This is a genomic window from Bacillus sp. FSL L8-0099 (assembly GCF_038006385.1).
Taxonomy (GTDB): domain Bacteria; phylum Bacillota; class Bacilli; order Bacillales; family Bacillaceae_G; genus Bacillus_A; species Bacillus_A toyonensis.
In genome coordinates this window covers 2,641,273-2,698,943 of record NZ_JBBOVC010000001.1, presented here as the reverse complement: position 1 = coordinate 2,698,943, position 57,671 = coordinate 2,641,273, and the positions used below count along the sequence as shown (strand labels likewise).

The window sequence follows — 57,671 nt, the reverse complement described above, 5'->3', positions numbered from 1 at the left end:
AATTAATCCGTACTGTCGAACGTAGAGGAATTACAATTTGGAATACAGTGCCTGCAATCATGGATTTGGCATTGGAGCAAGTAGCTTCTCATTTTGAACATTCTTCCTTGCGTTTAGTTTTACATAGTGGAGATTGGATTCCACTTTCTTTACCAGAAAAAATAAAACGACATTTTCCAATTGCAGAAGTAATTTCACTAGGAGGAGCAACAGAAGCATCGATTTGGTCAATTTATTATCCGGTCAATCAGGTGGCATCACATTGGAATAGTATTCCATACGGGATGCCTTTGGCAAACCAAACGTATTATGTGTTGAACTATGAAAAGAAAATGTGCCCTGTTGGTGTAATTGGGGATTTATATATCGGGGGAGTGGGCCTTGCTAAAGGATATTTAAATGATGAACAGAAAACAAATGAAGCATTTGTATCACATCCTGATTTTGGTCTTATATACAAGACAGGAGACTGTGGAAAAATGCATCCTGAGGGATATATTGAATTTTTAGGCCGACAAGATTATCAAGTCAAAATTCAAGGATATCGAGTAGAGTTAGAAGAAATCGCCCATTGTCTTCTCACTTACAAACAAGTCGAACATGCAGTAGTGATTGATCAGACAGATGAGTATGGAATAAAATTTTTAGTCGCATATGTGGTAACTGAGCAAAATATTAGCACAACAGAACTACGAAAGCATTTGCGAGATCACTTGCCAGATTACATGATTCCTTCTTATTTTGTTTATTTGGAACAATTGCCCTTGACTCCAAACGGGAAATTAGATAGAAAAGCACTCCCTACTCCGGCGAAACAAAAAAGTGAAGTATTTATTGCTCCAAAAACTGAAATGGAAAAAATATTAACTAGTGTTTGGCAAGAAGTACTCAAAGTAGATCGGATTGGAGTAAATGATCATTTCTTTGCCTTAGGTGGAGATTCGATAAAAGCTATTCAAGTTTCCGTCAGACTGTATAGACAAGGATTTGAGCTAGAACCAAAAAATTTATTTTCATTTCCTATATTAGGAGACATGGTTCAATTTGTTAAAAAGCTAGAATATCTTCCAAATTCGCAAACAAGTGATGTAAACAAAATGAACGATAATAAAGTTACATCACTAAATGTTAAAGATAAACAGCTTAATCAACATACACTCATCAAAATACAAGAAAAAATGCCCGAAATAAAAATAGAACGTATTTACCCATTGGCACCTTTCCAGGAAGTTATTTATGAGCATGCTGCGACTGAACCTGATACAAATGCATATTTCGAACAAACAATTTGGGCACTTGAGGGGGAGCTGGATATTAATCTCTTTATTCAGTGTTTCCAACAATTAGTTGCTCGTCATGATTCTCTAAGAACCATAATTGTGCAAGATGAACAAGCACAACCTTGGCAAGCTGTTCTACAAGATGTTCAAATGATTTCAGAGATAAAAAACTTGATTGAGATGACGAAACAAGAACAGCAAGAATTCCTAGACCAGTGGATGAATGAAAATTTAAGTCAAGGATTCAAAAATGATGAACTCATGACCCGTCTCTGTATATTCCAACTAGGTAATAACGAGCATAAGGTGGTTTGGAGTTCCCATCATCTATTATGTGATGGTTGGAGCGTCAGCATTTTGATAGACGAATTATTCCAGCTCTATGAAACAATAAATGCGGGAACTACGGCAGAGTTACCTATGGTGAAACCTTTTGAGACATTCATAGATTGGACTGTAACACGTGATCATGAAAAAGCACGTCATTTTTGGCGGGATTATTTATCAGGATACAATCGGAAAATTAGCATTCCTAAAAAGAAAGTACCAACTCAAAGTGAAGGGTTAAATTTCACATTTAAGGATTTAACATTAGATAAGGATTTGACTAATCAGTTACAGACATTTGTAACTAAAAACAATATAACTATGAATTCGGCATTACTGGCTGTATGGGGAATATTGCTTGGCAAATACAACGGAGTGAGAGAAGTAGTATTACCTAATCTAGTATCAGTCAGACCTCCCGAAGTAGAAGGGATTGAAAATATGTTCGGTCTGTTCACAAATGTTTTGCCTATCCGACTAGCATGGACAGAAACGCAATCTTTTGTGGACTTCCTGCAAAAAGTACAACTAGAAACATTGAAATGTAATGAGTATGCATACTATTCATTTGTTGATATACAAAAACAAAGTGAATTAAAAAATCAGTTGACTGACCATCTTTGGGTTTTTGAAAACTATCCGACTAACCCAGCTATCTTTTCTTCAAATGAAAACAGAAATTTTGCCATCACAGATTATGAAGTTGTTGATGAGCCGCATGTAAAGTTTGGAATTATGTGCTTCCCTGAAGAGAAACTTACAATAAAGTTTGGATATGATCAAACCGTATATGAAGCGGAAAAAATACAGGAAATATTGAATCACATCCATCAGTTAATCAACACAATTCTTCAAAATCCAATACAGGCAATCGGTGATTACAAATTATAAAAAATAAAAAGGCGAGCAAGAACTCGCCTTTTTAAATAGAATAGGAGTAAACCAAATGACAAAAAACTTGCAGTTATCAGCCGAAGAGATGCGTCAGTTAGGATATCAAGCTGTGGACTTGATTGTTGATCATATGAATCATTTAAAAAGTAAACCAGTTTCGGAAACAATTGATAGTAATATTTTTAGAGACAAGCTAATTGAAACAATTCCAGAAAACGGATCCAACCCAAAAGAGTTACTTCATTTTCTTAATAACAATGTGTTTAATCAAATTACTCATGTGGACCATCCTCATTTTATGGCTTTTGTGCCAGGTCCGAATAATTATGTTGGTGTAGTAGCAGATTTTTTAGCAAGTGGGTTTAATGTATTCCCTACAGCTTGGATAGTAGGTGCAGGTGCGGAACAAATTGAATTAACGACAATCAACTGGTTAAAATCAATGCTAGGATTCCCTGATTCAGCTGAAGGGCTATTTGTCAGTGGCGGTTCCATGGCTAATTTGACTGCACTTACTGTAGCGAGACAGGTCAAGTTGAATAATGACATAGAAAATGCGGTTGTGTATTTTTCTAACCAAACTCATTTTTCTGTAGATCGAGCACTTAAAGTATTAGGTTTTAAAAATTCTCAAATTTGCCGAATTGAAACAGATGAAGATTTAAAAATTTCAGTTAGTACTTTAAGAAAGCAAATAAAAGAAGATCGATTAAAAGGAAAAAAACCATTTTGTGTTATTGCTAATGCAGGGACAACGAATTGCGGAGCAGTTGATGCTCTTAATGAATTGGCTGATCTCTGTAGTGATGAAGATGTATGGCTGCATGCGGATGGGGCTTATGGGGCTGCAGCAATTCTTAGCGAAAAAGGAAGGGAGTTGTTAAGTGGAATTCATCGTGCCGATTCTTTGACGTTAGACCCGCACAAATGGCTTTTTCAGCCTTATGATGTCGGTTGTGTACTCATTCGAAATAGCCAATATTTAAGTGAAACATTCCGTATGATCCCAGAGTATATTAAGGATACAGAAACTAATATAGAAGAAAAAGTGAATTTTGGGGAGCGTGGAATTGAACTTTCTCGTAGATTTAGGGCATTAAAGGTATGGCTTTCTTTTAAAGTATTTGGAGTCACAGCTTTTCGCGAGGCAATTGATCATGGCATTATGTTGGCTGAACAAGTTGAAGAGTTTTTAAGGAAAGAAAAAGATTGGGAAGTGGTAACACCTGCACAGTTAGGAATTGTTACTTTTCGTTATATTCCATGTGAGCTAACATCTACAGATACAATTCATGAAATAAACAAAAAACTGGTGGAAGAAATTAATCAAAGAGGATTTGCTATGCTAAGTACGACTAAATTAAAAGGAAAAGTAGTAATTCGACTTTGCTCTATCAACCCAAGGACAACAAAAGAAGAAATAATTCAAATCATGATGAACATAAAAGCATTGGCAGAGGAAATAAACACATCGCCTAAACATCTTATATCCGTTTCTCAACCTTGATATATTAGGTGAATTTTACACATTAATAGCCGATTCTAAATGAGAATCGGCTATTATACTATTTACGAGTGTTTTTCTTGTATAGGGATTAAGCCTCAACCTTAGAGACTCTTTTGAAACCGGTCTTTACTGCTTGTACCATTTCGTTTACAGCGTAAATAGATACATCGGCATTTTGATTTAACCCTTCAAACCAGTGATAGGCATTTGGATATAAATGAAACTCGACATCAACACCAGCTTGCGCTAGTTTGCTTACATAGGTTAATGTTTCACTGCGGAATGGATCTAATTGGCCAACAAATGTGTAAGTATATGGTAAGTCACTATAATCCTCCGCTCGGGAAGGCGCTGCATAGGCAGGGATTTTATCCGTTCCATACATTTCTCCTAAATACATTTTCCACCCAGCTTCATTTGCTTTTTGGTTCCAAACAAATCCCTCTTTAATTTCATTCGCTGAAGGTGTATTATTTCGGTCATCAATCATTGGATATAGTGGCATTTGTAAACAAATTGAAGGATATTTTCGATCTCGCGCTAATAATGATAATGCTGCTGTTAGTCCACCGCCAGCACTTACTCCTGCAACCCCAATTCGATTCGAATCAATGTTTAATGACTTTGCATTATCAGCGATCCATTTTAAAGCTGAATAACAATCCTCAATTGGTGCTGGGTAAGGGTGTTCAGGTGCTAAGCGGTAGTCTACAGATACGACCACACAGCCAGCTTCTTTTGCAAATCTCATACAAGTATCATCGTTATCATCTATAGAACCTAAGATATAACCACCACCATGTATCCATAATAAGACAGGTAAAAATTCATTATTTGATTTTGGACGATAAATTCTTAATGGTAACGGATTATCATCAGGTCCAATAATGATTTCATCAGTTAACGAAAGGGATTCATCAACAACGGTAGGTGGTCTCATTTGAGCTATTCCTTCTCTGATTGATTGCAAGTTTTCCGGGCGTAAATCGAGATCTGGAAACATCTCTAACCCTTGTAATAACTCTGGATTTACTCTTGTTTTCATTTTAGCACCTCTATTTGTAATTGTTTTCGAATAAATGAAGTGTATTCTAAGTAGTTTAATTGTGAAAAAACATCACAATTAAATTGTAAATTGAATATGTCTTAGCAGTCAACAGAATATTCGGAAATTAGAACCTTTCTCAAGAAGGAGTTTCATGCAACCAGTAATACAAGTGATTAATTTAGGAGTAAAGTGTTTTCATGTCGTTGTAGTTATTTACAAGTAGTTTTCTAATTGAACCAAGAGGTGATCCGTTTTATTTTAATGGCATATTGCAACGGATACATGTTCGAATTCATATTCGGAAAGGATTAATACATTTGCATTCCTTAATATATAATTTAAGAAAATACTCATGGGCAGGCATTAATATAGGAGAACAGTACAAATTAAAATAACTGTTTAAAAAAATTCCTTTTATTTGGTTAGAAAAGGAGTAAATTCTTTTTTCCTTATATAGACTCATGAAGAAGTATGAAAATCAGAATTTATAATTCAAAAGCCAGCTTGAAGTAATTGCAATAATTACTTTGGATAGTAATCTTAAAAAAATAAAAAAAGAGAAGAACTCACCAATGTTCTTCTCTTTTTTATATGTAATTAGGGTTTCCATAATTGTAGATATGGATGGTGTAAATGAATGGATGAATAACTTACTCTTAAAATTATAACAGAACAAATAAAGCATTTTATATGTAATATTGCATAAACAAGCTAAACAACAATAATATCTGGTGAATAAGTAGCGCTTTTCCATATGGCGAGTTTATTTCATAGTTTCTTCCTAAATTCTATATCATTTTCCAATCATGCAAGGTTAAGGGAGGTGACAATAGAAAGATTTAAAAATGAGCTCAGTATAAAATAAAACATTATAAGTATAAAATCCTGTACTTAGTAATCTCTTGTTTTAAAGCATGACATTGGGAAAGTGTGGGGAGTTCAATCGATTCTGAATAAAATTGATAGTATCAGTTGCAATTTTTTTACGTTTAAGAACAATCCCAGCATGCCCACATGTATAAATATATCGAGTAGGTTTTTCCCAAGATGCCCACAAGTAGTCCGTATCCTCACGGTGCACATATAGATCGTGCTTGCCTGAAATTAATAAAATATTTTCTTTTTTCACTTTTGGTAATGCTTGACTCGGTTCAGTGATTTTCCAATAATCTATTAAATCATTATACGTTACACCATGATGTTCCAAATCTTTTCTAATGAATTTACCTGGATTTGTCTTCCAAATTGAATATGAAAGTCGATTCGCGTAGAAAATGGATGCCAATACATCAATGTCTGATTCAACAAGAGCTGTTAGGTTTGTAATAACCCCACCTAAACTGATTCCTATTAAAATCAAGGGACCATTTTTATTTGCTTTAATCCATTTAATCAAAGTTCGTAAATCAGCTACCGCTTGTCTAGTGGCTTGTACAGTTCGTTCAATATTAGCACTTACCATGTACTCTCCACTGAATAGGGATTGGTTGGGTTTTCTTTCAAAATGATAGGGTAGAGTAAAATAATACATATTCCACTTCAAGTTAGTCATATGGTCGTGAAATATTTTTTTTACACGTTCGTTAGAATCCATTCTCCAACCGTGAACGAAGATGACATGAGGTGCATCTTCGTTTTCATGTAAAAATAATTCCCCAGTTACAGAATCGTTGCGTGAATCACCAGATTGAACCGAGCTTTTATATTTGAACTGTCCAACCATGTATTCCTTTTCTTGCTTTGCATGCTTAATGTTAAAATGAATATTAGATGGTTGTACTTTATAAAAAAATTCTATATCCTTTATATCTAGTGCGGTGTTAGAAAGAGAAGTATATTGAAACTCTCCACTTCTTTTTTTGTGCAAATCATACAAGGCGTATCGATCAATGAGTTTTGAAAAAATCAAATTAACTTCCTCCAAAATACATATTGTTTAAAACATGGACAAAATTTATGTTTTATTTATACTGTAAATTAAATTTAAAATATTTTTTTCGTCTAATAGTACGTGCTTGAATTATAAAGCCAGGTGATAAATTTGTATATTATAAAACTAACAATAAAATAAAACCATAAATAATTTATACTACAATTTAAAAGACAAGTTAATATTCTCATTTATATGAGAGAACATTAACTTGCTTATTTTCGTATCAAAAGATACACCGTTTGAAGTAATGTAATTTAAATGATGAACAATGTATCAATTAATATATTTTATTCAGTGATAGTTACTATAGTTTTCGAAGTCGGTAGTCAATGAACCTTACAATATGCATCTTTTGGGTATATAAATAACAATATTCATTAAAGAAAAAGTTTTAATCCTTCATGAGAATCTTTAAATCCTAATTTCTTATAAAATTGCAACGCTTCCTGTCGTTCTTTATCTGTTGTTAACTGTACTAAATGACATCCCCGCAATGTAGCACGTTGAATAGCCCATTTAATAAGTTTAGTTCCTATACCTTTACCACGTTTTGATGAGACTGTCCGTACCCCCTCAATAGTAGCTCTCCAACCCCCTTGACGTGCAATGTAAGGCGTAAATGTAATTTGTTGAAGACCAACAATCTCCGTCCCATCACACGCTACAATCAACTCATTATTTGGATCACAATCAATAGCATGAAATGCTCTTATATAACTATCAGGGAGTGGTGTTTCATAGCGCTCTCTTTTATTGCCTAAAACATCATCAGCAAGCATTTTTACAATATCATCTAAATCATCTGCCGTAGCAATCCTAAATGTTATAGTTTCTGTCACTATTAAAAAACCTCCTTAATGTATGCACTTGTTACTTTTATTTTACTTGTTTAAATACAATAGGTTAAATTATAAAATATTATGAGTCTCTATAACTTTTTCTTATAGATAACATAAAAGCCTAACTTATAAAATGATATATTAGGCTTTTTAACACAATATTATTATTAAAAAATCCGACCAACTTCAATAAAACGCCATATTCATTAATGGATTTTTATATTTAACAAACCACATATAACCATTCAAATAGGGTGCTTTTAATTAGTTCTATAGAAATTATATAATAAGCATAGATTTGTAAGCTCTCATTCAATGAATCTTAATATATATGGACTAGCTCCTTACCAATATTCTTCACCAAAGTCATTGAATAACTACACATAAACTCCTTATATCTCTAGATAAACTACCGATTAGCTCCATATAGACTCTAGATAACCTATATAGAATATAAGTTATCAAGGAGGTAAGAAAAAAATGAACTTTATGAAAAGAGCAATTCTCAGTATGAAAAAAAGAGTAGGAACATCATTAATTTTGATGGCAGTCTTCCTAATTGTTACAAATTTAGTGTTGGCAGGATTTACAATCCAAAATGCATCAAAAAAAGCTGCGGATGCAGCAAGAAAAAAACTAGGTGCAGATGTTACTTTAAGTCTTGATTTTGACAAATTAGGTCAACAGGCTCAGGAAACTGGAGAGATGCCTAATCCACCGAAGCTCAACACGAAAGAAGCAGATCAGTTAGCGAAGTCAAAGTATGTAAAAGACTATAATTACATAAGCAATACATTCGGAATCTCGGATGGACTTAAACTAGTAGGAGCTTCAGAAGGAGAAGGAGAAGGAAAGGGTAAAGCGGGAATGGCGGCTGTACGAGGCGGTTCAAGCTCCGGTACAGAAATAGATATGAATGCTTCCTTTATGATTGAGGGAGTTCGCAAGACTGCATTACAAGAAAGCTTTAAGAACGGAAAAAGTAAAATCATTGATGGGAAACCAATTACAGAACAGATGAAAGATCAGAATGTAGCTTTAATGGAAAAACGATTAGCGGAATTAAACAATTTGAAAGTAGGAGACAAAGTTAAAGTGCAATCAGGGGATAAGAAGGAAACCCTCGAGGTTGAAATTATCGGTATTTACGAAACGAATGAGCAAGCAATGGGTCAACAGGCCCCTCCTATAATGGATCCAGCTAATAAACTATATATGCCGCATTCAACTATGAAAAAATTTGAAGTAGATCAAGGTATAAGTAGCATTCAAGTCGTGTATTTCTTGAAAGACCCACAAAACATTGAAGCATTTAAAAAAGAAGCAAAAAAATCTAAGATTAATTTTAATTATTATAAATTAGATGCACATGATTCATTGTACAAACAAATGATTGGGCCTATCGAAAATATCTCATCTACTTCTCAAATGATTATTTATATTGTATCAATTGCAGGTGCGATTATATTAGGATTAATCATTATGTTATCGATTAAAGGACGTCGTAAAGAAATGGGGATTCTATTGTCCATTGGAGAAAAAAAGTGGAAGCTGATGGCGCAGTTCGTAGTAGAAGTAGTATGTATCGCTATTTTAGCTTTTGGATTATCCATAACAACAGGAGCTAAAGTTTCTCAATATATAGGGGATAATTTACTTTCAAGTGAAGTTGCTACAGCAAGCGAAGAAACAAACAACCCGCAAAATGGGACTGTAATGATGTCTGGACCTGGTGGAACTGTACAAAATCAAAAAGAGGATCCGATTGATAAAATTGATGTAAGTGTAACAGGAGAAGATGTAGGCAAAATGGGAGGGATAGGACTAGCTATTGCTATATTAGCAACGCTTCTTCCAGCATTATCAATTCTACGTTTAAATCCAAAACAAATTCTTTTAAAAGATGAATAAGGAGGATCGATATGGAAACGATTTTACAATTTAAAAATTTGGATTATTATTATGAAAGTAATGGGAAAAATGTAGCGATACTAGATAATGTTAATTTTTCTTTTCAAAAAGGGCATTTCTACACAATTTTAGGACCATCTGGATCTGGTAAAACCACAACTCTGAGCTTAGGTTGCGGACTGGATGTCCCTAAAAATGGTTATGTCCTGTATAATGGAAAAGATATTCGAAAAATTGGTTTGGATCGATACCGCAATCAACATGTATCTGTAATTTTCCAATCTTATAATTTGATTACCTATATGACTGCTCTTCAAAATGTCCTAACAGCAATGGAAATTACAGGTGTTAAAGTGCAAAATAAAACTGCAAGGGCATTAGAATTATTAGAAAAGGTAGGACTCACAGAAGTAGAAGCGAAACGTAACGTTCTGCAACTAAGTGGCGGGCAACAACAGCGTGTAGCAATTGCTCGAGCATTATCTTGTAATGTTGATTTACTGATTGCGGATGAGCCAACAGGAAACCTCGACGAAGAAACGGCAATGGATATAATAGAACTGTTTCAAGAACTTGCACATAAAGAAAATAAATGTATTATTGTTGTGACGCACTCACAGGAAGTTGCTAAAAAATCTGATCGTGCAGTTTATTTAAGTAAGAAGAAGTTAGTAGTAAATGAAATTTAAAATAAACACTCTAGGTTTTTAATTCACATAATATTAAAAAATATTTCTTCAAATATTAATAATTGATATACAATAAAACCAAGCCATAATCAAAATGGTCTCCCTGTATTGAATGTTAAGATAGTTTGTTGTTCCTTTTTTAACAATATTAAAAAAAGAACTTGTAGAATATTCTACAGGTTCTTTTTGTTATGACCGGTTAACTATATCAATGAGGAATTATATATGAAAAACAGGACATTACCTAGATATATGATCTAAATACCGTCCTGTTTAATTGTTTATCTGTATAGTTATTGAAGAATTAAACCTACAATCATAATGAAACTAAATACTATCATCCAACCAAACGCACAATAGCCGAAAATTCTAATCCATTTAGGTAATTGATTCATGTTAACTTTATTTGTGGGAATTCCTTGCATAGAAAACATCATTTTTTGATCTCTATCCCTATTATTTTGTTGTTCATACATAATATCATCACCCTTCAAGAACAATTGTGTTTATAGTATATCAGTCTGGAGATAATTAAGCACAGAATATTCGACAACTATAGTGAATAAACGTGTATTCCAGTGCTGCATACTAAATTTCAAAAAACTAAAATTGGATTACTCAAAAGCTATATATAAAGTATTTGCTCATTTAAAACATAATCACCCTTTTAACAAGAGATACTTATTATTTGGTATTGAATAATTTAAATACATTTAATGATACTTCTTAGCGTTTATATACGTAAATGTCTTTCAAACGATATGTACCGTAAAGTAGGAGCAGCTTACATTCATGACTATTATTATTTATTCGTTACTTTTAAAACATCTAACACTATTTTCGTTGCATCTGCAATAAGCTTATCATCGTACTTCGCATCCTCTTTCGCATGATTAGAAAGTATCGCAAGAATAATTGGCTTCTTATTTGGTGGCCAAATGATTGCGATATCATTCCTTGTTCCATAAGATCCAGAGCCAGTCTTATCGGCTACTTCCCATTCTCCTGGAACTCCAGCACGAATTAAGTTGTCCCCCGTAGTATTTCTTTTCATCAAATCTATTAAAAAGTTTCGTTTCTCAATTGAAAGTATATCGCCTAGCGCGTAGTCTTGAAGACTAGTAGCTAATGCCTTTGGGGTACTAGTGTCACGAGTGTCTCCTGGCTGCACTTCGTTTAATTCTGGTTCAAAACGTTCAGGATTTGTGACAGTATCTCCTATTTCTCTCAATGATTTTTTGAATTCACTTGGCCCACCTAATTGCTTAAGAATAAGATTTTGTGCAGTATTATCGCTATATCGAATGGAAGCATCCGCAAGTTCTTTCAAAGTCATACCTGTATCTACATATTTTTCAGTAATTGGATTGTAATTCACAAGATCTTTGCTAGTATACTTAATTCTTTGTTCTAAATCTTCTATTGATTTCTTTTGTAACAGTGCTCCAACAGCAAGTGCTTTGTGGGTAGATGCGTATGCAAAACGTTCATCTGAACGATAAGTAACAGTTTGATTCGTACTTGTGTCCAATGCATAAATACCAAGTTTAGCATCATATTCTTTTTCAAGTTTAACAAAAGAGTGATTACTTGTATTTTCTTGTTTTGTTTGTTTCGGAGGTTCGGATTGAATATTACTATTGGAACAGCCTATAAGCGTTACACATGAAAGTAATACTACAGGTAGCATCTTTTTATAATGCGAAATGTGAAAAAACTTCTTTGGAACGATCATACATTTTCAACCTCTTTCAAGAATTTATGGATTTTGTATTGGTATTTTACATACCAATACAATTAACAAATGTACAGGATAGGACTCATCTTGTATTTCTTGCATTACAAAAGGAGAGAACTACCAAGAACACCTTTTTATACGTAATAGACAATCTAAGTAACACATTTGTTCCATTTATGAGTACGGTTTTTAATATATCCATTAATTTTATTTATAAAAATCACAAAAACAACAAGCTCCATCACAATATCATCGGAAATATTATCTAAAGACGATGATTTTTCAAATGGCTTTTATCCTAGACGAATTAATGTCATGTTGTGGCTACGCAGATACATTGCTGACCATCTGCACGTTTGGAAGCCTGAAGACCACTTTATCTTTAGTAAACAATAAGATTTACAAAGTGAGAAACAATGAGAGGATTCCTTTTTTTCAACTAAAGGAGAGCTTTAGTTTATGGGACCTTCCTTAGTCTTTCTTTTTAGGGAATACCACATCACCATCAAGCTAAGGAAAGCTGTCTTTAAACCAGAAACTTATTCTATCCAAGGAAATATATTGCATTATATAATAAATACTATACCATTCTTACAAATAACGGGAGAGACTCTATGAGAAACGTAATAATTTATTTCGGAATCTTTTTTATGATTGTATTAAGCGGTTGTATCCGATTTGGAAAAGACACCACAAATACGATTTATCTCATTCCTGAAGCGTACGAAGGAGATTTAGTGGTACTATACAATGTACCTGGAGCGGAATTGTTGCCAGAAGAAGATGGTTTTCGTGTAGTTACATTCACCGCAGACGGAACCGCAGTAACATCTACAGCCGATATGAAATATGGTACGGTCAACGATACCTATTACACGGTAAACAAGGAAGGGAAGCGCACAAAACTTGACGAGAACTGCATACGCGCTGGTTCAAATGGAAGCACTACTGAAAACGTTGGTGAAGAAAATGAGCACACTTTCCCATATGCAAAATTTGAAGTTACACAAAGTTCATGCTCACAAAGCTTTTCATCAAATGGAAGAGAAGTACCAGAAAATCAAGAACATCCTGTAGAAAATAAGCTGCGGGACTTACTGGCACGTGTAAAAGAGCAGTATATGAAAGTGAAAAGCTAGATTTTTAAATTTTAAAAAGGGTGAATTGATGAATGATGTTAGGGATAGGATTGATTGTGTTAGGCATTTTAATTGTTAGCATTGTATCTTACCGAGAAATAAAAAAAGCAGGGGGCGTAACCTGGATCGAAATTGTATTCTATCCCTTTGGATTATTAATAGGTGCGCTACTAGACCACTTTGATCTACCAGAGTTTTTAATCCTGTTAGGTTTACTATGTATTGTATTTGGTAGCTGTATGGTCATGGGCGTCAATATTTTATAAAATTGAGAGTTAAGCATCTGAATCAGATGCTTTTTTATTTTATTCTGTAATTCTTATTTTTAATGTCTTGTATGGTGAAGACTAAGGCACATAGGGATAGCAATGCAAGTATAAAGCTTAACCAGTTAAATGTACTGTCCATAATAAGTATTGAGATGAAGATGCCATAAAAATAAATTAACATCGCAATAAAAAGATATGCATCACGTTTTAAAGACTTTAAAGTTCCTATTCGTTTCACCTCTACTTTCTGATGTTATGTTACAAAAAAGAACCCGCACATCTGCAGATTTTCCAGATTATGATTTTTAAATATGTAACTCAGTTCTAACGATATAATATGTTGAGTTACTAAAAAAATCAAATATAAAATTGTAAAAAACTTTTATAAATCTTAATGCGTTAGAAATATAGGGCGAATCTTTACGAACTGTTTCCTATGAATACGATTCTATTAATCAATTAAAGAAAGAAACATTAGCAGATGGAACGATCAATGCGTATGGATATGATGGATTCGGAAACCGTACGTGTGATATCGTTGTAATTCTTCTGCAAATGGTAGTAGTTCATATTGAATCGAGGGATTCATAAGAAAACGTCATCCTTTCTAATTTATCTTGCTTAGAAAGGATGAAGCTTTTGAGGGTATTAAAACCTCTTGAGTTGATGGAAATGTATGGTGACCCCCGTTTATGAAAAATAAAATTCTTTAAAAATGGAGAGCCGCGACCATAAACCTGCATTATTAATGTAGAATTGTGATGTCGGCTCTTTATTCACTAAAATGGCAAGTTAGTGAATAAATTGTTCATATGTATTTAAAGCTTATTTTCGGGAGGAGCTTAAACAATGAGAGCACCATATCAAGTATTGATTTTTCCTTATATAAAAACTGATGATTCCATTCGATATGCCATTTTTAACCGAAGTGATTATGGTTATTGGCAAGGAATAGCTGGTGGTGGAGAAGATGGTGAGACTCCTATCGAATCAGCAAAACGGGAAGCGTTTGAAGAGGCTGGTATTATAAGAGAATGCCCATATATAACATTAGATTCTGTGTCGTCATTACCAGTAGAGGATGTAGTTGGAGGATTCCTTTGGGGAGAAGAAGTTTATGTAATAAAAGAATTTTCTTTTGGAGTTAAAGTTCCTACAAAAAATATTTCATTATCTAAGGAACACTTCAATTATAAATGGTTATGCTTTGAGGAAGCAGTAACCCTTTTGAAATGGGATAGCAACAAAACAGCATTGTGGGAATTAAACAAAAGGCTATTAAAACAATTAAAGTGCTAGCTAACAAAGACGTTAGTGGAACAAGAATTGAGCAATTTAAAAAAGCTTTGCCACACTTCAAATGCAGCAAGGCTTTTATTTTTCTTAGTGTGGTTTTTTTCTGATTTGCGGTCTGTACCTCAACATCAATGGTAATAACTATAGGTTTTCTAAAACCAACTAGTGATCAAATCCATTTAAGGATTTTATATATATAATTGTTATGCTAACTCCAAAATCAAATTATAAAATGAACTATCCTAAACTTGAATCAATTTCATAATCTATTTCCACTATAATGATTTCATCATAAGTTTATACTTACTACAAAAACAAATAAACTCGTCCTACTAAGAGGGGAGTTTATTTGTTTTTTGTTTAGATAATGGAATGCTCATACAAAATTGCACACTATGTTCCATATTTTTTATAGAATACTTTATATCTAGCGTTTCAAGAATTTGTTTCACAATATACAGTCCTAAACCGCTTCCTCCAGTATTTCGATTCCTTGATTTTTCAATTCGATAAAACGGTTTGAAAATTTGTTGTATATCTTCTTCTTTAATATTGACACCTGTATTCATAATTTGCATTTTAATTTGACCTTGTTTAGAATCCTTACTTAACTGTATATAAACTTTTTCATTATGTGGTGAATACATAACCGCATTATGGATAATATTTTTACATGCTTTTTCTAAAAGAACATAATCTGTATAAACGGAAAGATCAGAATCAATTTCTTTTATTATTTGGATGTTTTTTTGTGAAGCGAAAAATTCGAGATCTTTTGTAATTGTATTTATTAACTTTGAAAGATTAACTTTTTCTACTTTTAGTTTAAAGGTATGTTGTTCTAATTTCGATACGCTTAAAATTTCACGAACTAATTGTTCCATACTTTCAATAATTTGACGATTCTTCTTTAAATATTGATCGCGATTTTGATAAGGGCCAATATTGTATATCATTCCTTCTAAGTATCCTTTCATTACAGTAAGAGGGGACTTTAATTCATGTGCTACAATCGCAAAAAACTCTCTGCGTTTTGTTTCTATTTCTCTTTCTTTTTCAATATCATTTTTTAATTGTTCATTTGCTTTTTTTAAATCAAACATAGCTTGTTGCAAGTTAATAGACATGTCATTCAAACTATTAGATAATTCTCCTAACTCATCTGTAGAGCGAACCTCAATTTTTTCGGAGAAATCTAAATTTGCCATCTTTTGTGCACCTTCATTAATATAAATAAGTGGCTTTGTAATAAACCTGGAATAAAAATAAGCACTCCCTATACCAATAACGAGCACAATGATACTAATATAGGGGAGAAAGCGTACTAAAACCTGTGAAGCTTCATCAATCGGTTGAAATGTAGCAAACACTACAAGCGTTAAACTACCATCTTGAAATTGAATTGGTTTCGTAACGTTATATGAATTGCTAAGGGTACTTGCATTCTCGAATCGTGTTGCTTTAGTAACTACTGTTTTTTGCGTACCACTTTGAATAAAAGAAAATGAAGGAGAGTAAATAATTATTCCTTCTTTATTTTGAAGATAAAGCATCGCATTATTTTTTTTGGCGTATTCATCAAAAAGTGGTATCGCATCTTGAAACGTAAGATTTTTAGATTTATCAATGATTTCGTTTATCCCTGTTTGAAGTTGATCTGTTTTATATTGCTCATAAAACGTCGGAAGAAAGAAGTATAAAGTTAAATAAATCAATATTGCAAAGGATAATAAAATGAGAGATGTAGTCATAAAGAGTTTATAAGTAATTTGCTTCATTTTCATGAGTTTCACAATACTATTCATCAATTTTATATCCAATACCCTTTATTGTTTTAATATAAGGGATAGCTAATTTTTTGCGTAGGTTTTTAATATGTGTATCGATTATTCGTGTTTCTCCAAAATAATCGTAACCCCAAACCTTTTCAACGATATTTTCTCTTGTGAGTACTTTTCTCTCATTTTGAAATAGTAGTTGTAGAATTTCAAACTCTTTTGTCGTTAATATAATTTCAACGTCATTTACATATACTCTATATGCATCCACATCAATACGCACTTCTTTAAATATCAAATGATTATTTACATTTTTATCATAACTTCTTCTAAGTACAGCTTCGACTCGTCTAATCAAAACATGAAATGAAAAGGGCTTTGTTATATAATCATCGATCCCAAGGTCGAATCCTTTCATTTGATCTTCCTCTTCTTCCAACGCAGTTAGCATAATAATTGGTACGTTTGACTGACTTCGAATCATTTTAGAAACTTCAAACCCATTAAGATTGGGCATCATGACATCTAGAAGAATTAAATCAAATGATTGCTTATTAAATTGTGTCATACCCTCTAGTCCATCTGAAGCGACTACCACTGTATAATGCTGTGTCATTAAAAATTGTTTAATTAATTCCTGAATTTCTTGATCGTCCTCTACCACGAGAATATGATAGTTTTTCATAATATCACCTCTGGTAGTCATTATAGCCGTACTATCTGGAGTTTATGTGGAGATACAATAGGAACTTCATAGGACGTTTAACGTATTAGCTTCATTTTCAAGAATGTGTATTCTCCAAAAAAATATTATTAGCCATATTCCGTTTTATGAAAAAATAATTGTATGCTTGTAAAAACTTATCGTATGAAAAGCTGAACGATTTATATTTCTAAAAAACTAATGTATAATATTGGGAACTACATGTGATTTCTTAAACTGTGTGAACATATACTTTCGCTACTTACTAGAAGGGGAAACGGAAATGAATTTCAATATAAAAAAAGCTAGCGAAATTATAGAGTGTACCTCACAAACTTTAGAGTTTTTTTGCTAATTTAGTAAGCGCTTAAGGTGTGAACTAAGGATTATTTAAATCATGCGAGAAAGGTTGTGAAATTATTTGATGGGTTATAAAGCGATGCTGTTTGATTTAGATGATACATTACTTGATAGGGATAAAGCAGTAGAGGCATTATTTTTAATTGTTTTAGAAAAGTGTTATGAAAATGTAGATGGTGCGGCTAAAAGCAACATGTTACAGAAATTCAAAGAATACGATAAAAGAGAATATGGCATAAGTAATAAAACGACAGTTTTAGAATCATTGTTTGATGAATTCACACCAAGGTATAGATTGCCACGCAATTACATCCAAGATTTTTGGAATAATAATTTCCCTAGATGTTTTTCAATAGACCAAAATACTATTCATTTCTTAAATCAAATAAAGAAGCACTTTAAAGTTGGAATTATAACAAATGGATCAACTCAGAGGCAAAAAGCTAAAATATTTAACACGAATTTAAATAGGTATTTTGAAACAATCATTATTTCTGAAGAAGTGGGATTTAGTAAACCTGATAAACGTATATTCGAACTAGCATTAAATGAGCTAAATTTACAACCGGAAAATACTTTATTTGTTGGGGATGACTTAGAAAAGGATATTGCTGGTCCTCAAAATGCAAATATAAAAGGTGTGTGGTTTAACCCTCAGAAAATCAAGAATACTACCAAAATACAACCATATGCCGAGATTAACACTTTGGATAGTTTGTTAAGTTATGTTACTCCACAATATTTTTATAACAAGTAAAAGCAATTATATATATATTCAAAAATACAAAAAAGAAACTATCATTAATTTCATTGACCGTATTAGTAATAAAAAATAGATATTTACAATAAAAAATAGAGGCGATTTTAATAGCTGCGGCTAATTTAATCTATGATTAATACGAAGTTTTGTAAAACAATTTTACTCATACTGTGTAAATTATAAAGGGGTGGGACTATGGAAATAAAGAAAGTAGTAATCGATGGAATCAATATTGCGGTCATTAGAAACGATAAGGTATTAATATCGGATGTTCAGTCTGCATTAGATACTATGGCAACAGTTCAATATGATGTAGATGCGAAACATATTATTATCCATAAATCTTTAATAAGTGAAGATTTCTTTGATCTAAAAACACGGCTTGCGGGCGATATCCTTCAAAAGTTTATAAACTACAAGGTAAAGATTGCTATCGTTGGGGATTTTTCTATGTACACTAGTAAAAGCTTAAAAGACTTCATTTATGAATGTAATAAAGGTAATAATATTTTTTATTTAGCAACTGAACAACAAGCAATTGAAAAATTGGGTACATTGAAATAATCTAGTCAACCTGCATAATCATATTCCACTAAAATAACCCTCTTTTTCACGTCGTTATTACTATATATTATCTACACGATATATAAGAACTAATGTTTGTGATAAACTAAAAGGTGGATAAAGGGGGAGTTTACTTGAACAACTTTAATGATATCATTCAAAATTTAAATGACATAGTATATAAACCTAATAACTTAATAATCACTAATCTAAAAGAAGAAAGACAAAACTCAGAGTATGCTGGGGCGTTATTTCACTTAAATAACAAAACGATACGTTTTAGAGTATCAAAAATTACTCCTAACAAAATTGGTCAATTTGTTTCTTTTTGGGAGAAAAATGAAAACATGCAAAATCAAGCGTTTTCTTATGACGCTGCTCCTGACTTATTAGTTATCACATGTATTAATGATCATAAACTAGGACAATTTATTTTCCCGAAAGAGATTCTTCTTGAAGAAAAAATATTAAAAACTCAAAGTCAAAAAGGAAAGATGGCTATGAGAGTTTATCCTATATGGGATAACCCTGTTAGTAATCAAGCTAAAAAGAGCCAAATGTGGCAACTTCAATATTTTATTGATTTAAGTAATATTAATAGTGTATCCATAGACAAACTATTACATTTATATTCGTAGCATCCCAGAGTAAATAAGAGGCATTTTAATGATGCCTCTTATTTTAATTTCTTATATTAGGTTATCTTGTGAATTAGAATTTTTGTACCGGTACAGTTAATCGAAATGTACATTGTTACAGTACCTCATCACATATACAATCAGCATATATTATTTTAACTTATAACTTATTAAGGAGTGCTGAATATGACAGATTTACAAGACCAACTCTTTACAAGATTAAACCTTGAAAAACGTACTGAAATAAAGTTTGAAGAATTAAGTACAATACTCTTTGCATTTGCTCACACAATACCGTTTGAGAATTTAGATGTTATAGCAGGTAATATAAATGCAATTTCTATGAAAAACTTACAAGAGAAAATTTTAACTAGTTCCCGCGGTGGGCTTTGTTATGAATTAAATACTCTTTTTTATTATTTTTTAAAAGATAGTGGTTATGATGTACAACTCGCACTAGGTACTGTATATAAAAATGATATAAATGCTTGGGCACTTGAGGACGGACATATAACAATTATTTTAAATAAAGATAACGTACAGTATTTAATTGATGTAGGTATAGCTTCGTTAGTACCTCTCGTTCCTGTACCTTTTACTGGTGAGTCTGTTTCTTCAAAAAACGGTTCGTACCGGGTGAGACGAAAAGATACGAGTAAAGGCAATTATGTTCTAGAAAGAATAGATGTTGATGGAGAATGGAAAATTTGTCATGCTTTTTATACTCATATTATTGACGAGACAGTAGTAAACGATGTTCAAAGAAGAGTGGTAGAAGATGAAAAGTCTATTTTCAATAAAGGACCAATTGCAGTAAAGTTGACGAACGCTGGCCATATCTCTTTAACGAATTCTAGTTTAACTGAAATGATGTATGGAGCAAAAACTAAGCGTGAAATTACAGAAGATCAATATAGAGAGCTTTTATATACTTTATTTGCTATTGAGTTGTGATTATACAAATAGCCTGTTCTTATTCGGAATCGGCTATTTGTATAATTTTTGGTTTAAAAGGTTTTCTTCTAATGTTTTTAATGTTTCTGCAGCCTCTTCATATGAATTAAAAACTGGTTCTTTTCCATCATCCTCTTGTAAAACCAGCTCTTCAAATAAAGATTTTTGTTCTTTTGAAACAGAATAATACTATTTAAAGTTTGATTTTCTAACTAGATATAATACACTAGAACAGTATAAAAAAGTATGTACAATGAATTTCGAATGTAAAGGAAGATTATTATGTCAGTTATCGATAAATTGAAACTTAATAAGTATACGAATATGGTTGTTATTAACGAACCAAGTGATTATGACATTTTCACAGGTAAAGAAACTGCATTTTCAAAAGAACACGATGCTATTTTTATTTTTGTTGAAACGCTTGATGAAATGGTGAAACAAACGAATTTTATTATTAGTAATGAAGCATTATTACTTGAAAAAGGTTATGTGTTTTTCGCATATCCGAAAAAAGGTAATGCTCGTTACAGTACGTTTATTCACCGTGATGAGATGTTTCCAGCATTAAGCGTTGGTGAAGATGGATATGTAGGAGAAAGCGAAATTAAATTTGCTCGAATGGTAAGTATGGATGACGTCTTTACTGTTGTAGGCTTAAAGCGTGAAAAGAAAAAAGCGACGAAAACGCCTGCTATGAGTCAATGTGTTGCCGATTATGCAGATCGAATTAAAGATGTTGAAGCTTTATTAGCTAATCATCCCAATGAACTTAAATTTTATCAAAGTTTAACTCCTGGATATCAAAAAGATTGGGCACGTAATTTATTTTCTGTGAAACAAGAAAAAACACGTGAAAAACGTTTTGAGAAAATGATTGAAATCCTTTCACAAGGCTATAAAACAATTGAATTATTCCGTAAGAAGAAAAAATAACGATTAGGAAAGTCACAATGATGAAACAATTAATTGCGATGAGTACATTGAAAAAAGGATTCCTTCTATTATACTTAAGAATGTTCTTATATTTATATAATTAGTAAAGAGAAAAGGTGTTTGAAATGAAATCGTATATTGTAGTTGGATCTGGAATTTTAGGAGCGTCTACTGCTTATCATCTGGCTAAGGCTGGTGCGAATGTTACTATCATGGATCGCCAACAATTAGGGCAAGCAACTGATGCAGCAGCAGGTATAGTATGTCCATGGCTTTCACAACGTCGTAATAAAGCGTGGTATAAAATCGTTAAAAGCGGTGCACGTTACTATTCTTCGTTAATTCAACAATTAGAAGAAGACGGTGAAACGGATACAGGTTACAACCGTGTAGGTGCAATTAGTTTACATACTGACGAGAAAAAACTAGATCAAATGGAAGAGCGAGCTTATAAACGACGTGAAGATGCACCAGAGATTGGTGAAATTACGCGTTTATCAGCTGAAGAAACGAAAAAATTATTCCCGGCATTATCAGAAGAATATAGTTCTGTTCATATTAGTGGTGCTGCACGAGTAAATGGAAGATTATTACGCAACGCATTAATAAGCGCTGCGAAAAAACATGGTGCAACTTTTATAAAAGGAGATGCAGTATTAGTTCGTGAAGGGAATCATATTACTGGAGTTAAAGTAAATGACGAGACAATTTTAGCAGAAAAGGTTATTGTAACTGCTGGCGCATGGGCGAACGAAATATTAAACCCATTAGAAATTAATTTCTTAGTTACGTTCCAAAAAGGACAAATTGTTCACCTGCAAATGGAAAATACAGCAACAGAAAATATGCCTGTTGTTATGCCGCCAAACGATCAATATATATTAACGTTTGATAATGGTCATGTTGTAATTGGTGCAACACATGAGAATGATACTGGTTTCGATCACCGTGTAACTGCAGGTGGTTTACATGAAGTATTCCATAAAGCGTTAGCAGTTGCACCTGGCTTAGAAGATGCTACAATGCTTGAAACGAGAGTAGGATTCAGACCATTCACACCAGGATTCTTACCTGTTATCGGACCAATACCTAACTTTGAAGGAATTCTCGTTGCGAATGGATTAGGAGCTTCAGGTTTAACAGCTGGTCCATACTTAGGAGCAGAACTTGCTAAACTAGCGCTCGGACAGCCTATTGAATTGGATTTAAATGATTATGATGTTGCTGGTGCAATTGAATGATAAAAAAGATTAGGAGCGAATCCTAATCTTTTTTATTTATAAATATTTTCTTGTAATTATATCACTACCAATTTCAAAACGGGATATTTTGAATAAATGAAACCATCAAAATAATTGTCGATGCGGAACCAGCAGATAATAAAGTTACGATTTTTCGTCCATTCTGTTCTTTTGAAGGTTTTATAAGTTCTGTAATCAACACAATCCATATTATTATAGAAACTATAGAAATAATATTTATAGACATATGTAACACACTCCTTCTTGTTTTTACATGGACATTTCTTCTTTTATAAAATAAAAGCAGTCTAATAAGAAAATATGTACAGCATTACAAATCAATATTCTCCTGTTAAACCACCTTTTTTAAATAGAAATCCGACTGATAAAACGATAAAAACAGCCTTCAAACTGCCCCAATATGGATAAATAGCATGATCTGTTAGATTAGCATGTTGAAAAATGTTCTCTAAACCAAAAATCCCAATAATGACCGCTAAAAGAAAAGCAGCTTTTCCAATAGTATTATTACGATAGATGGTAAATAAATATAGTGCAAATATAAGTGGTACTATGATTTGTAGTAAAAGTGTCATAAGTAGTCCCCCTAGTTTATTTATAATTATATTATATGCAAAATTGTAATAAAAAGGAATATGAGTTAATTGATACTAATAAGACTACTCTAATCATACTCTTCTATTAAATAGAAGAAAAAGGGGTGGACAGTTAATTGACTAAAGTTAAGATTCGTTTACGGCCCATTGTTCATAATATAAATTTACCAACTGTAATAAAAACAGCCATAATTCCAGGTGAATCGACCGAAAGATTATTCATCGCAACTCAATTAGGAGAGGTTTTTTACATAGGAAATGGTGTTATAAAAACATTTTTAAATATTCGTCCACGAATTATTAAATTAGGTACATTTGAAGAAGGTGTTGCTAGTAGTGGATATGATGAGCGAGGATTGCTAGGACTTGCGTTTCATCCTCAATTTCATCATAACGGTTTATTTTATCTTCATTATTCAGTAGCTGGAACTCAAGGACCTGGTGCACTTTCTGAACAATTTAAACCGAATCCGTGTGACCCTAAAACGTTAAACTTAAAGTGGGTTAATAGAAATACGCAATATGATCATATTGATACAATTGAAGAATGGGTTTTACAATCAAATGGTCAACCTCAAAAACGCAGAACATTACTTAATATAAAACGCCCATTTTTTAATCATAACGGAGTATACACTTTAAACTTTTCTCCTGAAACGGGAAAACTTGTTTTTACAAATGGAGATGGTGGATCAGGTTATGACCCATTTAATTTAAGCCAAGATGATTTAGAAATAGCAGGTAAAATCATTGAAATCGATGTAAGTAAAAATACAATCATACATAATCCTCCAGTAGTAACGCGCTTTAATGAACTTCCTTTATCTATACAAGAAACCCTTACAGTAATTGCGAAAGGTGTTCGAAATATAACCGGTATTACATTCCAAAGGTTTTATAATCAATATATCAAATACGCTGGAAATGTCGGACAGGATATCGTAGAGTCGATTTTCTCGTTTGTTCATTATAAATCAATTCCGGTTACAGAACTTGTTCAAACGTATTTAATGAGTTCTACTCCTAATCAAGAAGGATTTCTTAATTTTGGTTGGCGAGGATGGGAAGGAGAATTACCTACTTCTTTTATAAGGCACTGTTCTGAGAATCCTACTTTGGATGAGAGAACAATGGCTTATTATAATGAAACAATAGAATTATCCGCCAAGCGTATTCAGCCACTAATTAGTTATTTTCATAAAGACCCCAGACCAGATAAGTTTGGCGGAACTTCACTAACAGGCGTTCAGCCATATATGGGAACTGCAATCCCGAATTTAAATGGTAGTGTTGTATTTAGTGACCTTGCTAGGAAAGAAGAGTCTCGGCCGCCAGTTAAAGGTGTTTTAGCATATACTAGAGCCGGTACAGACGGTAAACATACTGACTTTCATGTTATTGAAACTAATTATGATTTTGGTACGCAAGCAGCTTATTATATGAGTTTAGGAACAAATTTGGATCAAACTAGGTTATATTTAGGAGTTTACGGTTCTATGAAAGTAACTGATTTTAACAAAGGTACTATTTTTGAAATTATTCCTTGATACGATATAAATTCTCAGTTTACATTTTTCAAAATGCACGACCTGTCGTCTCCCTAAACATACTGCTATGAATAAATGACTACGGGATAGTGATTGATAACCAGGCAGAAAGTAACACATAAACAAAAAGTGTATGAATAATATAGAAAGTGATGAATGAGGTATCTTTAGGGGGTATTTTGATGAATCGGTTTGTACGTTATTGGTATCAACTGATGATAGAGCATGACGCGAACTTTGTTCATAAAAGAAAGTTGTCCCTTGTAAATAAGTTAGCAATGACAGCTTTAATGAGCGCATTGGCCACCATGTTTCAAGCAGCTGGGAACTTAATTCCTGGTATAGGATTACTCATTAGTCCATTTGCGACGTTACCTATTTTCTTTGCTATTTGTTATTCTATTCGTGAGGGAATACTTTCTTATGTTCTAACTATTTTTCTATTATTTATTATTCAACCAAGCGAACTATTTGTTTTCCCTTTTACTACTGGCTTATTAGGTATAGCGTTAGGAGTATCCTTTTCAAAATTAAGGAGGAGAATATGGGTTGTTTCCTTTTCTGCGATATGCCTACTTATAGGTATTATGATCATTCTCGATATTTTCCGTTTTCCAGTACTTGGCCCTACTGTTCATACAACTTTAGACATAAAAATTATTTTATCAATCTTTGTACTGAGCTTTCTTTACTGCTGGATCTATGCGGGTTTTTGTAGAATAATATTGAATAGAGTATATAAAGTATTGTATTAATCATGTCATATAATAGTTTTAGACGAATATACGTTGTGATGATATATAAATTCAAAAAGAAGCAATTCACATGATAAGGTTATTGTTTAACACCAAAATACATTTACAATATAAGCTGTTCTCGTATATTTTCATAGATTGGAGAATTCATTCATGACTAACGTTGCAATTAGAAGGCCGAATTTGGATGATTTAGAGGAACTTCACTTGTTTTTCCGTATAGTTATTACGGATACATATAAAAATGAAGGATTATCACAATTATTGGATGACATAGAAAATGAAATTAACTCGAAAAAGCAATATTTAAAAGATGATTTTGATAGTAATGGAGAAAATCGTTACTTTTTATTAGCGATAGATACAAATAACGATAAAATGATTGGAACAATTGAAATTGGTCCAGCAAGTACATTGATTACTAGTTGTACAGGCGGTGTACTTAAGGATTTGTATGAAATAGGAACTGTATTTATACTTCCTGAGTATCAAAGAAAAGGTATAGGGAGTTTACTATTACATGCAATGTATCTTACATTACTTAGCAGAGGAATAACAGAATACTGTTTAGATAGTGGATACAAAAAAGCACAAAGTATATGGACGAAGAAGTTTGGAGAACCTAGTTATGTACTGAAGGGTTATTGGGGAAAATCAAGTGATCATATGATTTGGAAGAAGAGTTTACATGATACACCTATAATATTTGAATTATAAAATGAAATATGCCTCTGGACATAGCTTTTCTTACGTATGTATGCTATTATTTATCTTTATAATAAAAGAGGACGTGAATGAACTTGATTAAAATTAATATTCCTGAAGCTGATGTTTCAATTACTGAACGTAAACAAGTTATTAAAGGAGACGAGGCAATCATTACTCCAATTAATGGTTTTATCGATTTCCACTTGTTCCCTAGAGATAAAGGCGGCATTTTTATGTTTTACAATATTAATGACGAACTGCTTTTCGTAGGTAAAGCTCGTAAAATTAGACAACGTATTAAAAAACACTTTGAAGACAATGTTTCACCAATTAAAAATCATCGTGACGAAGTATACCGTATTGATGCATGTATCGTAGAAGATCCAACAGAAAGAGAAATTTACGAAACATATATCATTAATGAATACAAAGCAAAATATAACGTTGATAAAGTATTCTATAAATAAGCAACATAAACGAAAAACAATCCTAGCATTTATACTGGGATTGTTTTTTTATTTAGCTTTATTCTTCATTTCTTTCTCCTTTTTTAAAATAATTAGCAGCAATTAAACAGAAAACCCCTATAAATAAAATTATTATTCCGAGCGTTTTATGTTTTCCTTCAAAGAAAGGAATGTCTGAAATAACATTAGTCATACATAATCCTAAAAACACAAGGATAGGACCCACCCAAAGTAATACATTGCCGAATTTTGTATGCCTCCACATATTAACCCACCTCGACTCTCTTTACATATATATCCATAATTTAAAAGTAAATTCATAGAGAAATATAGTTTTTTTCATATCGAAAATTTAACCTTCATATATTGGTACAAGCAAACGAGAAAGGAGACCATCATGAATTGGTTAGAAGCATTTATTTTAGGTATAATTCAAGGATTAACAGAGTTTTTACCGATTAGTAGTACAGGGCACCTTTATTTAGGACGGCATTTGTTTCAATTAGATGAAGCGGGATTGTTTTTAGATACGATGCTGCATATTGGGACTTTGCTTGCGGTGTTTATTTATTACAAAAAAGAATTTATATATTTAATGAAAAATCCATTTTCAAAGCTTATGTTATTACTTATCGTTGGGACGATACCTGCGGTTGTAATCGGTTTATTATTTAAAGACTTCTTTGAAGATATTTCAAAAACAGGCATTACCATCGGTTGGGAGTTTTTAGTGACAGGCTTCTTTCTATATATGGCCGATAAACAAAAGGATGGTCGTAAAAAAATGGACGACATTACATATAAAGATGCATTTATCATTGGTTCATTTCAAGCGGCTGCTATTTTCCCGGCAATTTCTCGATCTGGAATGACGATTGTCGCTGCTTTATGGAGAAAACTAGACCGTGAAACAGCAGCATACTTTTCTTTTTTATTATCTACGCCAGCAATAGTCGGAGCAATCATCTTGCAATTTATAGATGTTTTTCAAGGGAAAGCAGAATCTATTTCTAGTACATCATTAATTGTCGGAACGTTATCAGCAGCTTTCTTTGGTTACATAGCAGTTTCATGGATGATTCAATATTTAAAACGTCATTCCTTAAAAGTATTCGCGTATTACGTATGGGGATTAGGTATTTTAATTTTAACGTTGCAATTTACTCATGTATTTTAATTATAATGATAAAGAAGCAATGTAATTAAGGTCCTGTTTCATTTATACACGACAGGATCTCTTTTTATTAAGGGGGAGAATATGTTTAATAAGGCTATTGTTATTGGTGGAAGTATGGCGGGAAAGTTTGCAGCAAAGGCATTATCAACTTCTTTTAAAGAAGTAATCATTTTAGAAGTCGGTGACAAATGGGATGGAAAAGCTTCAAGAAAAAGAGTTCCACAAAGCGATCATCCTCACGTGTTATTAAAAGGTGGAGAAAAAGCAATTGAAGAATTGTTTCCTACTATTACGAATGAATTAATAAAAGCGGGCAGTATTATAAATAACTTTACGCGTGATTTGAAATGGCATCAATTTGGTCTATGGAAACAACCATTCATAGGGGAAGTTCATATGATTCAACAAAGTCGTCCTTTATTAGAATGGCATATTCAAAAACGAATTGATCAAATTTCAAATATTACTATTACATATAAAACATTGGTTAATGGGTTATTAGTAGATGGGAAGCTTAACAAAGTGTGTGGAGTAAAAGTTAAATATTTAGAGACAGGCATGCAAGAAGAAGTTCATGCAGATATTGTAATTGATGCAAGTGGATTTGGCTCAAAAAGTATGGAGTGGCTACGAGAATACGAAATTGAAGTACAAGAAGAGAAAGTTCGTATCGATTTATTTTACGCAACAAAAATGTTCCAACTTAAAGAAAATGAGGAGTTAGACTGTTGTAATATGCTAATGTCTCCGAGTTTCCCTGAAAACCCTTATGGCGTTCTTATTCAAACGATTGAAGATAATCGTTATTTTGTTACTTTCAGTGGATACGCAAATGAGAAAGCACCACAAACAGATGATGAGTTTTATGATTTTGCTGAAAACCTATCAATTTCTAATGTTACAGACTTCCTAAACAAGGCTGAGGGAATTACTGATATAAAGACATACAAAATTCCCTATCAAGTACGCCGGCGATTTGATTTAGTTAACAATGTACCAGAAGGGTTGTTAGTAGTTGGAGATGCACAATGTCGTTTTGATCCTGTTTTCGGTCAAGGTGTTTCAGTTGCTGCTATGGAAGCTCACCAATTGCAATTACTTTTGCAAAGTAGAAAACAGCTCGATAAAACATTTACACAACAATTTTATAAAAAGACAGCTGACATAATAGAAATCCCTTGGGATATGACAACAACGGAAATATCACGTCACCCGCAGCTAAAGAGAGAATTAACTACGAAACAAAAATTTCAGCTATGGTATACGAAACAAATATATCGACTTTCCGCAAGTGATTCTGATGTTTATATTCGGTTAGTACGAGTGATGAATTTAATTCGTAGTCCATTTCACCTTTTTCATCCGAAAGTGCTACTAGCTGTATTACTTAATCGAAAGAAATAGCAGGAATATAATTGATTAAAAAAGAATGTATAACAGTTAGTAAATCAAGAAGGAGAATACGGGATGGAAATATACATAGAGCAACTAAAAAAACAAGATGCTGCGGATTTATTTACATTTGAACTTACGAATAAATCTTTTTTTGAAACGATGGTACCAAATCGTGGTTCGCAATATTTCGATTTTGAATATTTTCAAAAACTATTAGACGATTTATTAATAGAACAGGCAGATGGAAGTTCTTATTTTTATTTAATTCGTAATGAAGAAAAAGAAATTGTAGGACGAATTAACTTAGTAAATATAGATACCGAAACTCGAATCAGTTCGTTAGGTTATCGAGTCGGAGAAAAATTCACTAAAAAAGGAGTTGCAACAGCAGCTGTAAAATTAATTTTAGACGTAGCGAAAAATAATGAAATTAATGAGGTTCATGCTAAAACAACGACTAATAATCTTGCATCACAAATTGTACTAGAAAAAAGCGGATTTTCTTTTAAAAATGAAGCAGATACAACTTCTGTAGAATTAAACGGAGAACGTGTAAATTTTGTACATTATATTTGCAGAACTACTTCGTGTTCAAAATAATAGGGGGGACTTATTCATGAATGATTTACGATATCCAATTGGCCAATTTACATACAAGCGTCCTATTACTGAGGAAATGATTGATAAATGGATTCAAGAAATTGAGGATGTACCTACTGATTTAGCAAAGGCAATTAAAGATTTAGATCAGAAGCAGTTAGACACACCGTATCGCGTTGGTGGATGGACAGTTCGTCAAGTTGTTCATCACGTTGTTGATAGCCATATGAATAGTTACATACGCTTTAAATTAGCACTAACAGAAAAGAATCCAACTATTAAACCGTATAAAGAAGAAAAATGGGCAGAATTGCCAGATTCGAAACTACCTGTAGATGTTTCACTAGTAATGCTAGATTCATTACATAAAAGATGGGTTAACCTTTTATATTCATTAGAACCTACTGATTTAGAAAAGACATTTAATCATCCAGAATCTGGTGAAACAAAACTGGCTGTTGCAATTGGACTATACGCATGGCACGGTCGTCATCATACAGCTCATATTACTTCATTAAGAAAGCGTCTAGATTGGTAAGATGAATATTATACTAAAACGAGCAAATGAGAAAGATGCACTGGACATATTTACAATGCAAATTACATCATTTTATCCGTTATTAGAGAAGTATCAAGACTATGAGACGAGTCCAGCAAATGAGCCGATTCAATCAACGAACGATGACAAGAATAAAATACCCAAATGGTGGATTTTATAAAATTATAGTAGATGGTCAGTTTGTTGGGGCAATGTGTATATATCATAAAGAAAAAACAAATCAATTTTGGATAAGTCCTATGTTCATACATCCAGAGTTTCAAGGAAACGGAATTGCTCAAAAAGTATTATTATTAATTGAGGAGATGTTTTCTGAAGCGATGAGTTGGGAACTTGCTACTATTTTAGAAGAAGAGAGAAATTGTTTTTTATATGAAAAGATAGGTTATAAAAGAACAGAAGTTATAAAGAAATTAAATGATAAAGCTACACTTATTTATTACAAAAAAGAAAGGTAAAGCATTAGAAGTACGCTTTACCTTTTTATGTTAATAGAGATTAAATATACAAAAATATTGTATATACTTCCAAAATATTCGGGTTAGTAATTTCATAAATGAATAAAAATACAAAATAACTATTTTGTCGTATATGTTACTAACGCTTTTTGAATGCTTAAAATACTATCGTCACCTTTAAATTCTTTTGCAATTGGATCATCCATACTAGACACCCAAATTTTAAGCTCTGCATCTAAATCAAAATGCCCAGCTGTTTCAATGCTAAATTGTGTAATACTTTTATAAGGAATAGAATGATACTCTGTTTTTTCACCTGATATTCCTTGTTTATCTACTAAAATAAGACGACGATTTGTAAATACGATTAAATCGCGAATTAATTTATAAGCATGCTCAACTTTCTCATCGTCTAGCATAATCTTCTCTAAATCACGTTCTACACTTTCTGTACTCGCATTCGATGCATTTCCTAAAATACCGCTAAATAAGCCCATATGAAATTCCTCCTTTACTATGTGTGGGATGTGTTACTTATATTGTACCATGCTACTTACTAAGAAATTATGACATTACTTTAGTAGTTTCTGGTTATTGTTGCAATTCGATTATATAACCTCATCTTAAAATCTTGTGCTAATATGTAAGTAAGAAAAAAGGAGTAGAGGGATATAGCATGAAGAATATTGGTTTAGTATTAGAGGGCGGAGGAATGAAAGGTTTATATACTGCAGGAGTACTCGAATATTTCATGGAACAAAACTTATTCTTTCCGTATGTAGTCGGTGTATCTGCTGGAGCGTGTATGGGAGCAACCTATTTGTCACGTCAAAAAGGAAGGAATAAGAAAGTAAATACAGAGCTAGTAGCAGATCACAGATATATATCTTATCGAAATTTAATCCGAAAACGTGAATTATTTGGTATGGATTTTCTATTTGACGAAGTACCAAACAAGATTGTACCTTTTGATTTTCAAACTTTCCTACATTCAAATGAACAGTTTGTAATTGGAACGACCGATTGCGATTCAGGACAGGCTGTTTATTATAATAAAACAGAACATGGAAATGATATTTTAAAAATCATTCGTGCCTCAAGCTCTGTACCGTTTATAGCACCTGCTGTAGAATATGATAATCGAAAATTGCTAGATGGAGGAATTATAGATCCTATACCGGTTTTAAAAGCTCAAACTGATGGTTATGAAAAGAACGTTGTAATTATGACAAAACCAGAAGGATATGAGAAGCAGCGAAATAAATTTTCTGGCCTGGCTAAAATTTTATATAGAAAATATCCGAAAATCGCAGAGACTTTAGTAGAGCATTATTGTTTTTATAATGAGACGATATCTTATATGAATCAAAAAGAACAAAAAGATAATTTTTATGTTATTCAGCCTAGCGTACAACTTCCTATAAGCGGAATAGAAAGAAATAAGGAAAAGCTTGTTAATCTATATAATCTTGGGTATATCGATGCTCAATATCACTATGAAAACTTATTAAATTGGATGGAGAAATAAAGGGGTGGGTATTTGAAGTTAGGAAAACAAGTTATGTTTAATGAATTGCAAAAAATGCATAGTCCTCTATATAAACCATTTCCGAATTGTGACATTCAAAAAATACGGAAAGATTATAAAAATATGTTCACAGAAGATGATTGTATAAGCGCTGATTTAAATTATTATTGGATGCATACAGCAGGGACTTTGAGTTACGTACTTAATGAAAACGAAAAGGAGATTTCGTTTGAGCAAATAAAGTGGCTGAGAAAATCATTTTTCGAATGGTTTCCGCAATATCGTTCTATAGAAACAGAAATTGTGAAGTATCCCGTTTTGTATAGAGATTTCATGAATTATGAGAAAGCGCGAAAACTATTACTATATTATCTTACTGAATAAAAATTAAAACGTACAAGTTATGCTGCTTGTGCGTTTTTTTTTCATAAAAAATACAATTTTAATACCTTGTTTATATAGGGATTCTAATACGAAGAAAGAAGTACATATAGAATGATGTAAGGGAGGGAGAGGCGCTTAGATACCGTTTTCCTTTAATCCATTATCCACCTCGAATATAGTTAGTAATATTTCGAGTGAAATTAAGTACTTATTATATCCAGTATTAAATAAGTTAAGCCAGGAGGGACAACAGTAAAATGGAAAACGTATCAAATCTAGATAAATCGGAATCAATAAAATCTTTACAATCGACAATTCGTAAACTTGAAAATGCACTGTCACAAATGACTCAAAAAGATGCAAATACTACATTAGTGAAAAAACGACTTAATGCTGTTTGTGTAGGGTTAGCAGTGCTAGAAAACGTGTGGAATCAAGAAAGCCACCAGTATAGTCAAGAAGAGTTAGCAGAAGCTCGTAATGTCCTTGCTGGTTTGCTTCCATCAATAGAGAGGGCTTATGATAAGTCTAAAGTAGATAGTCCACAAAGAACTCTTTTAACAAAAAGAATAAAAGCGTTGGAACTTTCTGTTCAGGCAATTGATAAACTTTCCTAATAAAAAGAAAGAACTACAACGAAGGAGGAAGTGGGGGTGACTTCAATAATTAGTCCTAAGTTAGAGGAACTGAATAATCAATTAAAAAATGGAAACGAGAAAGCTTTTTATACTTATTTGCATGAAATAAAGTCAAATAATACGCCACTAATAGAACAATGTCCTGTAGATAATCAGTATAAGCTTATAACGTATATATGGTTAGGAGACCAAAAAACTGAAAATGTTTATGCATTCGGAAGTTTTCCTGGTTGGGATCTGTCTGTAAATCAATTAAAAAGGTTGTTACAGACAGATATATGGTATCAAACGTTTAGGACGGATAAGAGCTTTATTTCAACTTATTATTTTTCAGTAAACGATTTTTTCGAAAATGATTGGATAAAGCGTAGTGAACAGTACCAACTAGACCGATTTAATGGAAATACATTTGGAGAAGGTGCTAATAAAGCATCAGTGTTAAGGATAGGGATGGAAGTGCGGTATAGCAGTCGTTTCTCTTCAGATCATTATCCATCTGGAAAAATTGAAACATATTCTTTTCATAGTTCAATTTTAAATAACACACGTAAAATTCATATTTATACGCCTCATGATTATTCTCACACTTCACATTTTCAAGAACTTCTCATTGTGTTTGATGGGAATTCTTTCGTTAATAACCTTTCAATCACAAGAACACTTAATTATTTAATATACGAAAAAGAAATCCCATCTTGTATTGCTGTTGCTATAGAACCAGTTGATCGGCTAGAAGAGCTAACTTATAACGATAAAATGAATATATTTTTAACAGAGGAATTACTGCCGTGGATTCATGCTAAGTATCGTGTGCATAAAGACGCGAAACATACAACAATTGCCAGTTTCAGTCTTGGTGGCTTAGCAGCTTTTTATGCAGCGCTTCAAAATCCACATGTTTTCGGGAACGTGTTGTCAATGTCTGGATCCGTACATTGGAAAAAGGATGGTTATGAAAATATAATTCCTTGGATTGAAAATCAAATTTCATCTATAGATTCAAATGCGATGCAACCTCATTTTTATATAGCAGCAGGAGAACTTGAAAACAAACCTCTTTTAACAGCCAATAGATGCCTGTATAAAGCTTTAAAAGAAAAAGGATACCCAAATTACTTATGAAGAATTTCAAAGCGGTCATGACGGTGTTTGGTGGCGAGAAAAGTTATTTGATGGGTTGAAAGCGTAAAAACCTACAAAAACTCTACTATAAAATATAAAGGAGAGAGATTTTATGAATCAAGAAGAACTAGATAATAAACTAAAAAAGCAAGAGATTTTAGTAAAAGATGAGAAAATTTGGTCCTATACGTATGAGGATCATATTAGTTCTATCGTTAAAGAAGCAGAAAAGAAAGGGTCTTTTGATAATTTTCCAGGTAAAGGGAAACCTCTAAATCTAGATAAAGATCTTTCGTATAATCCTGAAAAACAACTGTATAGAACTTTGAAAAATAATCATGTTTTACCTAGGTGGATTGAGCTTTCAAAGGAAATTGATGATTTAAAAGAAAGGCTAAAAGAAACTACAAATACTGCAGAAGCAGCGGATTTAATTCGAACTATTAATAAAAAGGTTTTAGAACATAATCTACTTTGTCCACCAAGTGCGCAAAAAACGAGGATGAAAACGGACTTTTAACAATTTTCAATGAAGCTATCTCTTACTATATAATTAAGTAAGGCATTTTCAATTCATTATTAAAGGGAGGCAAATGTGATGAAGAATACGTATCAACTTCAAATTCCGAAAGAACTAGAACAGTATCGTAGTATTTTAGAAGAAAGTGTGAAACCGTATGTTAAAGTTTCTGGAACATTAGCAGAGACAACTCTTTTTGAGAGTAAGTTTGGTGGTCATCCGTATTTACCTATAGATCAAGAGCATCCTAAAGACTCAAATGGGCAACCGATGATGCTACTTGCTCAATTAAACTTTGAAGAAATGCCTCATATTGAATATATGCCTCAAAATGGTATGTTACAGTTTTTCGTAAGTGCTGATGATGAGCTTTTTGGAGCAGATTTTGATCATCCAACTGACCAAAAAGACTTTCGAATTATGTATCATTCTACAATTACAGAAGATTTAACTAAGGTTATTACTGATTTCAGTTATTTAAACACTTTAGATTCAGAGGATTTTATCATACCTGAAGCAGCAAAACTAAAGTTTGAATTGAATTATCAACCAGTAACATCTAGAGATTATCGATTTGAAATGATTTTTAACGATAACATTGATTGGGAAGAAATCGTTGATAAAGAAAACAATACAGAATTAGGCGAACTGTATGGTGATTTATGCGAAGATCAAGGGCATAAAATTGGTGGTTATCCATTTTTTACACAGACAGATCCAAGAGAATGGCAAGAAAAATACAAACAGCATGATGTGTTATTGCTGCAAATCGATACAGACGACTCATTAAATATTATGTGGGGAGATTCTGGTGTTGCTAATTTCTTTATAAAGAAAGATGATTTGTTAAATCTAGATTTTTCCAATGTTATTTACAATTGGGATTGCTACTAAAAAGATATATATAATCTAATAGCAAGTTAAAAAATCTTCCTGAAGGCGAGGAGGATTTTTTTATGTTACAAATAAACGTTATGTTAACTAGCGTATAGAACAATAAGCGCATTAAAAGTCAAGCGTAAATGATAGAAATAACAACAAATAAAGTAAAGCTGTAAAACGTGTGTAAATAGCAATAAATTGAATAAGTAAAACATAAAATAAAATTATTAATTTATATTTTGTATAGAAATAATTTTTATGCAGAAAAATTTCTTGTCGATTAAAAATGATTTGGATTCGTTAAATCTTAAGCAATTATTGATTAGGATTTGCTATGATTCATTTAAAGCAAAATAAACGATAAAACTGTAGAAATTCATATAGATTAGATTTTATGGGAATCTCACTGAAAATCTCCGTTTCGTCTCATTAAGTATAGTTTACTTGGTTTTTGATACCTGTAAACACTTTGTTTCTATAACTACCTATAATATATATTATGTTAACTAATTAAAAATAATAAACTTATTATATGTTGGTATTAGTCGTTATGCTTCCCCTTTCTCTTTGAATTAATACTGTGTGACGGATTGTGTGGTAATTATATTTATGACAATAAAAAATACAATTCGTTTGAAATAAACACATTAAACGAATTGTATTGATATTAATTCCGAATAAGCTTTTAAATTTAGTTTGCTACAGCAATTGCTTCAATTTCAATTAATAAGTTATCGTTAATTAATTTTCTAACTTCCACAGCAGAACTTGCTGGTGGATTCTTAGTATCAATGTATTGATCTCGAATATCTCTAACAATGGCCATTTGAGAAATATCTGTTAAGAAAAATGTTAATTTTACTACATCATTAAAGTTTAAATTTGAAGTTTCTAATGCACATTTAATATTTTCGAAAACTTGTCGTGTTTGTGTAGCTAAATCACCAATGCCGACTATTTGACCATCAGTGTTAATCGCTACTTGTCCAGATATGTAAATTGTTCGTTTAACGTTAGTAACTTCGACTACATGTGAGTATCCAAAAGTTGGTGGCATCGTTTCTGGATTGATAAATTTCTTTTGCATGGCTCTTCTCCCCTTTGAATATCTTATTTTCTTTATATTAGATTTTAATTTCAGATTATCCCCTATTTACTAATAATTATTTATCCATTCAGCTGCTACATATGTAAAAGTATATTAGCACTTTAATTTAAAGTTATTAATGGATCATGTACGTTTGATTTTCTTGTGCGCTTGTTATAATTACACCTTGTTTTATTAATTCTTCAGTTACTTTTGTATAGAAAAAGTGATACCACCAGATAAAAAACTCTTCATAAGTTATTTCATTTGAGTATCTGCTGCTGGCAAAGTATTGTTTTAAAGGTTTATCGTATTCTTTAAATAACGAGATTAAATCTTCACTGATTATGTTTGCAATTTCGTGAAGCGTAGATAAGTCTTTTCTTTTAAACACCGGGATAATAGGTTGTGAATTTTGATATAAGCCTAATTTTTCATAAACTACATTTAAATTTAAATCTATTTGTCTATCTGCTGCTACGAAACCTTTTACAAATTGCTTTTTCTTATAATTAATATCAGTATTAGTGTTTTGAAAATATTCTTCAAATATTTCGTTATTTGCTGTTATTAAATTTAATGTTGAATATCGAGAATTTCCATAAAGACCAATTTGAACTTCTCCTAAATCTAAATACGCATTACTATACATCCCGAAAGCCCCTATATCTGCTAGTTCTTGTTCTTGAATAGTATAATAATATCTTTTCTTATTTCTTAAAGGTCGTTTCTTTTTTTAAATAGTTTTCTTCAATGTAATTTATTTGTCCAAAATCTAATAGCACACCACTATACAGTAAAAGACTATACGATTCTTTAGGTAAATGATTAAACGTGTCGATTCTTTTTGAGATAAATTCAATTTGATTTGAATGATTTTCAATGATCTTAAGTGTTGGTTTAATTAGAGGTTCACAAAGATTATAAAGTTTTTTTCCTTCACAAGCTGTTATCACCATACACATTGGATAGTACCTCCCTCCTATTTGTTTCAATAGCCCCTCTACTTCTAATGAATTAACGCGCTTTTCAAATTCATCATTTGTCCAATTTAGCATCATTTTTATAGCATTTGACTCAAAACCAAGATGAAATCATTTTAGTTTCATAAGATGTATGTAATATATTCTCCGGACTATTATTAGTGGGCATTTCATATTCCCTCCCTTACTAGTAAATTCATTGTAAAATCTATGTATTTATTAAGTTCTATAAACGAAAATAAGTATCCTCTAATAATCTCAAATTAAAAACCTTAGCATAGATATACTAAGGTTTTTTGCATTTTTATAGTGAATGAATTCTTTCATAGTCTTTTTTAAATTGATTATCATTTTTTAACCAACGCTTAAAAGTTGATTCGCTTATTTTTAAATTAGAGCAAGCTGTATCATTACATTTATTTTTCATATATTCATTAAGGAAAATTTCCTATTTTTAATAGCAAGCGGTATAGTGGTGTGTTTTCTTTAGAACGTGAAGACCTTCAAGAAATTGATGCGATTATCATTTCACATAATCACTATGACCACTTAAATTATAAAAGTATTATGGAGTTAAAAGATCGTACGAAGCATTTTTACGTTCCGACGGGAGTTGCACAATATCTGATTAAATGGGGTGTTTCACCTAGTAAGATTAGTGAGCATAAATGGTGGGATGAAATTACGTTTGATACTATTAAGTTAGTATGCGCTCCTGCAAGACATTTCTCTGGACGAAATATGACAGATAGAGATCGTTCGTTATGGTGTTCATGGCTTATTCTTGGTCAAGAAACTAAAGTCTTCTTTAGTGGTGATAGCGGATATGCTCCTCACTTTAAAGAAATTGGTGATAAATACGGTCCATTTGATCTTACTTTAATGGAATGCGGGCAATATGATACACGTTGGTCTGCTATTCATATGTTGCCAGAAGAGACGGTACAAGCTCATATTGACGTTAAAGGAGAATTACTACTTCCGATTCATTGGGGTGCTTTTACATTAGCGTTGCATGAATGGAGCGATCCAATTGAACGCGTTACGAAAGAAGCAAAACGTTTAGGAGTTACAGTTGCAACGCCACAAATTGGTGAATCAATTACATTAAAATCTACAAACTATCTTTCATCAGCTTGGTGGCGCGAAGTTTAATTGTATATGTAAAAAAGAGCGAACCTTTTTATAAGGGATTCGCTCTTTTTGTAATTAGGTTTCTTTGCATTTAAGCGCACCTATTAGTTAAAAATTATCCGCTCTTTTATGTTAAAAGATTTACTTCTTTAAAAATATTTCTTAAATAATTACATCTGCTTCTTCCTATTAAATTTGCTGTCCAACATAACCAATTCTTCATTCCTATAATCTATTAATTTATGATTAGATAATACAAAATTGTGCTCTAATATGAATTCATTATGAAGTACTTCAGGTAATAATTTAGGTAACATCTCTCCTACACCGTAATTATAGTCGCTTAATATCCAAGACACACTTTTCCAATCTAAAATCCCTTCGGATACTTTTTTAGGTGTATCATATGTAACTTCATTTTGTAGTTCTACCACATAAACATACATGCCACCAGAGTATGAAGAGTCTTCCCACTTAACAATTCCTTTAAATTGAATTTGATTTTGCTTAACATCTATATCAGTCTCTTCTTTTATTTCACGAATTGCACTTGCTAAAGGTGTTTCTCCCGGTTCTATCTTCCCTCCTACCCCGTTCCATAATCCTTTTACAGGGTCATATTCTCTATTTAGCATCAGTATTTCTTCATTTCTTTTTATAAAGCATAAAGTGTGCTTGTGCATAATGTAAGTCCTTCCTTTGTTCCTAATAAGCTCTTACTGGCGATATAAGATGTACTGCGGCAGATTGCTCTCCTGCTTCGATTAATATCGGTCTCATTGAACCACCAAAACTTAAAGTAACCATTTCTTCTTTTATTGCCCTTAAAGCATCTACCATAAATCGTCCGTCGAAAGATATATTTAATTGTTTTTCACCTTGAATCGCATCTACTTGTTGTGTTTCAGCTATTTTACCAATCTGAGAAGCGTTAGAAGAAATTTTAATTGTGGATTCATTGATGATTTCTAAGTTGACGTTGTTATTTGCCCATTCACTTGCTAATAAGCTCGATCGATCTACACCTTGTAAAATCTTTTTTCTTTCTACGTTAATAACCGTTTGAAATTCATTTGGAATGAGATTAGATATATTAGGATATTTCCCTTCAATGAGTCTTGAATATAACGTAGTTGTTCCGAATGTAAAAATAACGTGACTGTCTGAAAGGTATATGTATACGAATTCCGTATGACTGTTCATTAATTTTAGAAGTTCACTAATGGTAGCGCTTGGTACGATACAATTTGCTTTCGCATCTGAAGAAATTAGCGTTTCACGTATAGCTAGTCTATGCGAGTCAGTAGCAGCGCAAACTAATTTATTGTGATCTAACTCTATATGTACTCCGGTGAGAACAGGTCTGGATTCGTTTTTAGCTACTGCAAAGACAGTTTGTTTAAACACTTCAATCAATTGTTCTGTTTCTACTTGTATTTCTGCATGATCCTCTATAAGTGGTACATTCGGAAACTCATTTGCTGGAAGTCCATTTAAGTTTAATGTGATTTCTTCTGATTGTATCGTAATGATTTGTTCATTCTTACTTTTTATTACTATATCACTTGGCATTTTCTTTATAATTTCAATGAAATATTTTGCAGGTACAACAATAGTTCCTGCTTGTAATATAGTTGCGATCTGTTCGTCTTCGATTGAATTAGGTATAAATTTTTTAATAAAAACATTCGAGTTACTTGCGATTAAAGTAATTCCAGATTGATCGGCTGTTATTTTGATACCAGATAATATAGGAATTAAAACTTTTGTAGATATAGCTTTACTTACTTCTGAAAGTGCTTGAGTGATATGTTTGTGATTAACGATAAACTCCATGTTTTTCCCCGCCTTAAATGAAATAATTTATTTATAAAGATTGATGAACGATTGTTCCGTTAAAAAAGTAAGGTACTGTTTCTTTCCTTTGTAAAAAATCTAGTAACTGTTCAGGTATACGTAAATACGGTGCTGCTATATGTAATTCCATCCAAGTAATCTCTTCGATTTCTTTTGGACGGGATATATATGTCTCTCCGCCGATTATTTCACCTAAAAAATTAAAGAAAATGGCATGATGGCCTCTCTCCTCGAAAAAGGCTTCGCTTATGGAAGAAACCCCCTTTACAGTTATATGCAGCCCTGTTTCTTCTTTTACTTCCCGAATGACTGCCTCTTCTAACGTTTCCCCAAATTTAACTGCGCCACCTGGTAATGTGTAATAAGATCCATTTTTCCCTTTGTTTTTTACCATTAAGATTTTTTCGTTCGTTTTATCGTACAAAAGCGCGTATGTAACATTAACCTTTTTCATATTTACCCCTTTATTAATAAGAATTTTCTGCCTCTATTTCATTTTACCAGATACATACAAATTAAAAAGAACGTATTTTGATATAGATGATTCAAAATACGTTCTTTTTAATTTATTGAATTTTATATATTGAGATTAATTAATTCTATACACTTTATAACCTTTTCTCTAAATAATAATGATTATGTCCTTTTGGATGATCTTCACTCACTCCAATGACTATAAATCCATGTTTTTTATAAAAATCCGGAGCTTGAAAGCTAAACGTATCTAAGTTGATTAGCCTACATCCTTTTTCAATTGCAAATTCTTCGATAAGTTTTATTAATTTACTTCCGTATCCTTCGTGTCTGCATTCTTCAGAAACCCATAGGAAATCAACATGTACATGGTGCCAAAATGTTATAGCTGTTATCCCACCTACTATTTCCTCTTTTTCATTTTTCACTATAAAACTAACCTTTTCCGAAGGTGTTTTCTCTTCATTTGAAAGATGTTTTTGATTATATTCAATTACTTTCTCTCGTATGTAATCACTATCTTCTTGAACCCATTGCTTTACTATCTTCATTTTACATATCACACTCCTTTTATTTTATCTATTCCATTTCATAATTGTATTGTCCTGTCTTTACTAATCAATGAAAGGAGCATAGTTAACGTTGTAATGAAAAAGAGCCCTACGATAAGGACTCTTTTTAAAACTAAGCTATTTTTCGATGTAACTGCTTGATTTCCTTTTTCTTCTCTACATTTGGCGGACGAATTAATATAGAAATAATGAAAGAAATCGCACATAAAACACCTATTGTAATAAAGGTTGGTTGAAATCCACCAAGTAATGCTCCAATGAATGAACCTGCAAGTGCACCAAATCCGAAACCTTGATATACAATCCCGTAATTTGTACTATGATTTTTTAAACCGAAGAAATCTCCGACAATGGCTGGGAATATTGTAATATTACCGCCGAAGCAAAAGGCGACACTTGCTACACAAGCAAAATAAATCCCGTAATTTAATGGAATGAAACTAAGAGTAAAGACGGATACTCCAATAATAATAAATGTTGCAGAGACAATTTTCATTCTACCAATTTTATCTGATAACGTTCCAAGAATGATTCTACCTACTGTATTAAAGACTGCAATCATTGCGACGGCGTTAGCGGCGGTTGCTGCACTAAGTCCAACGAGTTGTACGCCGATATCTTTTACCATACCAATTAAGTACAGACCACCCATACACGATGTGAATAACATGAAAAACAACAGATATACTTGTTTCGTTCTCATCATTTCACGTGGCGTATAGTCATTGTGTAATGTTTCTGTTACCGTATTACTTACAATCGCTTCACGTAAGAAGAACGATCCGATTAATACTAAAAGTAAGACGATAATGCCCCAATATAAAAATGCTTGTGATACACCAAGGCTATCGATAAGATTTCCGTTTATATATCTAAAAATTAAACTGCCCATTCCATATGCTGAAACAGATATTCCAGAAATAAGTCCTTTTCGATTTGGAAACCATTTAATTAAATTAGATAGTGACGTAATATAAGCTGTTCCATCCGCATATCCAACAACAACACCAGCTAATAAATATAGTAATGGTAAGGAAGAAACTTGTGAACTAAGTATTAAACCGAGTCCTAGAACAATTCCTGCAGTAGCGATAAGTTTACGAAGTCCTAATTTTCGCTGCAACTTTGCTGCAAACAAGGTTGAAAATGATAAAGAAAAGCTTGTTATGGAGAAAGTTATCGCAACTGAATTGAGATTCCATCCGAACTTACTTACAAGGGGTTGATTAAATAAACTCCATGTATAAATTGTTCCAAGGCCAATTTGAACAATGATTGTACCTAGAACAATTAATAGCGGATTTATAGAAGTTTGTTTCATACTAACTGTCCCCTTCTTTTATCTTGACATGAATTTTCACAGTTAGTATATCCATTGAAACATACAAGATACTGTACGGAAAATGGAAATTAAGTTTATGTACACAAAAAGACACTTCATAATGAAGTGTCTTTTTGCAGGTTATATCAGATACATTTAAAGAAAGCTTTGTTAAGATAAGCCATTTTCAAGTGCTTATGTATATATGTTATCAAATATTTTCTTACATGTGATGGGACTTAAGACGTATTTTTTATTCGTCATATAGTCGGATGAGAAATTAATATTCGATTTCATCAAAATCTTTCGGCTGCGGTACAGTTTGCATGTTAGCTGCATCTTTCGGATCGCTAAAAATTGCATTTTGCTCTGTATTTACATCTTTAATATTTTGCTTTTTATCTTTACTCACTTTATCTTTCAAATTCTTTCACTCCTTTTTGTTATAGGAGTAATTATGCCCTATTACAGCTAGTAAATGTATCGGCGACTAAATTGCTAAATTCATGTAAATAATATAAGTAATTATCACCGCCGTAGTTATATCTTTTATTGTACATTTTCGCAACAACTACATTATACTCAGGTATTACTAAAATGGTTGGTCCAGTAATTCCTAATATTTGATACGAACCTTTTGGAACACGTTCACCAAGTTCACTTAATTGTTTTGGTTCATTTTGAACGAACCAAAACAACCCGTTTTGTGGTAGTTCATTATTTTTATAAGCTGGACTCTGCAAGCTAGTAGCAATTTTTATAACTTCTTTTGGAACAACTTGTTTACCATTTATCATGCCTTGATTTAAATGAAGGTTGCCCCAATAAGCAAACTCTCTAGCTGAGACAAACAGATTTTTTTCGGTACCGTCATCTACTGTACCGACCTCACTGATCGCGTCTTCATTTGGATTATTAACAACGTTAACTAAATTTTCATTTTGCTGTATTCTCCATCCTGTTTCTTGGAAATTAGCAGGAGTAAATACACGCTCCTTTAACAATTCAGGAAAACTTTTATTATAAAGCCGATAAATGAGATGCGTCATCATTCTTACATTAATATCTCTATACGCCCAATCTTGTCCAGCTTCAAATTCACGGAAAATTGTCCCGTCATCCGTTTCTCCTAGACCGTGTGAATGAGTTACTAAATGCCTAATCGTTGTTTTATCAAGTAATGTAGGATCAAAGTCTTTAAAATACTTTATCGCTTCATCATCAATAGAGTTTATTTTCCCATCATAAAGCGCATACGCTACCATGAATCCTAAATAACTTTTTCTCGCAGAAGCGACGTTGAACTGTGAAGATGCTGTTACTTTTTTACTAGTAGATGTATTTGAATGATATCCACTATAATGCTCTAGTACGATTTTGTTATCCTTTATAATACATAGTGCTGTAGCAGAACTATTGTTTTTTTCTTTTATATTCTCTACCCAAGAAATCAACTTATCGTATGTATACAAATAAATCCCCCTTAATACTCATAAAAAATCACAACATGAAAGAAAAGTATTACTATAAACACCTTTCTTTCATGTGAAATATTATTGATTTTCTATACTTAAATGATCCACCAGTTCCAGCAATTAAAGCAACTGAAACATCCTGCGCAACCTACACATCCGCCGCAACGTCCTGCACAACCACCGCATCTGCCGCCACATCCACCACAGCGTCCACCACAACCTCCGCATCCACCGCAACGACGTGCATCGTCTTGAATATAATAGTATGGATATTGATTTTGTTGTTGATCCCAATACACAACATTGCCAGATTGATAATCATTAAGGTTTAATGATTGTAGTTCTTGTTGAAACTGATTCATTACGAACCCCTCCATTTATAAGTAATTCCGCCCAAATGTAAAAAGTTTATATATTTTTGTAAACCAAATAGAAACAAGGCTACAGACTAAATACGTACATCAACAAAATATGAACTTACACTAGGTGATGTACCTTGTTTTTTAGCCTATTTTCTTTATATCCTTTCGATGGACGTATTTACTATACATAGAGTGGTTTAAAAATTACTTATCCAACAATTTAGTAATTCATCATTTAATTTTCTTTCTAGTAATTCTTTAACGGAGGGCATTGGCATGATTTTATAAGTTTTTAAAGATTCTTTACTATAATCTATCCAATGAAATGCTAAATGAGATTCTCTAGAATTTGGTGGTAAATCAATTTGTAACTCTTTTGAAGATACTTCAAAGATGAAGTATTTCTTTATCTTGCCATTGGTTTTCTATAACTCCTAAAAATCGTTTTATACTGCAGTTTACTTCAAGCTCCTTCTCTTAGTTCTCTTATTAATGCATTCTCTGCTGATTCCCCAATTTCAACATGGCCGCCAGGTAAAAAATAGTGATGCCCAATATATTCAGCAATCAATAATTTTTCATCTTTCTAGTCATTCACTATTACCTTGATTAAAGTAGTTATTTTCATTTCACGCTAATACTTAATAAAAGTTAAACAAATAAACGATATACTTGCTCACCGTCATAATCTTGCCCTAATGGTTGAAAACCGTAGTGTTCATATAGTTTCTTTGCAGAGATATTCTCTTTATGTACTGTTAATCTAATTTCTTTACACGCCTTAAATTTATTTTTTATTAAATAAATGCTTTCTTGTAATGCTGATTTTCCATAACCATTGCCTTGCTGCTTTTGATCAATAATAAACCCGTTTATCCAATACATATTTGATGTCTCTCTTACAACCGCATGCATAATAAAACCAACCATAAGATTACCAACGTATATAGCAAATGGTATGTACTCTACATTGTCACCATCTGGCTTTATATATACTTTAGCAAGTGAAACTGCTACGGATGGAACAAATTTCAACTGATTTCCTTTTACTTGTAGCTTTAATGCTTCTTCCCAATTTTCTCTCGTAACAACCTTTAACTGGACATTCAATATTGTAAGCTCCCTTATATAGAGGATGTATGTTTATATTCAACGTAGTGAAATAATTCCCTTTTTCGACAACAACTTATAACATGATTTTTATAAAATCTTGAATGAATTTTTGTTCATCTATTTCTAGTGCTATACGGGCTCCTTCAGATATAGAGCTAGGGCGAAAATCAGCAAATGTTTGTCCTTTCGTATCTCCGTATGTATCTACATTTACTGTACGAGGCACAAATTCAAAAAAACTTGGATTTACTAATCCACTTATTGCAACCACATCATGTAGCAAAGGTCCTTCCATAGATGGATTAAGCTTTTGGTATGCGGATAGATAGTAATCATACATGGGTTTCATTATCATATGAAATGGATTCTTTGTATTAGCTTGAATATAGCTAAATACATTTGGTGTTAACACAGCTTTGTTTGTTACATTTAAAGGGAATATTAATAAATTCTTTGCTTGATGGAAAACAATTTTACTTGCTATAGGATCTCCATACACGTTTGCCTCCGCTAATGGTGTTACATTTCCTACTTCTAAAAAGACGCCACCCATGAAATAGATTCCTTTTACATTCAGCATTAAGTCACTCCATAAATTAAAAGCAATTGCTAACGAGGTAGATCTTCCTACATCGACAATCGTTAAATCTTTTCCGTACTTTACAAGAATCGCAGCGATACTACCAAAATTGTATATTGGAATAGATAATACGCTTTCTGGAACATGGATGGGCCCTAATCCTTCTGCTCCGTGAATTTCAGGGTAGTACGTAGTAATTTCTTCTGTAAGTGGTTTTGTTGCACCACTAATGACAGGAATGTCTTGTCTATTTGCTAACTGTAAAATATACGCTGCATTATGTGCAGCATGTATATGCTCAACATTTCCGTATCCAGTTACAATACCTACAATTTCAATTTCGGGATGCAGTAAACCATACATAATGGCAAATGAGTCATCAATACCTGGGTCTCCGAAAAATAATACTTTTTCCAAGAAATACTCTCCCCTCATAAAAACATAGAGTCATCAATAACTATGTATATGAAAAAAGCAAGTATATCTATGCGAATTTTAGAATGGATAATGTTTTACAAAATATTAAAAAGGAACTAGCGTATGCTAATTCCTTTCTTAAGTAACCATTCTCAAATTTAATTAATTATCGTATCCTTCATAAATTGCATCATTTATTTGATTTTGTATTTTTTTATCATCAGGTACAGGTTTCCACCAATTTCCTGTAATAAATAGCATCGTTAATAAATTATAACTATCACTAAAATAACTTTCTCTCTTATTCTTCATCCAATCCCAACCACTATTTACCCACTTTTGATTATTGCTACTCGTTATACTTGCAGCAATAAACGGTGAAACAAATACAGCAGTTGGATAACTACCAATATTTGATCCGTTTAATTGATAACCATCCACAATTTTTGAAGGATTTCCATTCGTTTTATTTTGAATCCATGAAGAGACTTTATCAGAAATGACTTTACTTCTTTTCTCGCCGTACATCGCATAGTCCATTACAATTCTTAATGGTACCCGACTAGCATTGTAATAATATGCATTTGTATATTCTGACTCATCTAAGAAATCTTTAGGTGCGGGTTGTGGTGGGGTTTTTACAACAAAATCTGAAATAAGCCCTGTATTTGGAGAGTACTTATTACTAAATTGCGTATATACATCGTACAAATTATTAATAACAGTAAGCCAAGTTTTATCACCTGTAAATTCATAAAAAGCTCTAAGATGTGACATTATCCAATCAGATGGTCTCGTATCAAGTGAACTTTTAGAATCCCAATCTCCTAAATTTAGTCGGTTATTATTCGTAACATTACTAGCTTTAATACCTTTTGTAATCATGTCTTGTGCTTCTTTCAAATAATTAACTGTTCCATTAGATCCCCACTGCTTATGAGCAAGAAGAAGAGAATACGCAATATCTAAATCCCCATCAGTAGCAGAATCAAAATGACCTTGTGCTTTTTTACTATCTGCGACAACCCATCCCATTAAATTAGGATTTTGAGAGCTTTTAAAAGTTCTTGCTGTTTTAAATAAACCGTCATAGATTTTTTGAGCATTCGAATCATAACCAGCCATTAATACTGTAATTATCATCCCATACCCTTGACCTTCTGAAGTTCCAAGTGGCTTAAACCCATCCGCATCACCTGTAATCTCTCCTTTTACGTAATAACCACCAGGTAAAGAAGATAAATCATTTTTCAAATATTTCTTTTTCCAATTATCGTAGTAACTTCTTACAGAAGCATTTAAACTTTCCTGTGTAACATGATTCGGTTTTATAACACCTGCATAATTAACTTGCTGGGGAAATGGTTTCATTTCCTTTGCAGCAGCTACTTGTTGATTAACTACGGGAATAGAATTTTGTATTGAATTGTCCGTTACACTTGCTGCGAAACTAGAATTAGAAAAACTAGCTAGTCCGATTCCTACAATAGAAATACATATGAAAATTTTTCTTTTTCCATTCATTATGTTGTCAGCTCCTTTTAAAATGCTTACTACATAAAATGTAACATACAATATTTAACTGAAATACAAAATATTATATTTATCAACATAAGAAAGAAACTATATCAAAAAGTATCATAAAATCATTATTTAATTAAGTTATATCGATTTACTGTTTACTAGATTCCTATGTTTTTCTTTTCTTACTACTCGTATATGAGCAATCAATATCCCAAGTATAGTAATCCCACCTCCAATTACAGAAATAAAATTCGGTACTTCACCTAACTATACCCAAGCTATAAAGCACGCAGTGACTGGCGTTAAAGATAGAGAACTTGTTGCCTCGGAAGCACCAGCACGAGATATAATATACTCTAAGGCAAGATACGGGAGTACTGTTGGAAATAAACCTAAATATATAACACTCACATTCACTTCAAGAGGAGCTGCTAGTATTTCTGTATAAATTCCCGGTAAGAAAATAAGCATACATACAGTGCTAGATAAAATTGTATATATGGTAAATGGCAAAAAGCCGTACTTTTTCAAGTAAGAAGTTTGGAAAACGAAAAATAGGCTTTCTGAAACGGCTGCTAATAATATAAATAATCCTCCACTATTAAATTGAATAGAACCTCCTTGACTAAATGATATGAGAGCAATTCCAATAAAACTAATTACACCACCGATCCAACCATTTAATTTCATTTTTTCATTCAAAAAAACAGAAGCAAGAATTGCTGTTACAATAGGAGTAACTGAAACAATTAAACTTGCCGATCCAGCATTTACAGTTTTTTCACCGTAGTTTAATGCAATGTGATAAATAGTAAACCCTAAAGCACCGAATATAAAAATCGCTGGAATGTCTTTCAAATCAGGTAATTGTAGTTTGTATATAAAGGAAAACACAAGAAGTATGAATGAAGCGATTAACAAGCGTAGTAAAGTAAGATGTTCAGGTGTGTATGATTCAAGCCCCATACGAATTGTCGGAAATGCAGTTCCCCATATTAGAATCGTAAAAGCGTGAGCACATATGATTTGTAAATCCCATTTTTTATTAAGCATGTTTTCTCTTCCTCTCCAATAAACCAACCATTTTCAAATTGCCAATTATTTCTTTTCATCATATTTAATAGTTGATACAATGTCTTCAACCAGTTATTTATCGAAAAAACCAACCACTTTTCATTTTTAAATAAACGAGGGAGTTTTTATATGACAATCGATAAAAAGGTGCCCAAATATCGGCAGATAATAGACTATATGAAAGAAAAAATTGAAAACGGAGAATGGCCAATCGGAAGTAAGATTCCTAGCCAGCGGCAGTTAGCAAAGTTATTTCATGTAAATCGGAGTACTGTAATAACTGCGCTAGAAGAGCTTATGGCTGACGGCTTAATTCAAGGGCAAATCGGGGCAGGAACAATTGTTATGAATAATACGTGGTCCTTATTAGCAACGAATCCCCCGCCTAATTGGAGTGAATATGTAAAGGCTGGTATTCATAAACCAAGTAAGGTAATGGTACGTGAAATAAATGAAGCAGAATCAAATAAAACACTTATCCATCTTAGTAAAGGCGAACTTGCCCCGCATCTTTTCCCACTAGAAACGATGCAATCCATTATTAAAAACGTTAGTGAGGAATTAGATTATTTCGGATATGAGGAACAAAAAGGTTTTTTTCCGTTACGTGAAGCAATAAGTAATTACGTAAAATCGTTTGGAATACACGTATCGCCTAACTCTATATTAATCGTCTCCGGTGCATTACAAGCATTACAATTAATATCAATGGGTCTTTTACATAGAAAATCAACCGTTTTACTCGAACAACCTTCTTACTTATATTCACTTCATGTTTTTCAATCAGCAAATATACACCTATCTGGTATAGCGATGGATCATTACGGGATTTTACCTAGCGATTTATTAACACGTATTAAATATAGTCAAAAGAAAAATATTTTATATTCTATTCCTTGTTTTCAAAATCCAACAGGGATATTAATGTCTGAAAAGCGCCGGAAAGAAATATTAAAAGTATGTGAAAAGGAACAGTTACCTATCATCGAAGACGATATTTACCGTGAGTTATGGATTGATGAACCTCCTCCAGCTCCTTTAAAATCGATAGATAAACATGGACATGTATTATATGTTGGTAGCCTCTCTAAAACACTAACTCCAGGACTTAGAATTGGATGGATTATCGGACCAGAACCTGTTATTGATAGATTATCAGATATAAAAATGCAAACAGACTATGGGTCTAGTTCTTTATCTCAAAGAGTTGCTGCTGAATGGATAAATAAAGGTTTTTATGAAGACCATGTAGCGAACGTAAGAACGCATTTAAAAGAACGAAGAAAAATGATGGTACAAGCTTTACATATGTATTGTGCAGACATAGCAACTTGGGATATTCCTAGTGGTGGATTTTTTATATGGCTAAAGGTTGTACCTAACATTCCGATGAAGAGACTATTTTTAGAGGCACTATCAAAAGGGATTCTTTTAAACCCAGGACGTATTTATGAAGAAGAATCAGATCAATGTATACGTTTATCGTATGGATATGCTTCTCCAGAACAAATAATTACCGGGATAAAATTGTTAAGTGGATTAATCCGTAAGTTAATGATATAACAAAAATCCTCTTTTATTTATAAGAGGATTTTTTGTGTACCTTATTTACCACAAACGCATTTCCTGTCCCAATAAAATAAGTTCTTCATAAGGATCTCCGTCAATTTTTAATACTTGAGCAAAAGCTAGTTCTGTTTTTATCCCTTGTTCTTTTAAGCGAATAATTTCTTCCCTTATATGTGGATTCTGCATTAATATCATGTGCTCAACAATCATATGTTTATATGCATTTTGGCTACGCACTGGCTTAGGTTGGGCAAATAATTCAAATTCAAAACCTTCAAATTTAAAATTCACCTTTATTGATTCAGTATTTTTAATTTTTTCTTTTTTATTTTGAATCCTTCATAAGAACCATATAAAGATCTCATTTCCTGTTCAAAAACATCAAAGTTATGTACTTCCATTACAATATCTAAGTCAGATTGAAGAGTATCAATTCTTATAGGTATTGTCCCACAAAGAACAGGACTATACAAAGCTAAATCCTCCATTATGTTTAATGTATTCAAAACATCATATACTTTTTGTTGCTTGTCATTCCCTGATTGTAAATATGTAATAGATGTAAACATGGAAGTCTCTCCTTCATTTCACGTAATACGTGACTCACTAAATTCAAGAAAATTTGTCCGTTGAAATTTATTCTAAGAGTACCTTTATTTCAATATATTAAGACGAATAAACAATATGTTTCAACTTTTCTCCTATACTGCAATACTATAAAAATAAAAAAGGAGGAATTATTATGAGCATTTTCAACATTCTTTTATCCATACACATTTTATTTGGAACAATATGCTTAATTACCGGTATTGTAGCGATGGTTGCTCAAAAGAAGAAAGGCAAACATACAGAATGGGGCGAAATATATCATGCATCTTATGTTGTTATCACCCTTACTGCAATCATATTGTCCATAATAAATTGGGATAAAATCGCATATTTATTTTATGTAGCAATTTTCTCTTATTCATTTGCGATTTATGGTTACCTTGCAAGAAAAAAGCGTTGGAAAAATTGGCTTCACCACCATATTAGAGGTATGTTAGGCTCTTATATTGGTGCCGTCACCGCACTTTTAGTAAATATAGGCATCCATATTCCTATTATAAATTTACTTCCGCCAATTTGGTTTTGGTTTTTACCTACTTTAATCGGCATTCCTCTCGTAGTCAGTGTATCAAAAAAATATAAAAAGCGTAGTTAAAATTAGTTACATTTTGATTACTTTCTAGTTCATTTTTATTCCATGTTTCCTATGATATAATGGGTTGTATTGTTTTTTACCATCTACATTAAATATAGGAGGATTTTGATGATACTATCACAAGATAAAAACATTAAACTAGCGATACATGGAATTACTTTATTATCTTTCTTGGTCTTTTTCCTCTTTGGTAATACACTTTTTTTTATACCCCTCATACTTTATTTCGTTTTCAAATCACAAAGTATAAAAGAAATGAATCTAGAATCAGCCCTTTTTCAATTTGGAGTATGGCTCGCTGTATTTCTTTGGAACTTCGTAGTAGTCCGTACGCTCATGTTTTCCTTATTACACATTGACTTGAGTACAAATTCCTTGTTTGTTATTTTTGGAACAATTCCACTATATATAATACTTTTAGCTGCTGTAATTTTAGGACCAATTAAAGGGATTTTATATGAATTACAAAATAAAGAGTTTCATTATCCTATTGTTTCACGATGGGTGCATAGAACTAAATAAAAAGAATCCAATAAAGTTATTGGATTCTTTTTATTTTCTCTTTTGCATAGTTATTTAAACTTCGGCTCAATGTATTCAATGATATTACCATCATGAAAACAGCCGTATATCATTTCCTATCGGGTAATTCTTTTTATTTATGATTTTTTAAATCCAATATTGAATGTAAACGATCCGGATAATTAGTAAACATCCCGTCGACTCCCCATGAAAGTAACTTTTTCATATCTTTTTCATTATCTACTGTAAATGGATGAACTTCTAATCCGTGTTTCTTTATTTTCTTTACGTAAGCTGAATCAATATATTTGTAATTCATACCAAGACCTATGCAGTATGTTTTATACTTTTCTATCTCTAATTCATTTAATTGAACTGACTTTTGATATGATAATAATTGTACTAGTGGGATATTAGCATGTAAACTATGAATCTTTTGCAGACTTTCTTCACTAAAGGATTGAATAATAACTTTATCACTTATTTGGTAGTACTTTATAATTTCTAATAGCTTTTCTTCCATACCCGGATATTCATCTGGTGACTTTGTTTCTATATAATAATTAGCATTATGCCCAAACATTTCTATAATTTCTTTTAACTTTGGAACTTTAGCATTTTCAAATTCTTTCTTTGCTAAATTCGGATATTTTTCATTGAAAAAAGAGCCTACATTTAGTTGCTTCATTTCTTCTAATGTATGTTCTTTTACTAACCCTTTACCGTTTGTTGTACGGTTTACGGTTTCATCATGCATAGCTACTAAATGTCCGTCTTTTGTCATTTGGAGATCAATTTCTATGTAATCCCCCTTCAATTGTTGGCCTAATTTATATGCTGCTATTGTATGTTCTGGTGCATACGCAGAAGCGCCTCTATGTGCGATATTCTTTATATGATTTGATTGATTAATAGCTTTAGTGTATTTATGTTCGTTTATTTGCCGAAAAACAAAGATACTTATTACTATGAAAAAACAAATGATTGTAATTAGAGATATTTTTTTCATAACGGTATGTTAACTCCTATATTTAAAACAATTTGACTTGTATGATTTACTCAAATAAATGTCGATTTTCAAAAACAGTCATTCGTCCAACAGCTTGAAAGCCCGACTTTTTATAAATATTGATTCCATCAGGTGAAGCTTGTAAAACGCAATAAGTATTTTTTAATTTCTTTGCTTCTTGCAGCAAGAAGTTAAACATAGTAGAACCAAATCCTCGTCCTCTCATCTCTTCTTGAGTTGCTATGTCATAAATACCAATACTATCTTTTGTACAGACCAACGAACCAACAGTTACAACTTCATCTTTATACATACCTAAGTATAGCTTCATATTTTCACTATTCCATAAATCGAAAGAAGAAATTTGATTATAGAATGATTGTACATGTATACCTTCCTCTGATGTACCGAATAGATCAGCTAGCGTTTCTCCAAATCTTTGTATTTGTCCGAGCGAAGATGCTTGTTGAATTGTAAAGCCTACTGGCGTGTCTATTGTTGGAGAAATTGTTTTTAAGTCTGCAACCATCGCAATACTATGTTCTGCTTCTTTTAAACCAAATTTTAATAACTCGCTCTTAATAGTCTGCCCTTGTTCTTCATCCCAAAGCCAAACACACATTGGAAACTGCTTTTGATTATAGTATTCTACCTCCTTATTTAATTGCTTAGCTCTATCTGTTACATTATTGTTAAGTAAAGTAATGATATTAAATGTATCTGCAGGTAAACCACAGTCGACAGCAATGTAATCCTTCGTTTCTTTTACATTCATTCCTTGCACAAGTCTAGCAATATATGAGATTTTAAATGTAAAATTATCTAATAGTAACTGTTTATAATTCATAAATTGTGCTCCTTTCATAAAAATTAGTATCCGAACTCTTTGATTTTAAATATAACACATAAGTTATTTACCTTTTTCTATAAAAATATCTCTTTAATTTATGCGGGATAGCTTAAAAGAATTAAAAATGATATAACGTTGTCGGAATGAAAAAAGTGGTATATAATAAACATTAACATTACTAGTAATTATTTTAGGTATTCCTAGAATAAAGGAGCGATACATATGAAAATTACTATTTATTTCGGAAGTCATGAAGATCAAGATGTACGTACTATGGACTGTCATTTAGATGTAGAAGATACAGAAGAGATTGTTTCTGTATCATAATATAAATATACGGGATAAACCCTATTCCCTACAGCGTTTAAGACACCTTTTACAGGTGTCTTTTTTGTTGTTTTTTTCATCAAAAACCCTTTACTTTAGAGTGTTTTAATAGTAAAATATACACATACGAACAAATGTTCTTTTACTTTAATTGTACATGAAGGGATGATTTTTACAATGGCTCAAGCAAAGCGCAGAGGAAGAAAAAAGCAAACACCTATTATTTCAAATACAGGCTTTATCGGCTCTGTCTTTATTGATACATTGGAGTTACAAAAGAAATCCTATTATTTCGCTCGTAAAAAACTTCAAATTGTTCATCATGTACTTGATGGTCTATCTGGAGCAATGAGCGCATTATTTAAAGAACATAATATCACTGCATATATGTCATGTGTATATTTACATAACCAAAAGAAAATCGGCTTTGTTCTTTCAACAAAACCTTTTGAACAAAGTGATGGTGTGTCTTATTTTATAAATTATTTGATCGAAAAGAATTTTTATGGTAACGAAGATGTAGAATACCAAGAAGTATTTAATACAGGTTTTATCGGTGTAGTATTCGCCGATTTATCTAGTATAGATCGCTTTAATTTTGAGTTTGAAATGGGTATGTTAACAAAGTTAATGAAAGATATGATTATTCCCGTTAAAGAACTCTTTTTACGCCATAATGTACCGGCTTATATCTCCACTTCTCATTTAGATGAGCAAAACAAATTAGGTTTCGTACTTTCTGTAAAACCGTATGATGAACGTGCAGAAGCAGATTTATACTTTGAAATGTATTTAAAAGAGCGTGGATTATTTATTGGTGATGAAGAAGATGATATTGATAAGATTGTTATTAGAAAGACAGCTGAATTACGATAAAAAAGCGCAGGATGATGATCCTGCGCTTTTTTATCTGTAACAATATCAAATAGTTACGTTAAACACTATAATCTTTGGAATGAATTTCTAAATTGAACTTATTTGAATAAGCTTTATTCAAAATAAGAAATACTATTCCTCCTGCAATTGGAAGCGTGTAGGCTGGAATATAATTTAATAATAGACCTGATAATGCCAGTGCTATCGGCTGCATCATTTTACCTATACTTAATCCAATACTGAGCACTCTTCCCCTATATTCATCAGGAACTTCTTTTTGCATGAAATAAATTAAAGGAATATCAATTAACGCTATTATTAGCCCGAAAGAGAACATAACAACACAATACGTAATAACGCATACAAAATCATTTGCTTCAAAACTTTTGAATAAAACTGGAATTCCTGAAATAATCATAAAAACTGCCAACATTGAACTTAGCTTTTTCAAAAGATAAGAGTAAGAAAAACGATTAGTTATCTTTTTCACTAAAATTGCACCAATTATCATCCCTACTGGAAAAGTTCCTTGAATGATACCAAATTGCTTCGAACTAAGATTGAGAACTGTGTTAATAATGTATGGTAATGGAACAGTTACAGCAAATCCTAAGAAGAAATTAAGCGAAATTAAAATATGAAACGTATTCTTTAAGCTTTCCCTCTCCATTAAGTAAAAGTATCCCTCTTTTATATCTTTAATAAAATTAATTTCTCTTATTGAACATTCCTCCTTTATATCGTGCCCGAACAATTTAAAGTGAATAAACAGTATGGATATGCCAGAAAGGATAAATGAAATACCGTTTATCATTATAAAAAGTTTTATGTCTACAACAGCAAAAACGATACCACCTAACATAGGACCGAGAATTAAAGATACAGAATCAATAATTTTACTTATAGAATTAATACTCATTAACCTCTCTTTAGAGACGATATTCGGTTTTGCGGATTCTAATCCTATTCCAAAAAACGTTGTAAATACTGTTAAAAGAAAAGTAGTAGTATAAATGATGAATAAGTTTAATCCATAATTACTGCTCAATGTATAAACAGTAATTAATAAGCCTCCACTTAGTAAATCCATACAAACGACCAGTTTCTTTTTATCAACTTTATCTGCGATTACACCTGCAAATGGATTCATAACAATCATTGGAATCGTTCCTAAAATAAG

At 32.2% G+C, this 57,671-nt stretch carries 56 protein-coding genes and 8 pseudogenes (2 of these 64 only partly in view); 33 read left to right on the top strand and 31 right to left on the bottom strand.

Annotation, left to right across the window (positions count from 1 at the left end; translation table 11 throughout):
- On the top strand, positions 1-2,498 hold the final stretch of the coding sequence (locus MHH42_RS13600) for an amino acid adenylation domain-containing protein (protein WP_340893470.1). 4,513 nt of this gene lie to the left of the window's left edge; 2,498 of the gene's 7,011 nt are visible here — the last part of the coding sequence; the start codon falls outside the window, past its left edge; its stop codon occupies positions 2,496-2,498.
- Positions 2,499-2,553: 55 nt separating this feature from the next.
- Complete coding sequence (locus MHH42_RS13595) at positions 2,554-4,008, top strand: pyridoxal phosphate-dependent decarboxylase family protein (protein WP_000164819.1); 1,455 nt, start codon at positions 2,554-2,556, stop codon at positions 4,006-4,008.
- A gap of 88 nt (positions 4,009-4,096) precedes the next feature.
- On the opposite strand, the gene MHH42_RS13590 is transcribed toward MHH42_RS13595, so the two are convergent.
- The 3 genes from MHH42_RS13590 to MHH42_RS13580 all read right to left on the bottom strand — a co-directional run bounded on the left by MHH42_RS13590 (position 4,097) and on the right by MHH42_RS13580 (position 7,828).
- Complete coding sequence (locus MHH42_RS13590; RefSeq protein ID WP_000857948.1) at positions 4,097-5,053, bottom strand: alpha/beta hydrolase; 957 nt, start codon at positions 5,051-5,053, stop codon at positions 4,097-4,099.
- A gap of 910 nt (positions 5,054-5,963) precedes the next feature.
- Entirely contained in the window at positions 5,964-6,965 is a 1,002-nt protein-coding gene (locus MHH42_RS13585; protein ID WP_000577691.1) for an alpha/beta hydrolase, read from the bottom strand.
- 401 nt (positions 6,966-7,366) lie between these two features.
- Complete coding sequence (locus tag MHH42_RS13580) at positions 7,367-7,828, bottom strand: GNAT family N-acetyltransferase (protein ID WP_000140903.1); 462 nt, start codon at positions 7,826-7,828, stop codon at positions 7,367-7,369.
- Positions 7,829-8,308: 480 nt separating this feature from the next.
- Between MHH42_RS13580 and MHH42_RS13575 the strand changes: the two genes are divergently transcribed.
- Both MHH42_RS13575 and MHH42_RS13570 read left to right on the top strand, forming a co-directional pair.
- Entirely contained in the window at positions 8,309-9,739 is a 1,431-nt protein-coding gene (locus MHH42_RS13575; RefSeq protein ID WP_098180375.1) for an ABC transporter permease, read from the top strand.
- 11 nt (positions 9,740-9,750) lie between these two features.
- Positions 9,751-10,428, top strand: a complete 678-nt coding sequence (locus MHH42_RS13570) for an ABC transporter ATP-binding protein (protein WP_000447845.1) — start codon at positions 9,751-9,753, stop codon at positions 10,426-10,428.
- Between the two features lie 293 nt (positions 10,429-10,721).
- Here MHH42_RS13570 and MHH42_RS13565 read toward each other — a convergent pair whose 3' ends face one another.
- Both MHH42_RS13565 and bla read right to left on the bottom strand, forming a co-directional pair.
- Positions 10,722-10,904 carry a hypothetical protein gene (locus MHH42_RS13565; protein WP_000273228.1) on the bottom strand — a complete coding sequence of 61 codons (183 nt, stop codon included), beginning with the start codon at positions 10,902-10,904 and terminating at the stop codon, positions 10,722-10,724.
- 326 nt (positions 10,905-11,230) lie between these two features.
- Positions 11,231-12,163, bottom strand: a complete 933-nt coding sequence (bla, locus tag MHH42_RS13560) for a class A beta-lactamase (RefSeq protein ID WP_000636873.1) — start codon at positions 12,161-12,163, stop codon at positions 11,231-11,233.
- Positions 12,164-12,780: 617 nt separating this feature from the next.
- Here bla and MHH42_RS13550 point away from each other — a divergent pair.
- The 3 genes from MHH42_RS13550 (at position 12,781) to MHH42_RS13540 (ending at position 14,873) form a co-directional block, all read left to right on the top strand.
- A complete protein-coding gene (locus MHH42_RS13550) occupies positions 12,781-13,305 on the top strand; it encodes a DUF6843 domain-containing protein (RefSeq protein ID WP_001246652.1) in 525 nt (174 codons plus the stop codon).
- A gap of 32 nt (positions 13,306-13,337) precedes the next feature.
- Positions 13,338-13,571 (top strand): hypothetical protein, encoded by a 234-nt coding sequence (locus MHH42_RS13545; RefSeq protein ID WP_000979111.1) that lies wholly within the window; start codon positions 13,338-13,340, stop codon positions 13,569-13,571.
- Between the two features lie 852 nt (positions 13,572-14,423).
- A complete protein-coding gene (locus tag MHH42_RS13540; RefSeq protein WP_001202617.1) occupies positions 14,424-14,873 on the top strand; it encodes an NUDIX hydrolase in 450 nt (149 codons plus the stop codon).
- A gap of 329 nt (positions 14,874-15,202) precedes the next feature.
- Here the strand turns inward: MHH42_RS13540 and MHH42_RS13535 are convergent, their stop codons facing one another.
- Positions 15,203-16,675 (bottom strand): sensor histidine kinase, encoded by a 1,473-nt coding sequence (locus MHH42_RS13535; RefSeq protein WP_340893467.1) that lies wholly within the window; start codon positions 16,673-16,675, stop codon positions 15,203-15,205.
- Complete coding sequence (locus tag MHH42_RS13530) at positions 16,668-17,333, bottom strand: response regulator transcription factor (RefSeq protein ID WP_000800727.1); 666 nt, start codon at positions 17,331-17,333, stop codon at positions 16,668-16,670. The genes MHH42_RS13535 and MHH42_RS13530 overlap by 8 nt, the downstream gene beginning before the upstream one ends.
- A 442-nt stretch (positions 17,334-17,775) precedes the next feature.
- On the opposite strand from MHH42_RS13530, the gene MHH42_RS13525 reads away from it, so the two are divergent.
- The 6 genes from MHH42_RS13525 (at position 17,776) to MHH42_RS13500 (ending at position 22,804) form a co-directional block, all read left to right on the top strand.
- Positions 17,776-18,468 carry an HAD family hydrolase gene (locus MHH42_RS13525; RefSeq protein ID WP_000540715.1) on the top strand — a complete coding sequence of 231 codons (693 nt, stop codon included), beginning with the start codon at positions 17,776-17,778 and terminating at the stop codon, positions 18,466-18,468.
- A 198-nt stretch (positions 18,469-18,666) separates the two neighbouring features.
- Positions 18,667-19,035, top strand: a complete 369-nt coding sequence (locus MHH42_RS13520; protein ID WP_000403457.1) for a DUF4180 domain-containing protein — start codon at positions 18,667-18,669, stop codon at positions 19,033-19,035.
- 134 nt (positions 19,036-19,169) lie between these two features.
- Positions 19,170-19,673 (top strand): MepB family protein, encoded by a 504-nt coding sequence (locus tag MHH42_RS13515; RefSeq protein WP_001058755.1) that lies wholly within the window; start codon positions 19,170-19,172, stop codon positions 19,671-19,673.
- A gap of 186 nt (positions 19,674-19,859) precedes the next feature.
- The gene (locus tag MHH42_RS13510) at positions 19,860-20,627 is read left to right on the top strand and encodes an arylamine N-acetyltransferase family protein (protein WP_000130915.1); all 768 of its coding nucleotides are present in this window, start codon (positions 19,860-19,862) and stop codon (positions 20,625-20,627) included.
- 282 nt (positions 20,628-20,909) lie between these two features.
- On the top strand, positions 20,910-21,563 hold the full coding sequence (locus MHH42_RS13505; protein WP_000110842.1) for a YdeI/OmpD-associated family protein: 654 nt from the start codon (positions 20,910-20,912) through the stop codon (positions 21,561-21,563).
- A gap of 125 nt (positions 21,564-21,688) precedes the next feature.
- Positions 21,689-22,804: an NAD(P)/FAD-dependent oxidoreductase gene (locus tag MHH42_RS13500; protein WP_097855060.1), complete on the top strand. Its 1,116-nt coding sequence runs from the start codon at positions 21,689-21,691 to the stop codon at positions 22,802-22,804.
- Positions 22,805-22,877: 73 nt separating this feature from the next.
- On the opposite strand, the gene MHH42_RS13495 is transcribed toward MHH42_RS13500, so the two are convergent.
- Together MHH42_RS13495 and MHH42_RS13490 are read right to left on the bottom strand one after the other, a co-directional pair.
- A complete protein-coding gene (locus MHH42_RS13495; protein WP_176519272.1) occupies positions 22,878-23,051 on the bottom strand; it encodes a hypothetical protein in 174 nt (57 codons plus the stop codon).
- A gap of 91 nt (positions 23,052-23,142) precedes the next feature.
- Positions 23,143-23,400: a hypothetical protein gene (locus MHH42_RS13490; RefSeq protein WP_340893464.1), complete on the bottom strand. Its 258-nt coding sequence runs from the start codon at positions 23,398-23,400 to the stop codon at positions 23,143-23,145.
- Between the two features lie 137 nt (positions 23,401-23,537).
- On the opposite strand from MHH42_RS13490, the gene MHH42_RS13485 reads away from it, so the two are divergent.
- From MHH42_RS13485 to MHH42_RS13470, 4 genes are all read left to right on the top strand, one after another.
- Positions 23,538-24,968: a PQQ-dependent sugar dehydrogenase gene (locus MHH42_RS13485; protein ID WP_070173296.1), complete on the top strand. Its 1,431-nt coding sequence runs from the start codon at positions 23,538-23,540 to the stop codon at positions 24,966-24,968.
- Positions 24,969-25,150: 182 nt separating this feature from the next.
- Positions 25,151-25,723, top strand: coding sequence for a hypothetical protein (locus MHH42_RS13480; RefSeq protein ID WP_001079224.1), 573 nt, complete (start codon positions 25,151-25,153; stop codon positions 25,721-25,723).
- Positions 25,724-25,876: 153 nt separating this feature from the next.
- On the top strand, positions 25,877-26,440 hold the full coding sequence (locus MHH42_RS13475; RefSeq protein ID WP_000185952.1) for a GNAT family N-acetyltransferase: 564 nt from the start codon (positions 25,877-25,879) through the stop codon (positions 26,438-26,440).
- A gap of 77 nt (positions 26,441-26,517) precedes the next feature.
- Positions 26,518-26,898 carry a nucleotide excision repair endonuclease gene (locus tag MHH42_RS13470; protein ID WP_001048938.1) on the top strand — a complete coding sequence of 127 codons (381 nt, stop codon included), beginning with the start codon at positions 26,518-26,520 and terminating at the stop codon, positions 26,896-26,898.
- A 58-nt stretch (positions 26,899-26,956) separates the two neighbouring features.
- On the opposite strand, the gene MHH42_RS13465 is transcribed toward MHH42_RS13470, so the two are convergent.
- Positions 26,957-27,163: a hypothetical protein gene (locus MHH42_RS13465; protein WP_000269008.1), complete on the bottom strand. Its 207-nt coding sequence runs from the start codon at positions 27,161-27,163 to the stop codon at positions 26,957-26,959.
- A 132-nt stretch (positions 27,164-27,295) separates the two neighbouring features.
- Between MHH42_RS13465 and MHH42_RS13460 the strand changes: the two genes are divergently transcribed.
- The 5 genes and pseudogenes from MHH42_RS13460 (at position 27,296) to MHH42_RS13440 (ending at position 31,087) form a co-directional block, all read left to right on the top strand.
- Positions 27,296-28,075, top strand: coding sequence for an undecaprenyl-diphosphate phosphatase (locus tag MHH42_RS13460; protein ID WP_070173295.1), 780 nt, complete (start codon positions 27,296-27,298; stop codon positions 28,073-28,075).
- A gap of 81 nt (positions 28,076-28,156) precedes the next feature.
- Complete coding sequence (locus MHH42_RS13455) at positions 28,157-29,479, top strand: NAD(P)/FAD-dependent oxidoreductase (RefSeq protein WP_000482067.1); 1,323 nt, start codon at positions 28,157-28,159, stop codon at positions 29,477-29,479.
- 63 nt (positions 29,480-29,542) lie between these two features.
- A complete protein-coding gene (locus MHH42_RS13450) occupies positions 29,543-30,070 on the top strand; it encodes a GNAT family N-acetyltransferase (protein WP_070173293.1) in 528 nt (175 codons plus the stop codon).
- Between the two features lie 16 nt (positions 30,071-30,086).
- The gene (locus tag MHH42_RS13445; protein WP_000999060.1) at positions 30,087-30,608 is read left to right on the top strand and encodes a YfiT family bacillithiol transferase; all 522 of its coding nucleotides are present in this window, start codon (positions 30,087-30,089) and stop codon (positions 30,606-30,608) included.
- 1 nt (position 30,609) lies between these two features.
- Positions 30,610-31,087 (top strand): annotated as a pseudogene (locus MHH42_RS13440) (GNAT family N-acetyltransferase).
- A 119-nt stretch (positions 31,088-31,206) separates the two neighbouring features.
- Here MHH42_RS13440 and MHH42_RS13435 read toward each other — a convergent pair.
- On the bottom strand, positions 31,207-31,584 hold the full coding sequence (locus MHH42_RS13435; RefSeq protein ID WP_070173292.1) for a PH domain-containing protein: 378 nt from the start codon (positions 31,582-31,584) through the stop codon (positions 31,207-31,209).
- Positions 31,585-31,763: 179 nt separating this feature from the next.
- Here MHH42_RS13435 and MHH42_RS13430 point away from each other — a divergent pair, with 179 nt between their 5' ends.
- The 6 genes and pseudogenes from MHH42_RS13430 (at position 31,764) to MHH42_RS13405 (ending at position 36,173) form a co-directional block, all read left to right on the top strand.
- The gene (locus tag MHH42_RS13430; protein WP_070173291.1) at positions 31,764-32,615 is read left to right on the top strand and encodes a patatin-like phospholipase family protein; all 852 of its coding nucleotides are present in this window, start codon (positions 31,764-31,766) and stop codon (positions 32,613-32,615) included.
- 12 nt (positions 32,616-32,627) lie between these two features.
- Positions 32,628-32,999 carry a YxiJ-like family protein gene (locus MHH42_RS13425; protein ID WP_000765930.1) on the top strand — a complete coding sequence of 124 codons (372 nt, stop codon included), beginning with the start codon at positions 32,628-32,630 and terminating at the stop codon, positions 32,997-32,999.
- 257 nt (positions 33,000-33,256) lie between these two features.
- Positions 33,257-33,616 carry a hypothetical protein gene (locus tag MHH42_RS13420; RefSeq protein WP_070173289.1) on the top strand — a complete coding sequence of 120 codons (360 nt, stop codon included), beginning with the start codon at positions 33,257-33,259 and terminating at the stop codon, positions 33,614-33,616.
- 36 nt (positions 33,617-33,652) lie between these two features.
- A pseudogene (locus tag MHH42_RS13415) lies at positions 33,653-34,826 on the top strand (alpha/beta hydrolase).
- A 45-nt stretch (positions 34,827-34,871) separates the two neighbouring features.
- Positions 34,872-35,279 carry a DnaJ family domain-containing protein gene (locus tag MHH42_RS13410; RefSeq protein ID WP_340893461.1) on the top strand — a complete coding sequence of 136 codons (408 nt, stop codon included), beginning with the start codon at positions 34,872-34,874 and terminating at the stop codon, positions 35,277-35,279.
- Positions 35,280-35,357: 78 nt separating this feature from the next.
- Positions 35,358-36,173: a YwqG family protein gene (locus MHH42_RS13405; protein WP_070173286.1), complete on the top strand. Its 816-nt coding sequence runs from the start codon at positions 35,358-35,360 to the stop codon at positions 36,171-36,173.
- Positions 36,174-36,852: 679 nt separating this feature from the next.
- On the opposite strand, the gene MHH42_RS13400 is transcribed toward MHH42_RS13405, so the two are convergent.
- The 3 genes and pseudogenes from MHH42_RS13400 to MHH42_RS32440 form a co-directional block, all read right to left on the bottom strand.
- Entirely contained in the window at positions 36,853-37,248 is a 396-nt protein-coding gene (locus MHH42_RS13400) for a RidA family protein (RefSeq protein WP_080326776.1), read from the bottom strand.
- Between the two features lie 136 nt (positions 37,249-37,384).
- A pseudogene (locus MHH42_RS13395) lies at positions 37,385-38,400 on the bottom strand (hypothetical protein).
- Between the two features lie 135 nt (positions 38,401-38,535).
- A pseudogene (locus tag MHH42_RS32440) lies at positions 38,536-38,673 on the bottom strand (endonuclease); the annotation flags it as partial.
- Positions 38,674-38,675: 2 nt separating this feature from the next.
- Here MHH42_RS32440 and MHH42_RS13390 point away from each other — a divergent pair.
- Positions 38,676-39,386: pseudogene (locus MHH42_RS13390) on the top strand (MBL fold metallo-hydrolase); the annotation flags it as partial.
- Positions 39,387-39,535: 149 nt separating this feature from the next.
- On the opposite strand, the gene MHH42_RS13385 reads toward MHH42_RS13390, so the two are convergent.
- The 13 genes and pseudogenes from MHH42_RS13385 to MHH42_RS13325 form a co-directional block, all read right to left on the bottom strand.
- Entirely contained in the window at positions 39,536-40,048 is a 513-nt protein-coding gene (locus MHH42_RS13385; protein ID WP_097837776.1) for an NUDIX hydrolase, read from the bottom strand.
- 22 nt (positions 40,049-40,070) lie between these two features.
- Complete coding sequence (gene dnaN / locus MHH42_RS13380) at positions 40,071-41,201, bottom strand: DNA polymerase III subunit beta (protein WP_016108536.1); 1,131 nt, start codon at positions 41,199-41,201, stop codon at positions 40,071-40,073.
- Positions 41,202-41,232: 31 nt separating this feature from the next.
- The gene (locus MHH42_RS13375) at positions 41,233-41,676 is read right to left on the bottom strand and encodes an NUDIX hydrolase (RefSeq protein WP_340893459.1); all 444 of its coding nucleotides are present in this window, start codon (positions 41,674-41,676) and stop codon (positions 41,233-41,235) included.
- Between the two features lie 154 nt (positions 41,677-41,830).
- Complete coding sequence (locus tag MHH42_RS13370; RefSeq protein WP_000706728.1) at positions 41,831-42,247, bottom strand: GNAT family N-acetyltransferase; 417 nt, start codon at positions 42,245-42,247, stop codon at positions 41,831-41,833.
- A 133-nt stretch (positions 42,248-42,380) separates the two neighbouring features.
- Positions 42,381-43,589, bottom strand: a complete 1,209-nt coding sequence (locus MHH42_RS13365; RefSeq protein ID WP_070173284.1) for an L-lactate MFS transporter — start codon at positions 43,587-43,589, stop codon at positions 42,381-42,383.
- A 280-nt stretch (positions 43,590-43,869) separates the two neighbouring features.
- Positions 43,870-44,013 (bottom strand): hypothetical protein, encoded by a 144-nt coding sequence (locus tag MHH42_RS13360; protein ID WP_000653682.1) that lies wholly within the window; start codon positions 44,011-44,013, stop codon positions 43,870-43,872.
- 31 nt (positions 44,014-44,044) lie between these two features.
- Complete coding sequence (locus MHH42_RS13355) at positions 44,045-45,061, bottom strand: serine hydrolase domain-containing protein (RefSeq protein ID WP_070173283.1); 1,017 nt, start codon at positions 45,059-45,061, stop codon at positions 44,045-44,047.
- A 98-nt stretch (positions 45,062-45,159) separates the two neighbouring features.
- Positions 45,160-45,426: a heterocycloanthracin/sonorensin family bacteriocin gene (locus MHH42_RS13350; protein ID WP_001071376.1), complete on the bottom strand. Its 267-nt coding sequence runs from the start codon at positions 45,424-45,426 to the stop codon at positions 45,160-45,162.
- A gap of 197 nt (positions 45,427-45,623) precedes the next feature.
- Positions 45,624-45,997: pseudogene (locus MHH42_RS13345) on the bottom strand (NUDIX domain-containing protein).
- An 80-nt stretch (positions 45,998-46,077) separates the two neighbouring features.
- A complete protein-coding gene (locus tag MHH42_RS13340) occupies positions 46,078-46,536 on the bottom strand; it encodes a GNAT family N-acetyltransferase (RefSeq protein WP_070173282.1) in 459 nt (152 codons plus the stop codon).
- Between the two features lie 76 nt (positions 46,537-46,612).
- Positions 46,613-47,536 carry a nucleoside hydrolase gene (locus MHH42_RS13335; RefSeq protein ID WP_340893458.1) on the bottom strand — a complete coding sequence of 308 codons (924 nt, stop codon included), beginning with the start codon at positions 47,534-47,536 and terminating at the stop codon, positions 46,613-46,615.
- Positions 47,537-47,698: 162 nt separating this feature from the next.
- A complete protein-coding gene (locus MHH42_RS13330; protein WP_070173280.1) occupies positions 47,699-49,060 on the bottom strand; it encodes a glycosyl hydrolase family 8 in 1,362 nt (453 codons plus the stop codon).
- 138 nt (positions 49,061-49,198) lie between these two features.
- A pseudogene (locus MHH42_RS13325) lies at positions 49,199-50,113 on the bottom strand (DMT family transporter).
- A 150-nt stretch (positions 50,114-50,263) separates the two neighbouring features.
- On the opposite strand from MHH42_RS13325, the gene pdxR reads away from it, so the two are divergent.
- A complete protein-coding gene (pdxR, locus tag MHH42_RS13320; RefSeq protein ID WP_070173279.1) occupies positions 50,264-51,697 on the top strand; it encodes a MocR-like pyridoxine biosynthesis transcription factor PdxR in 1,434 nt (477 codons plus the stop codon).
- A 45-nt stretch (positions 51,698-51,742) separates the two neighbouring features.
- On the opposite strand, the pseudogene MHH42_RS13315 reads toward pdxR, so the two are convergent.
- Positions 51,743-52,272 (bottom strand): annotated as a pseudogene (locus tag MHH42_RS13315) (DUF4269 domain-containing protein).
- Between the two features lie 173 nt (positions 52,273-52,445).
- On the opposite strand from MHH42_RS13315, the gene MHH42_RS13310 reads away from it, so the two are divergent.
- Both MHH42_RS13310 and MHH42_RS13305 read left to right on the top strand, forming a co-directional pair.
- Complete coding sequence (locus MHH42_RS13310) at positions 52,446-52,907, top strand: DUF2306 domain-containing protein (RefSeq protein WP_000021723.1); 462 nt, start codon at positions 52,446-52,448, stop codon at positions 52,905-52,907.
- Between the two features lie 108 nt (positions 52,908-53,015).
- The gene (locus MHH42_RS13305) at positions 53,016-53,429 is read left to right on the top strand and encodes a DUF4870 domain-containing protein (protein ID WP_016108532.1); all 414 of its coding nucleotides are present in this window, start codon (positions 53,016-53,018) and stop codon (positions 53,427-53,429) included.
- A 133-nt stretch (positions 53,430-53,562) separates the two neighbouring features.
- On the opposite strand, the gene MHH42_RS13300 is transcribed toward MHH42_RS13305, so the two are convergent.
- Both MHH42_RS13300 and MHH42_RS13295 read right to left on the bottom strand, forming a co-directional pair.
- Positions 53,563-54,438 (bottom strand): glycerophosphodiester phosphodiesterase, encoded by an 876-nt coding sequence (locus tag MHH42_RS13300; RefSeq protein ID WP_000724034.1) that lies wholly within the window; start codon positions 54,436-54,438, stop codon positions 53,563-53,565.
- Between the two features lie 46 nt (positions 54,439-54,484).
- Complete coding sequence (locus MHH42_RS13295; protein ID WP_016108531.1) at positions 54,485-55,285, bottom strand: GNAT family N-acetyltransferase; 801 nt, start codon at positions 55,283-55,285, stop codon at positions 54,485-54,487.
- A gap of 495 nt (positions 55,286-55,780) precedes the next feature.
- Here MHH42_RS13295 and MHH42_RS13290 point away from each other — a divergent pair, with 495 nt between their 5' ends.
- Positions 55,781-56,491 (top strand): hypothetical protein, encoded by a 711-nt coding sequence (locus MHH42_RS13290; RefSeq protein WP_002038924.1) that lies wholly within the window; start codon positions 55,781-55,783, stop codon positions 56,489-56,491.
- A gap of 58 nt (positions 56,492-56,549) precedes the next feature.
- Here the strand turns inward: MHH42_RS13290 and MHH42_RS13285 are convergent, their stop codons facing one another.
- A protein-coding gene (locus tag MHH42_RS13285; RefSeq protein WP_000533145.1) for an MFS transporter crosses the window boundary here: on the bottom strand, positions 56,550-57,671 show its 3' portion. The gene runs 174 nt beyond the window's last position; only the last 1,122 of its 1,296 coding nucleotides appear in the window; its start codon lies beyond the right edge, outside the window; the stop codon is at positions 56,550-56,552.

Coding starts and splice junctions, on each gene's coding strand:
- MHH42_RS13370 (WP_000706728.1), bottom strand. CDS start 42,247: ATGAAGATAGTAAAGCAATGGGTTCAAGAAGATAGTGATTACATACGA.
- MHH42_RS13410 (WP_340893461.1), top strand. CDS start 34,872: ATGAATCAAGAAGAACTAGATAATAAACTAAAAAAGCAAGAGATTTTA.
- MHH42_RS13305 (WP_016108532.1), top strand. CDS start 53,016: ATGATACTATCACAAGATAAAAACATTAAACTAGCGATACATGGAATT.
- MHH42_RS13445 (WP_000999060.1), top strand. CDS start 30,087: ATGAATGATTTACGATATCCAATTGGCCAATTTACATACAAGCGTCCT.
- MHH42_RS13310 (WP_000021723.1), top strand. CDS start 52,446: ATGAGCATTTTCAACATTCTTTTATCCATACACATTTTATTTGGAACA.
- MHH42_RS13455 (WP_000482067.1), top strand. CDS start 28,157: ATGTTTAATAAGGCTATTGTTATTGGTGGAAGTATGGCGGGAAAGTTT.
- MHH42_RS13405 (WP_070173286.1), top strand. CDS start 35,358: ATGAAGAATACGTATCAACTTCAAATTCCGAAAGAACTAGAACAGTAT.
- dnaN (WP_016108536.1), bottom strand. CDS start 41,201: ATGGAGTTTATCGTTAATCACAAACATATCACTCAAGCACTTTCAGAA.
- MHH42_RS13495 (WP_176519272.1), bottom strand. CDS start 23,051: ATGTCTATAAATATTATTTCTATAGTTTCTATAATAATATGGATTGTG.
- MHH42_RS13365 (WP_070173284.1), bottom strand. CDS start 43,589: ATGAAACAAACTTCTATAAATCCGCTATTAATTGTTCTAGGTACAATC.
- MHH42_RS13490 (WP_340893464.1), bottom strand. CDS start 23,400: ATGACACTTTTACTACAAATCATAGTACCACTTATATTTGCACTATAT.
- MHH42_RS13500 (WP_097855060.1), top strand. CDS start 21,689: ATGAAATCGTATATTGTAGTTGGATCTGGAATTTTAGGAGCGTCTACT.
- MHH42_RS13460 (WP_070173295.1), top strand. CDS start 27,296: ATGAATTGGTTAGAAGCATTTATTTTAGGTATAATTCAAGGATTAACA.
- MHH42_RS13590 (WP_000857948.1), bottom strand. CDS start 5,053: ATGAAAACAAGAGTAAATCCAGAGTTATTACAAGGGTTAGAGATGTTT.
- MHH42_RS13375 (WP_340893459.1), bottom strand. CDS start 41,676: ATGAAAAAGGTTAATGTTACATACGCGCTTTTGTACGATAAAACGAAC.
- MHH42_RS13575 (WP_098180375.1), top strand. CDS start 8,309: ATGAACTTTATGAAAAGAGCAATTCTCAGTATGAAAAAAAGAGTAGGA.
- MHH42_RS13550 (WP_001246652.1), top strand. CDS start 12,781: ATGAGAAACGTAATAATTTATTTCGGAATCTTTTTTATGATTGTATTA.
- MHH42_RS13535 (WP_340893467.1), bottom strand. CDS start 16,675: ATGAATAGTATTGTGAAACTCATGAAAATGAAGCAAATTACTTATAAA.
- MHH42_RS13470 (WP_001048938.1), top strand. CDS start 26,518: ATGAACTTGATTAAAATTAATATTCCTGAAGCTGATGTTTCAATTACT.
- MHH42_RS13520 (WP_000403457.1), top strand. CDS start 18,667: ATGGAAATAAAGAAAGTAGTAATCGATGGAATCAATATTGCGGTCATT.
- MHH42_RS13530 (WP_000800727.1), bottom strand. CDS start 17,333: ATGAAAAACTATCATATTCTCGTGGTAGAGGACGATCAAGAAATTCAG.
- MHH42_RS13525 (WP_000540715.1), top strand. CDS start 17,776: ATGGGTTATAAAGCGATGCTGTTTGATTTAGATGATACATTACTTGAT.
- MHH42_RS13350 (WP_001071376.1), bottom strand. CDS start 45,426: ATGAATCAGTTTCAACAAGAACTACAATCATTAAACCTTAATGATTAT.
- MHH42_RS13300 (WP_000724034.1), bottom strand. CDS start 54,438: ATGAAAAAAATATCTCTAATTACAATCATTTGTTTTTTCATAGTAATA.
- MHH42_RS13430 (WP_070173291.1), top strand. CDS start 31,764: ATGAAGAATATTGGTTTAGTATTAGAGGGCGGAGGAATGAAAGGTTTA.
- MHH42_RS13330 (WP_070173280.1), bottom strand. CDS start 49,060: ATGAATGGAAAAAGAAAAATTTTCATATGTATTTCTATTGTAGGAATC.
- MHH42_RS13435 (WP_070173292.1), bottom strand. CDS start 31,584: ATGGGCTTATTTAGCGGTATTTTAGGAAATGCATCGAATGCGAGTACA.
- bla (WP_000636873.1), bottom strand. CDS start 12,163: ATGATCGTTCCAAAGAAGTTTTTTCACATTTCGCATTATAAAAAGATG.
- MHH42_RS13385 (WP_097837776.1), bottom strand. CDS start 40,048: ATGCACAAGCACACTTTATGCTTTATAAAAAGAAATGAAGAAATACTG.
- MHH42_RS13510 (WP_000130915.1), top strand. CDS start 19,860: ATGACAGATTTACAAGACCAACTCTTTACAAGATTAAACCTTGAAAAA.
- MHH42_RS13570 (WP_000447845.1), top strand. CDS start 9,751: ATGGAAACGATTTTACAATTTAAAAATTTGGATTATTATTATGAAAGT.
- MHH42_RS13450 (WP_070173293.1), top strand. CDS start 29,543: ATGGAAATATACATAGAGCAACTAAAAAAACAAGATGCTGCGGATTTA.
- MHH42_RS13565 (WP_000273228.1), bottom strand. CDS start 10,904: ATGTATGAACAACAAAATAATAGGGATAGAGATCAAAAAATGATGTTT.
- MHH42_RS13475 (WP_000185952.1), top strand. CDS start 25,877: ATGACTAACGTTGCAATTAGAAGGCCGAATTTGGATGATTTAGAGGAA.
- MHH42_RS13595 (WP_000164819.1), top strand. CDS start 2,554: ATGACAAAAAACTTGCAGTTATCAGCCGAAGAGATGCGTCAGTTAGGA.
- MHH42_RS13400 (WP_080326776.1), bottom strand. CDS start 37,248: ATGCAAAAGAAATTTATCAATCCAGAAACGATGCCACCAACTTTTGGA.
- pdxR (WP_070173279.1), top strand. CDS start 50,264: ATGACAATCGATAAAAAGGTGCCCAAATATCGGCAGATAATAGACTAT.
- MHH42_RS13290 (WP_002038924.1), top strand. CDS start 55,781: ATGATTTTTACAATGGCTCAAGCAAAGCGCAGAGGAAGAAAAAAGCAA.
- MHH42_RS13420 (WP_070173289.1), top strand. CDS start 33,257: ATGGAAAACGTATCAAATCTAGATAAATCGGAATCAATAAAATCTTTA.
- MHH42_RS13505 (WP_000110842.1), top strand. CDS start 20,910: ATGTCAGTTATCGATAAATTGAAACTTAATAAGTATACGAATATGGTT.
- MHH42_RS13540 (WP_001202617.1), top strand. CDS start 14,424: ATGAGAGCACCATATCAAGTATTGATTTTTCCTTATATAAAAACTGAT.
- MHH42_RS13295 (WP_016108531.1), bottom strand. CDS start 55,285: ATGAATTATAAACAGTTACTATTAGATAATTTTACATTTAAAATCTCA.
- MHH42_RS13480 (WP_001079224.1), top strand. CDS start 25,151: ATGAATCGGTTTGTACGTTATTGGTATCAACTGATGATAGAGCATGAC.
- MHH42_RS13545 (WP_000979111.1), top strand. CDS start 13,338: ATGATGTTAGGGATAGGATTGATTGTGTTAGGCATTTTAATTGTTAGC.
- MHH42_RS13465 (WP_000269008.1), bottom strand. CDS start 27,163: ATGTGGAGGCATACAAAATTCGGCAATGTATTACTTTGGGTGGGTCCT.